The following is a 57,671-nucleotide window of genomic DNA, read 5'->3' as shown; positions in this document are numbered from 1 at the left end:
TGTAATATTTGGCGACAGTGCTCGCACTTGTGTCATTTTCAACTCACTATAACCACAGGGGTTAATGCGATTAAAAGGCTCTAAATCCATATCAACATTCAGTGCCAATCCATGGAACGAGCAGCCTTTGCGGATGCGTAAACCAAGGGAGCAGATTTTGTCTCCATTGACATACACTCCGGGGGCATCAGGGCGTGGGTACGCACTGATATTAAAATGAGCGAGGGTATTCACCACGCAGGTTTCTAGAGCACTAACCAGTTCACGGACACCAATATGGCTACGCTTTAAATCCACCATAACATACATCACTTGCTGACCGGGACCATGATACGTCACTTGTCCACCTCGATCGCTTTGGATGACAGGAATGTTTCCTGGCGCGAGAACATGCTCAGCTTTACCTGCTTGCCCTTGAGTAAAGACAGAAGGGTGCTGTACCAGCCAAATTTCGTCGCAGGTATCAGAAGTACGGGATTCAGTAAATTGATGCATTGCCTCAGATGTGCTCTCGTAGGGAGCCAGACCTAAGTCGCGGATGATGATGCTATTCTTCGACAAAATTCGGTGTCCACAGGCTGTAAAGATGAATGGCAGTATAACGCTGTGAAAGCTTTACCACCAGTTTAGCTTGTTATAAACGTGTTATTTTGCAGTATATTTCAACGTTACGAGCAATAAAAAACCGAGCACATGGCTCGGCTTTTTGCGTTGTTCATTACAGGACAACTTTGACTAATTCTAATGCGCCTAACTCAGTGTAGAGCGTTTCAACTTGCTCAATGTGAGTCGCGTTAATCGTAATAGAAACTGAGTGGTAGTTACCTTTGCTGCTCGGTTTCACATCCGGTGCATAGTCACCCGGAGCATGGCGTTGAACAACTTCAATGACTTGGTCAACTAATTCTGGCTGCGCTAGGCCCATCACTTTGTAGGTCAATGGACATGGGAACTCAAGCAGTTCACCTAATTTCGTTTTCATGGGCACTCCTAAAAGATTAATTAGCGCCTGTATAAAAATTGGCTGGAAGAAAATAGATTTCGCCAGCCAATTCATGACCCCACTAGGGTTTGTATTTCACTACAGGCTTTCAGATACAAACTATATGGGGTTAACTTATTTCGATTTCAAGTATTAACTAAACCAACGATGGAATAATAGTTTGATGTAGTCGATCAAGCGGCTGAAGAAGCCACCTTCTTCAACATCTTTTAATACCGTTAAAGGACGTTGTTCAATTGTTTTGCCGTCTAATTGGAAGCTAATCGTTCCGACTTGCTGGCCTTTTTTCAGCGGTGCTTCAATTTCAGTTGTGGTTAATTCGTAGCTTGCTTTCAAGTCTTTTAAACGACCACGAGGAATGGTGAGGTAAAGGTCTTCAACGACGCCTAATTTAACTTTGCTGTCATCACCAAACCAAACGGGAGCAGTTGCGAACTCAACATCGGCTTGCAGTGGCTTAACTGTTTCATAGAAGCGGAAGCCATAAGTGAGCAGTTTTTTGCTTTCTGCATCACGACCTTTACTGCTTTTTCCACCCATAACAACAGAGATCAGGCGCATATCGCCATCTTTCGCTGATGCCACTAAGTTATAACCCGCCGCATCAGTATGACCGGTTTTAATCCCATCAACGGCGAGGCTTTTATCCCATAGTAGACCATTACGGTTAGTTTGGCGGATATTATTAAACGTAAACTCTTTTTCTTTGTAAATTTCGTACTCTTCCGGTACATCACGGATCAGTGCTTGACCAATCAACGCCATATCGCGAGCAGAACTGTATTGACCCGCGGCATCCAAACCATGAACCGTTTGGAAGTGGGTATTTTGCAGACCCAGTTTAGTTACGTAGGTGTTCATCAAGTTAACGAAGTTAGCTTGATCACCAGCAACATAATCCGCCATTGCTACACAAGCATCGTTACCTGACTGTAAGTTAATACCACGGGTCAGCTGAGAAACACTCACGCGATCCCCTGGTTTTAAGAACATTAATGATGAGCCTTTGAAGATTGGATTACCTGTCGCCCATGCATCATCGCCAACCGTAACCATATCATTCGCACCGATTTTGCCTGATTTAATGGCTTGACCGATAACGTAGCTGGTCATCATTTTGGTCAAACTGGCAGGATCGCGGCGTTGGTCTGCATTGCTTTCGGCAAGGACTTTACCTGAATTGTAATCAATTAAGATATAGGCAGCCGCATCAATGTCTGGCACTGCGGGAATTGATGTATTTGGAAATGCTTCATCTGCATTTGCAAAATTAGCGGTAGAAACGATCAGTGCAGAAGCCAAGGCAGTCTGGCGCGCAATGCGTGACAGAAAGACATAGCGTGATGGGAAGACATTTTTCATGGTTGTATCATTATATCCGGCATTCGGTTAACACAAGAAAGCGCAGTTTAGCAAAAGTTCAAAGGCAGATAAAAGAAGCTCTTGCGCTGTGCAGGTAAATTTACGCTAGTTTATACCCGTTCTACTTCAAGTTGCAGGGGAAATAAGGATTTATTTCCCCTTACAACGTAAATTATTCGGCTATTGGGAGACTAAGGCGCGACAACCATAGATTGTTGATTACGCTCGGACTGTAAGCGAGATTGAATCTCTACGGCTTGTTGTCTGGTTGCAAAAGGTCCTAATTGAACACGGTAGATGCCATTGTAGGGTTGCAGGCGTCCTGGAACCTTAAACTGGTTTTTTAAATTGTCTAACATGCTTTGTGCATTCGCTTTACTACTGATAGCACCAGCTTGGACTAAAAATCCACGCTCAGGGACCGATTCTGTTGCGGTTGCTTGTGGCGCAGCTTGCGGTTCCTGCGGCTTGATGTTCATATCAGGCATAGTCGGTTGCATAGGTTCAACAGGTTGTTGGACGGGCAGTGAATTTGTTGGTGCTGGGGATTCTTGCATCACTGGCGTGCCTAATGGACCAGACCCCAACTGTGGGCGGTCGGGGAGCGCATAACTTTGCTTAACAAAGTTTGAACCTACTGTACCGGGACCCGATAAGCTGCCATCGGGTGCAACTTGAATAGCATCAATTTTAATCTTTGTCGTTGTCATCAGATTTAAGCGATCTGCAACCGCACGAGATACGGCAATGCTTTTACCCGGTGTATATGGACCCCGGTCATTAATACGCACCACCATCATGCGACCATTCATCATATTGGTAATACGTGCATAACTTGGAATTGGCAGGGTTGGGTGAGCAGCTGTTAACTCTACTGGGTTCGCTCGTTCACCAATGGCTGTCAGTTGACCAGAGGCTTCTTGTCCATAAATTGATGCGTAACCAACTTGAGAGTACTGCGCCGGATCACGCACGATTTGATACTGTTTACCATTACGTTGGTAATCATTATTCGCCGTTGGGTGATAAGGTTCATAATGTGGCTCAGCACCCAAGACATCTTGTGTTGGAATATTGGTTGGTACTGTTGGCTGCTGCTTAACGTCTTCGTTAATACAACCACTGAGCAATGTGGTTGCCATGGCGAGCATAATCCATTGTAAACGCATACTAAGCCTCATGTTATAAACTCTTAGATAGAAATTTTCTGTGGGTATGGATAGACATGATAATACCGAATCCAGCCATTAAAACAATTAAGGCGGAGCCACCATAACTGACTAAGGGAAGGGGAACACCAACGACAGGCAAGATGCCGCTGACCATGCCAATATTAACAAACACATACACAAATAGGATTAGGATTAATCCACCGACCATGACTCGCCCGAAGGTGTTTTGCGCACTCGCGGCGATATAGAGCCCACGAATGATGAGCAAAATGTAGAGCGCCAGTAAGACTAATACACCAATGAGTCCGAGTTCTTCGGCTAATACAGCGAAGATAAAATCAGTGTGTCGTTCAGGTAAGAATTCTAGCTGGGATTGAGTGCCTTCCAGCCAGCCTTTTCCCATTAACCCACCGGAGCCAATGGCAATTTTAGACTGGATAATATGGTATCCCTTACCGAGTGGGTCGCTTTCTGGGTCAAGTAACATCATGACTCGTGCACGTTGGTAATCATGCATTAAGAAGAACCAAAGCATTGGGATAAAGGCGGCGAGCGCAACGGCAGCAACGGCAATCAATCGCCAGCTCATTCCTGCTAGGAATAGAACAAATAGACCTGATGCGGCAACGAGAATTGAAGTACCGAGATCCGGTTGTGCTGCGACGAGCAACGTTGGAACGAAGATAAAGACAAGTGCAATACAGGTGTTTTTAAATGAAGGCGGGCATGTATCTCGGTTCATAAAGCGAGCCACCATTAAGGGGACGGCAATTTTAGCAATTTCCGATGGTTGGAAACGCACAAAACCTAGGTCGAGCCAACGTTGAGCCCCTTTACTGATTTGCCCAAATACATCGACAAAAACCAATAATATGACACAGAAAATAAACAGATGTGGCGCAAGGCTTTCATACATTCGTGGGGGGATTTGCGCCATCACGATCATGACTACGAAGCCAGAAAAAATTTGCCCTAATTTTCTTTCCATCATATCTGGGTCTAGCCCGCTAGCACTCCACATAATAAATGCGCTATACGCGAGCAATGCTATGATAATCAATAACATTGGCACATCAATGTGCAGACGTGTTGATAGTGATAGTTTTCGTTTATCGTCTGTCATGATTAACGATCTTCCTCTGCGCTGGCACCCGAGGTTTCAACTTGGGTCTTGTTATCACCTAACAGGACATGGTCAAAGATTTGGCGAACAATATCACCGACCGCAGGACCTGCACCACCGTTCTCTAAAATAATCGCAACGGCAATTGTGGGGTTATCGTAAGGGGCATACGCAATCATGAGTTTATGGTCGCGCAGGTGTTCCGCTAATTTGCTTGCGTTATAGGTTTCGTAGCTAAATACTTGGGCTGTTCCTGATTTCGCTGCCACTTTATATGGTGTGCCAACAAAGCTGCGTTTACCCGTACCATTCGGCGCATTGGCGACACCATACATACCCGTCTTAGCTAGCTCCCAATAACCTGAGTGGATATCACCAATCTGGCGGGTTTCTTTATCTTCATAAGGTACCATGGCATTGCCGAGTTTAGTTCCATACAGCAAATGTGGTGTTTTCACTTTACCATCATTGATTAATGTCATCAGCGCCTTAGACATTTGAATTGGCGTTGATGTCCAATAGCCTTGACCGATCCCAACAGGGATAGTATCCCCTTGATACCAAGGTTTTTTATAGCGTTTTTGCTTCCACTCACGAGTTGGCATAATACCTTGACGCTCTTCGGAAAGGTCGATACCAGTGTATTCGCCATAACCAAAACGAGTCATCCAATCAGACAGGCGATCAATCCCCATGTCATAAGCCACTTGATAGAAGAAGGTATCGGCAGATTCAATGATGGATTTGACCACATTCAGTTTGCCGTGTCCCCAACGCTTCCAGTCACGATAACGTTTTTCAGATCCGGGGAGTTGCCACCAACCTGGATCATAGATAGTGGTATTCGGTGTAATCACTTTTTCACTCAAGGCTGCCACTGAAATGAATGGTTTCACCGTGGATGCGGGTGGATATAAGCCCTGAGTTGCTCGGTTGATCAGCGGTCTATTAGGGTTATTTAGTAGCTCTTGATAATCTTTGCTGGAAATTCCGTTCACAAACAAGTTTGAATCGTAACTAGGTGTTGATACCAAAGCGAGGATTTCGCCATTACGAGGGTCGGTAACCACGACCGCAGCACGGCTGGTGGTCAGAATTTTTTCGATGTAGGTCTGTAATTCAAGGTCGATAGTTAAATAGACATCGCGACCTGCTTGAGGTGGTTGTTCGTGAAGTTGACGAATAACTCTACCTCGGCTATTCACCTCAACTTCTTCGTAGCCTGTTTTGCCGTGCAACACATCTTCGTAATAACGCTCAATACCTAATTTTCCGATATCATGACTGGCGGCATAGTTTGGTAGCAAGCCATCTTTATCGAGGCGCTCAACGTCTTTATCGTTAATTTTTGCAACATAGCCAATGACATGGGTTAATGCTGAACCGTATGGATATGAACGGCGTTGATAGCTTTTGACTTCTAATCCCGGAAAGCGGTACTGATTGACCGCAAAACGCGCTACCTGAACTTCGTTCAGCTGAGTTTTCAGTGCAATTGAGGTAAAGCGGCGGGAGCGTTTACGCTCTTTTTCGAAGTTTGTGATGTCTTCGTCTGTGAGGTCGACCACATCGCGTAATTTGTCGAGGGTTTCCTGCAAGTTTTCCACTTTCTCAGGCACAATTTCTAACTGATAAAAAGTGCTGTTAAGGGCTAACTGAGTACCTTTACGATCATAAATAATGCCGCGGCTAGGGGCAATTGGCACCAATTTAATGCGGTTATCATTGGAGCGAGTTTGGTAATCTTCATGACGGACAATTTGTAGATGATACAAATTGGTCACGAGGATAGAGGTAAGTATGACAATGACGCCGAAAGCAATTAATGCTCGGCGAATAAACAAAACTGATTCTGCGGTATGGTCGCGAAAAGGGGTGCGTTGTTGTTTCATCCCATTGCCATTGTGTACAAATTAATTCCTAACTATTCCCGATGATACGGATGATTAGTCGTAATACTCCATGCCCGATAAAGACTTTCGGCAACAAGGACGCGAACGAGCGGATGGGGTAGTGTTAACGGTGATAGCGACCAGCTTTGCTCAGCAGCATCTTTACACGCAGGTGCAAGTCCTTCCGGTCCACCGATTAATAAACTGACATTACGACCATCTTGTTTCCATTTATCCAGCTGAACGGCAAGTTTAGGTGTGTCCCAACGATCCCCTGGAATATCCAATGTCACGATGCGATTGCCTTTACCAACAGCAGCAAGCATCAATTCGCCTTCTTTTTCGAGAATACGCTTGATGTCTGCATTTTTTCCTCGTTTTCCTGCGGGAATTTCGGTTAACTCGAAAGGCATATCTTTAGGAAAACGGTGAAGATAATCCATAAAGCCGGTCTGTACCCAGTCCGGCATTTTTGTACCGACGGCGATGAGCTGTAATTTCAAACTCAGCTCCAGAGTTTTTCTAGTTCGTACATACGGCGACTTTCATCTTGCATGATATGCACAATGGCATCACCAAGGTCGACAACAATCCAGTCTGAAATACCTTGGCCTTCTACACCTAAAGGCATCAAACCCTGTTTACGGCATGCATCGATTAAACGATCAGCAACGGACATGAGATGACGGCTTGAAGTCCCTGTGCAGATAATCATTTGGTCGGTAACACTTGATTTCCCATGGACATCGATCGATGTAATATCTTCTGCTTTCGCATCTTCAAGTTGATCGATAATAAATTTTTGGAGTTCAGTTCCTTGCAAAAGGTTCACCTTTATTCAAATTGAGAGAATCTCTTGTTAAACACGATTTATCGCTGTACTTTCAGGGGAGATATCCCCCAATAAAGCGCCGCTATTTTACCCCAGATTTTCGGAAAAATCGGCTAAATTATTTTTTATTGATGTAAGAGGGCAATTTATAGGGATATCTTATCCATTCGGCAAGATAATTATCGTAACTTTACAAACAAAATATCGCTACCTCTCGCGTACCCATATTCTAGAATATGCGTGGGGTTGTGCAATTAATTAAATTGAAAATAAGCGAATAAAAGAGAATCAATTATTTATTGATATTTCCATTCGAATAGTCGAAATAAAGCTGCTTATTTTTGATACAAATTCTGCTGCTGAATATAGTGGTAAACAGCGCGCGGCAATAAATCATCACAAGCCTGCCCTAAACCCAGTTGTTCCCGGATTTCAGTGGCAGAAATATTCACCAGTGGCGTGTCACCAATGAAAATTGAACCACTCGGTGTCTCGCTCAATATTTGCGGTTCTGTGACTTGATGCTGTTGCAGCCATTGCTGCATATCGGGGTCATCGAAATGCGTTGCATAACCGGGTCTTGCACAAACGAGTAAATGGCATTTATCTAATAGCTGAGTCCAACCATGCCACGTGTTGATGGATAGAAGAGAATCTTGCCCAATAATGAACGCAAGAGGTTGCTGCTCTCCTAATTCTTGGCGTAATTCACTCAGTGTTTCAAGCGTAAAAGAAGGCGTATCACGTCGTAGTTCACGGGTATCAACAGAGAACAATGGGTTATCTTGAATTGCGAGTTTTACCATTTCTAAACGCTGGGCAGGGCTTGCTTCAGGTTGAGGTCGATGCGGAGGAACGTGATTGGGAAGCAAAATTACTTTTTGCAATCCGACTTGTTTTGCGAGTGCTTCAACAGGGCGCAGGTGTCCATAATGAATGGGGTCAAATGTTCCGCCAAAGAGTGCTTGTAGACCTTGTGGTTTCGCGTTCATTGTTCGTTACCTATTGATATCAGGTGACTTATCTATACATCGTGCATTATGGATGCTGAATAAAATGTTCCGCATCTGTTTTACCACACAACACCATGGAGAGAGACTGTAAGTCTGGCCATGAAGAGTGAGAGAAATCTTGCTTAGTATGAATTTCCGCTTGAGTGAGTAACATCAAGGCAGATTGTAATTGATGTAGGCTCAAACGTTGGAGTGCTTCACCTAACAAACCTCGGCGGTTTTGCCAGACTTTATGCTGGTCGAATAAGGTTTTCAATGGCGTGCTCGTAGACTGACGTTTTAACGTAATCAATAACATGAGTTCACGTTGAATAGCGCGCAGCAAAATCACGGGTTCAACATCTTCTTGCTTGAGCTGCTCAAGGATATGCCATGAACGGCGAGGTTTTCCCGCTAAAATCGCATCAACCCAATGATAGGGCGTAAAATGCGCAGAATCATTAACTGCGCTTTCGACGCGAGGGTAGGTCAGTTTACCGTCAGGGTAGAGCAGTGATAAGCGTTCTAACGCTTGAGCAAGCCCCAGTAAGTTCCCTTCATAACAGTAACACAGTAGCTGATTTGCCTCTGTTTCTAATGCGAGTCTCATCTGACTAGCACGCTTAGATACCCACTGAGGTAAGCGTTGGTACTCAGGTGTTAAGCAACTGACATAGACACTATCTTGGCTAATCGCTTTGAACCAAGCACTGTTTTCTTGTGCTTTAGTCAGTTTATGTCCTCGCAGGACTAACAGTAGATCTGGGTGAAGCAAACTTGCCAGCTGAGCGAGTTTATCCGCCATTGCGGCATTGGGACCATTTTCAGGTAAAAATAAGGTGAGCATTTGCCGGCTAGCGAAAAGGCTTAGCGCCTGACAGAGACTAAAAATCTCGTCCCAATCGGTATTTTGCTCTAACGCGAAAGTAAAATGCTCTTCAAATCCTTGCTGGCGAGCAGCTAGGCGAATAGCATCTTGGCTTTCTTGAATAAGAAGGGGCTCGGAGCCCCAAATGAGATAGCGGCCTCTTAGAGACTCTTGTAACGAAGAGGCCAGCTGTTCAGGATAAATGCGTATCATTATTCGGCAACAGGTTTCTCAGCCGCTTTTGCTTTCGCTTTTTCTAACTCAGCGCTGTGAACCAGAAGCAATTTGCGCACAATGTTACGTGCTGCTTGTTGTTGCATCTCTTGCTTCACAATCTCGTTCTCAGCATCTTTAGCGAGCGCTTCTAACGGGTTATCAAAGAAAGTCCGCACAACTTTGGTTTCCAGCGGATAAATAGCGCCATCAGGCATTAATACTTGTGCCTTCATGACCAATGTCAGTTGTTTTTCCGCCGCTTTACCATCTTGGTAAATCGAAACGGTATCCGTGCTTTCTGTTGAGCCTACCAGTTTTAAAATAGGCACATCAGCACGACCGGAATCTAACAAGGTTACGTTATTGAGTCGAAGCTGTTCTCTGACCACACGCGTTTGGTAACTGTATGGGTCGCCAGAACTTAATTGTAACGTTTTCAATTCTTCAGGAAGTTGAGTTGTCCCTTGAAGACGAAAACCGCAACCTGCGGTGACAAGCACCGACAGGCTGAGAAATAGAGTTATCAGATAGCGCACTTGGGCTCCTTATCAGCCAACAACTAAGTTCAGTAATTTACCTGGTACATAAATGACTTTACGGATGCTCACGCCTTCAAGGTATTTAGTGACGCTTGCTTCTTGTGATGCCATTTCCTGAACGAATTCTTGGTTAGCATCCGCAGGAACCGTAATACGACCACGCACTTTACCGTTAACTTGAACAACGACCAGTTTTGTATCGTCAATCATGGCTTTTTCATCTGCTACAGGCCAGTTTGCAAAGTCGATATCTTCGTTGTGACCTAATGCTTTCCACATTTCGAAACAAGCGTGTGGAATGATTGGTGATAACATCAGGGTAATCGCATCTAAAGACTCTTGAACTAAAGCGCGATCTTGCTCTGTATCTTGTGGAGCACGAACTAATTTGTTCATAAACTCCATAATAGCCGCGATAGCCGTGTTGAAAGCATAACGGCGACCCACATCGTCAGTCACTTTCGCGATAGTCTTATGGAGATCACGACGTAAATCTTTTTGTTCCGCCGTTAATGCACTGATGTCTAATGGCTGAGTAGCACCTTTTTGTGCGTGCTCGTGGACTAAACGCCATACACGACGAACGAAACGGTTAGCTCCTTCAACGCTAGATTCTTGCCATTCAAGGGTTAATTCTGGTGGCGCTGCAAACATCATGAACAGACGGACGGTATCAGCACCGTATTTTTCGACCATTAATTGCGGGTCGATACCGTTGTTCTTAGATTTAGACATCTTGCTCATACCAGTATAAACCAGTTCATGGCCTTCGCGGTCTACCGCTTTAGTAATACGGTTTTTGTCATCACGTTCAACAATGGCATCCGCAGGAGAAACCCACACGCGCTGACCATCGCTACCGGTGTAGTAGAAGGCATCAGCCAGCACCATACCTTGGCACAGTAAACGTTTTGCTGGCTCATCAGAGTTCACCAGACCTGCATCACGCATTAATTTGTGGAAGAAGCGGAAATACATTAAGTGCATGATGGCGTGTTCAATACCGCCGATGTATTGATCCACTGGCAGCCAGTAGTTTGCTGCTTCTGGGTTCAACATGCCATCATCGTATTGTGGGCAAGTGTAACGAGCGTAGTACCAAGATGATTCCATAAAGGTATCGAACGTATCCGTTTCACGCAGCGCTGGTTGACCATTAATCGTCGTTTTTGCCCACTCAGGATCCGCTTTAATCGGGCTAGTGATGCCGTTCATGGTGACATCTTCCGGTAAAATAACCGGTAATTGATCTTCAGGAACAGGAACAACGGTACCGTCTTCTAAGGTCGCCATTGGAATTGGCGCGCCCCAGTAACGTTGACGGGAAACACCCCAGTCACGTAAACGATAATTGACTTTGCGTTGACCCGCACCAAGCGAAACTAGTTTATCTGCAATAGCATTGAAGCCAGCTTCGTTGCTTAAACCAGTAAACTCACCTGAGTTGATCAGGGCATTTTTCTCAGTCATCGCTTCTTGAGATAAGTCAGGCGTGTTGCCTTCAGCATCTGCAATCACTGCTTTGATTGGCAGATTGTATTTATGAGCAAATTCCCAGTCACGTTGGTCATGAGCTGGAACCGCCATCACTGCGCCTGTACCGTATTCCATCAGAACAAAGTTCGCGACCCAAATTGGTAATTTTTCTTGGGTTAATGGATGAACGACATACAGACCTGTTGCCAGACCTTTTTTCTCCATGGTTGCTATATCCGCTTCCGCAGTTTTGGTATTACGGCATTCATCGATAAAGTCGGCTAATTCGCTATTCGCTTTGGCAGCTTCTTGCGCTAATGGGTGACCTGCTGCAACCGCGACATAGGTCGCTCCCATAAAGGTATCTGGGCGGGTGGTGTAGACAGTTAATTTGTCTGCACGGTTGGCAACATCAAAAGTGATTTCCACACCTTCTGAGCGACCAATCCAGTTGCGCTGCATGGTTTTAACTTGTTCTGGCCAATCTTCCAGTTTGTCCAAGTCATTGAGCAGCTCTTCAGCGTAGTCGGTGATTTTGATAAACCACTGAGGGATCTCTTTACGCTCAACTTGGCTATCACAGCGCCAGCAGCAGCCGTCGATAACTTGTTCGTTTGCGAGAACGGTTAAGTCGTGTGGACACCAGTTCACTGCAGAGGTTTTCTTATACACTAAGCCTTTTTCATACAGTTTAGTGAAGAACCACTGTTCCCAACGGTAGTATTCTGGTGTGCAGGTGGTCACTTCGCGGTTCCAATCGTAACCGAAGCCCAGCATTTTCAGCTGACCTTTCATGTAATCGATATTGGCGTAAGTCCATGGTGCAGGCGCGGTGTTATTTTTAACAGCAGCACCTTCAGCTGGCAGACCAAACGCATCCCAACCAATTGGTTGCAGAACGTTTTTACCCAGCATGCGCTGGTAGCGGGAGATCACGTCACCAATGGTGTAGTTACGAACGTGGCCCATGTGTAGTCGACCAGAAGGGTAAGGTAGCATGGACAGGCAGTAGTATTTCTCTTTGCTGTTGTCTTCTGTCACTTTGAACGTTTGGTGTTCATCCCAGTGACGCTGTACTTTAGGCTCTATATCTTCTGGACGATATTGTTCTTGCATGGCACCGATAATCCTATGGTGAATAATCGCTACAGGGTTAGCCTGTAGCTGGTGAATGTCTTGTCTATAAAATGGATCCGCATAGCATAGCGGATCACACATGAAAACAACAATGCCGAAAGCCATTGTGTCTGTAAAAAACGATGAATCGTCGATTAGATGAATTTACAGGGACTTGGTCTTGCTGTTTCAGCTGTTTGTTATATTTTGTGCTACATAGTGGTTGGCGATACGTTGATATTGCCATACGTTGTTGAAACTAAGAGCGCGCACAAAATAACAAGCGTATCGCCTATCATAATTCAATTTTCTACCTAAAACTTGAACTATTTCAGGGTGAATTTGCTTTGTTCGCAATTTTATTTGAACTTAGAACACGTTAGAGAATTTTTTAAGAGATTTCAAGCGCGGAAAAGTGCCAATTAAGAAAACGAGGTGAATTTTGTGTCGGTAAGGAAAGCTGAGAGAAAAGTTGCAAAAAGCCCTGTCGGACTTTCTGCAACTCAAAGGGTGATTAATGTAAGATTTTTGCTAAGAAATCTTTCGCGCGATCAGATTTAGGATTCGCGAAGAAATCTTCTTTTTTACTGTCTTCGATGATTTTCCCTTCATCCATAAAAATAACGCGATTGGCAACTTTCTTTGCAAAGCCCATTTCATGGGTGACGACCATCATGGTCATGCCTTCGTTAGCCAGCTCAACCATAACATCCAGCACTTCGTTAATCATTTCTGGGTCTAGGGCGGATGTTGGTTCATCAAACAGCATAGCAATGGGGTCCATACACAATGCACGGGCGATGGCGACACGTTGCTGCTGACCACCGGATAATTGCGCTGGAAATTTGTTGGCATGGCTTGCTAAACCAACACGCTCCAGTAGTTTTAATCCTTTAGCTTCTGCCGCTTTTTTGTCACGGTTTAGCACTTTAACTTGCGCTAAGGTTAGGTTTTCAATAATGGAAAGGTGTGGGAATAGCTCAAAGTGCTGGAATACCATCCCCACTTTTGAGCGCAGCTTCGCAAGGTCAGTTTTTTTATTATTAACTTGGATATCGTTAACGAAAATTTCACCCTGTTGAATTGGCTCCAACCCATTTACTGTTTTTATTAATGTGGATTTACCAGAACCAGACGGCCCGCATACAACGACAACTTCGCCTTTTTTGACCTCAGTTGTGCAATCTGTGAGCACCTGAAATTGGCCATACCATTTCGATACATTTTTCAGGGTAATCATGAAACAGTCCTTTTCTTAAGATAATTCACCAGCATTGAAGCGCCGAAACTGAAAATAAAATAGATGAGACCTGCAAAGAGTATCATCTCGACTTGCGTACCGTCACGCTCACCAATGTTGGTCGCGGTTCTGAAGAAGTCGGTTAGCCCAAGAACATACACTAAAGAGGTATCTTGGAATAATACAATACCTTGGGTCAGCAATAATGGCACCATCGCTCTGAACGCTTGCGGTAAGACGACTAAACGCATGGTTTGCATTTGGGTCATACCTAAAGCGAGGGAGGCGCTTGCCTGACCTTTCGAGATACTTTGAATACCTGCACGGATAATTTCAGAGTAGTAAGCCGCTTCAAAAAGACAGAAGGCTACCACTGCGGATATTAAACGAATATCATTTTTTGGTGATAAGCCTAGAACATTTTGTAATATGTTAGGCACAACTAAATAGAACCAAAACAGTACCATAACTAATGGAACTGACCGGAAGGTGTTGACGTAAAACGCCGCCAGCCAACGCAGAGGTTTAATACTGGATAATCGCATGACTGCCAGTACGGTTCCCCATAAAATCCCAACCACAATGGCAGCTGCCGTAATTTTGGCTGTGATAATAAAGCCATCCACTAAGAATGGGATGCTTGGCTCAATGGAACTCCAATCAAATTGATAAGCCATCTTAGCGTCCTCCTAGTGTGCCGGGTAAGCGCACTTTGCGCTCAAGCAAGCTCATTAGCAGCATAATAATCAAGTTGATACCGACATATGCGAGCGTGATTGCTGTGAAAGATTCCCAAGCATGGGCGGAGTAATCGAGTAATTTTCCTGCTTGTGCCGCCATATCCACTAACCCGATAGTGGATGCGATAGCGGAGTTTTTCACCAAGTTCAGCATTTCCGAAGTCATCGGCGGTAAAATAACGCGATAAGCATTCGGTAACAGTACATAACGGTATGTTTGCGGTAGTGTCAGCCCCATCGCGAGTGCTGCATTGCGTTGTCCTCTAGGTAAGGACTGAATAGCAGCACGAACTTGCTCAGTCATTCGCGCAGCGGTGAATAAACCAAGGCATAGCATAGAGGAGAGGAAAAACTGGTAGTTAGGATCTAACTCCATTTTAAACCAGTCGCCGATGGATTGAGGCAGCAGTTCAGGGATCACTAAATACCAAGTGAAGAACTGAACGATAAGCGGCACGTTACGGAATAATTCAACGTAAGCCGTTCCTAAGAAAGCTAAGAACCGGTTGGGGACGGTACGTAAAATACCAAAGAACGAGCCAACGAGAAATGCAATGATCCATGCGCAGATGGATAGCGTGACGGTGACTTCTAAGCCAGATATTAGCCACCCTAAATAGGTGGTATTCCCAAATGGGGCATTCTCAAGGAATATCCCCCAATTCCAATTAATTGACATAATATGACTTCCTGTGGGCAATTTGATTGTCCCGAATACCGCAATAAGAGAAAGCAAGGCGGGAACGACCGCCTTGCGACTCCTACTTCAGTAACACCCTGTTTGTCTTTTTTATTAGTTTAATGCTTTATCGTTTGGTGATTTGAACAGCGCTTTCATTTCATCAGATAACGTAAACTTCAGATTCAGGTTCTTCGGTGGGATTGGTTGATTGAACCAGCGGTCGAATGATTTCTCTGCTACACCAGATTTTTGTGCAGTTGAGATAGTATCATCGACTAATGCTTTGAATTGTGGATCATCTTTACGCAGCATACAGCCGTAAGCTTCTTCAGTTTGCGGTTTTGCTACAATTTCCCAGATATCCGGTTGTTTCGCTTTTGCGCGTTCACCGGCTAATAGAGCATCGTCCATCATAAAGGCAACAGCACGACCAGATTCTAAAGTACGGAATGAGTCACCGTGGTCTTTAGCACTGATAATGCGCATCTTCATATTTTTCTCGTCATTTAGCTTATTCAGAATCACTTCCGACGTTGTACCTGAGGTCACAACGACGTTTTTGCCAGCTAAATCAGCAAAGTCTTTGATGCCAGAGTCTTTTTTCGCCAGCAGTCGAGTACCAACAACGAAAATAGTATTGGAGAATGCGGCTTGCTTTTGTCTCTCTAGGTTATTTGTTGTCGAGCCACATTCGAAGTCAAATGTGCCGTTTTGCAGTAATGGGATACGGTTTTGTGACGTGATAGGAATCAACTTCACCTGTAAATCAGGCATATTGAGTTTCTTTTTCACTGCATCAACAATGAGATTGGAATAATCTTGTGAGTAGCCAACAACTTTCTGATTATTATCATAGTAAGAGAATGGCACAGATGACTCGCGGTGACCCACCACAATCACGCCATTATCTTTGATTTTCTTCAGAGTACCGTTTAATTCTTCTGCTTGAACTGCGCAGGTCGCACCCAAAAGCATCATTGTTAAAACAAGCTTGCTAATACGCATAATTACAGCTCCTTTAGAACATCGGTGTCAATCCGCCATATTTCGAGTTCTGTGTTCTAACAACATATTGCTCGAATTATTTTGGTTTTGTGGTGTTGTGTTTGCAGATGTTTCGTGAGGTTTTAATCATGGCACGATCATCGGCTGTATGTTTTATTTTTGTTAAAAAGTAATTAAAAAATATGAGTTTTGAAAATGAATTGTTTTAAATTCGGGAGCTGTCTCGCATATTATTTAGGCAGTTGTGAGCTGCGGCACTAATAAAACGACAAACTACCTAAACTTGATTATCGTGCACCGAAAGTGTGCAAAATAATTTCTTTTTTCTATTCACTAAATAGATTGCAAGTTCCGTGCCGCTTTTAAGAAAAAATGCAAAAAATAGTGAGTTTTTTAAGGGGCGTTATTTGTAAAGTTAAATGATGCTGCTTGTGTTGCTTATTTGGCTGTGTAATATGTAACCTTCTATTAACTTAATTATCTAATTATTGAGAATTCAGGAAGATAAACTGAGACAGACATGAATAGGTCGATGAAGTTAGGTAAAGGATTAGTATTGCTTGCCTGTCTGATGGTGCTGCTTTGTATGAACCAAAGAGCTGTCGGAGAGCGCGTATTCGCCTCCATGTTTACCTCGACGTCCATGTTTTCTCCTCTTTCTGCTGAACACCTTCAGCTTCATTCAGATACTTATTTTTCTGATGCAAATAAAGAAGGTAGTGAGCCTGTAAAGCTTTCAACCTGCGAATTAAGTTCAAAATCACTCCTCACTCTTGTCCCTGTCGTGATTGAGCCTCTCTTTTTTGTATTTCTTTCTTTAGCGTCATTCGCTATCTTTTGCACTAGGCTATTTATTATATATAGAGCAAACCGTGAAGAGAGCCATTCCCCACCTAGCGTTAGGCGTCATCTACAATTCTGTAATCTTCGGGATTAGAAAGCAGCGGGTTGTCATTCGTCGCTGTTATTTATTCTGGAGGGATCATGCGTTTTTTTATTAATGCGTTAATTGTGTTATTTACTGTATTTTCTAGCAGCTTATACGCTGCGGATACAGGCTGGTTACAACCTGCGAATACGGGGTTCATGACCGCAAATACTCCGAGCCATGTTCAGGTTCGCTTGCTTAGCTCTGCCCAAAAAGAGGGCAAAGTCGATATTTTATTGGATGTAAAACTTGATGATGGCTGGAAAACGTATTGGCGCTCACCGGGTGAAGGAGGAGTTGCGCCGGAGATAACGTGGTCATCACCGGTAAAAACGGTGGAATGGCTGTGGCCAACACCGGGTCGTTTTGATGTTGCAGGGGTTTCCACTCAAGGTTACATGGGTGATGTGATTTTCCCTATCACGGTGAGTACGAGCGAAAAGCTCGATAAGTTATCAGGCACATTGACGCTATCGACTTGTAGCAATGTGTGTATTTTAACGGACTATCCTTTTGAGTTAGATCTGACTGAGCCCGCGCCTGCGGATTTCAGTTGGGCATTTAACCAAGCAAAAGGTCATGTTCCAGCAGTGAGTGGTCTTGTCGAGCAGGCTAAGTATGGATTTGCTGGAAATAAGCTGACGGTAGAATTACAAAAAGCCGCTGACAATACGTGGATTGATCCACATCTGTACACTGATGTGGTTGATGGTGCGAGTTTGGGGGTTCCTACCTTAAAATACTCAGGTGATAAATTAACGGCAACTATTGATGTCAGCGATGATTGGGGTGGGGAAGCACCTAACCTTGTCGGTAAAACGGTTTCATTTGTTGTTGTTGATGGTGAGTTATCCCAGCAAATTCATGGCACGGTTGAACCCTATGTGAGTGTCATATCGAGTGATGATAGTGGACAGTCGATTGGCTTATGGCAGGTCGTTTTATTTGCCCTGCTTGGCGGTCTGATCCTTAACTTAATGCCATGCGTATTACCTGTATTGGCAATGAAACTCGGTTCTGTCTTATTGGTTCCTCAAGGGGAACAAAATACCATTCGCCGGCAATTTTTACTCTCTTCATCAGGGATTTTAGTCTCATTTTGGTTATTGGCATTGCTAATGACTCTCTTACGATGGGGACAGCAAGTTGTTGGGTGGGGAATTCAGTTCCAAAGCCCATGGTTTATCGGCTTGATGGTCCTTATCACGGCATTATTTACAGCGAATTTATTTGGGCTGTTTGAGATTCATTTAGGCAGCAAGGCCAACACGCGCTTGGCGACTGCAGGTGGGCAGGGCAGTAGTGGACATTTCTGGCAAGGTGTTTTCGCAACATTACTTGCAACACCATGCTCTGCACCATTTTTGGGCACGGCAGTGGCATTTGCGTTGGCGGCACCGATGTCACAACTGTGGCTGATTTTTACCGCACTTGGTGTTGGAATGAGTCTTCCTTGGCTTCTGATTGCGGCTTTCCCTGTGATTGCAAAAGCACTACCGAAGCCGGGGGCATGGATGCTGAAATTGCGTGCTGTACTAGGCTTAATGATGTTGGTCTCTTGTTTATGGTTAATCAGCTTACTGATACCCCATTTTGGTGCAATGACGGCAATCATCATCGCGGTACTGTTTTTACTGATTCTTGTGTTGTTTATTCTGAAAAATCGCGGTGTACGCGCGGCTATCTTCCCATTCCTATTATTCTCGGCACTCGGTGCTGGGTTTATTTGGATGGCGTTAGATCAACATCAAGGGCATCAAACGTTAGCTGCGGATAAAGTGCAGTGGGAAACATTATCGGAAGACGCTATCACACGGGCACTAGCGGAGAATAAGCGCGTGTTTATTGATGTGACGGCAGATTGGTGTGTGACCTGCAAAGCAAATAAATACAATGTGTTACTCAACGAAGAAATTCAGAATTTATTGAGTGAACCGGATGTGGTGGCATTGCGAGGGGATTGGACCAAACCTTCTCCAGAGATTTCGGCATTTTTACAGCGCCGAGGGCAAGTTGCTGTACCATTCAACCAGATTTATGGCCCTAATCTGACAGAGGGGAAAATACTGTCAACAATACTTGATCGTGAATCTGTAGTATCAATTATGACTGAGGCCAAAGGAGCCAAAAAATGAAAAAGACAATGTTAGCGGTTTTATTTTCTTCGTTAGTATTAGGGGCAACAGCACATGCGGCACCACTGACTGCGGATCAAGAAGCTCAGGTGCGCAAATTGGTACGTGACACCTTAGTTGAAAACCCTGAAATTCTTGAGGAAGCAATTGTCGCTTTACAAGCCAAACAAGGTGAGAAGCAACAAGCACAAATGAAGCAGGTATTAAAAGATCAGCATGATGCCCTGTTTAATGACCCGACTAGCCCACGTATTGGTTCGAAAGACGCCAAATTAGTCTTGGTAAACTTTACTGACTTTAACTGCCCATACTGTAAACGTTTTGACCCACTGTTAGAAGAGATGGTGAAGAAAAACCCTGATGTTGCAGTAGTCATCAAGTACCTGCCATTCAAAGGGGAAACTTCGTTGGAATCTTCGCAATTAGCGATGACGTTATGGCAAGAAAATCCAAAAGCGTTCTTAGCATTGCACCAAAAACTGATGGCGAAACAGGGCATGCTGTCGGATTCGAATATCAAAGAAGCGCTACAAGCAACCGGTAATGGTAAGTTAAAAGCGAGTGATAAGAGCCGTGCGGCTATCCGTAAAAACCTTGAGCTAGCTAATATGCTGGGTGTGAACGGCACACCGGCAACGTTAGTGGGTGATGAAATGATCCCAGGCGCTGTAGATGCACAAGAATTTGAACGTATCGTGAAAGAACAGCTCAGCAAAGCGAAATAATGACATGATGGGGAGACTCAAGAAGTGGTCAAAAGAGCTTCTCGTTTTAGCGATTATTCTTGTCATTGCTTTTACGGTGATGGATTTTTGGCGTAAACCGCAAAGCCTTGCCCCTATGTTATTAGAACCTCTGACCCTTGCAACAGGAGATGAGGTTTCTATTGCTGAACTTAGCCAGAAGCAGCCTGTTCTCGTCTATTTTTGGGCAACATGGTGTGGTGTTTGTAGTATCACATCTCCAACCGTTTCGGATTTAGCGAAGTCAGGGGTTCCTGTGGTGACCGTGGCACTCCGCTCTGGGGATAGTTCTCGGCTGTTAGCGGGGATGCAGAAAAAGGAATTGGCGTTTCCTGTCGTCAATGACACCCATGGGCAGCTTGCTGCACAAGTTGGTGTGACCGCAACGCCAACCTTTATGATCATCGATAAAGGCGAGATGGTCAGCTTTACGTCTGGTTGGACGAGCTATTTAGGCTTAAAAAGCCGCCTATGGCTTGCATCGTTCTAAATAAATGCCCTTGGTATGATTATCAAGGGCATTTTGCTGATTAAACTCTTTTCTCAAACTCTCTCATCAAAATTCGAGATTACGAATAAACCGATAGTCAGCCGATTGTGATTTTAAGCGATAAAGATTGGCTGGGCGCCCGCGTTCTTGGCGTTTTTCCCCTGTATCAATCAGTAAATCAGCTTGCTCTAAACGGCGGCGGAAGGATTTATTCTGTATGGCTTTGCCGATTAAAACCTCATGAACATGTTGCAGCTCGGCTAAGGTGAATACTTCTGGTAGCGCAAATCCCGGCACAATGGAATAAAGGGATTTCTGGCGTAAACGTTCGCGGGCTTGTAAATAAAGCTGGTAGTGATCGAAAGCCAGTGCCATGCCTTCAATTTCTTCGATGGAGACCCATTTAACAGAATGAACACTTTCAATGTGCGCTTCGCAGGCTTGGTGAGCAATAAGTGCGGTATAGCAGATTGTTACGGACCAGCCGCGAGGATCTCGCTCTGAATTTCCTACGGTACATAACTGCTCGATATAAGGAGGAACAACCCCCGTTTTCTCTTTTAGTTTGCGATATACCGTATCGTCTAACGTGGTATCACAATTTTCATCAACGAATCCACCCGGTAATCCCCATTGGCCTTTTTGCGGGTAATTAGCGCGTTCCACGAGCAGCACTTTTAAGGTGTTTTCATGATAAGTGAATAATACGGTATCCACCGTGAGCAAAGGAGTTAAATAATCTCGCCGATCATAATTAGATAAAAATTCTTTTTCTGTCATGTGATTAAGATCCTTTCCCCTGTTTTAGTCTTGCGTTAAATCATACGCGAAAACATATTTAGTGTCATTAAGACATTTATGTGTTGACTTGTTTGTGTCTATAGGACAATAATTAATTAATGTCATAAAGACACTAATTGATTTCACAAAGACACTAAGCGGGGTAGGACATGTTAAATTTTAAATACTTTAAATCAGATTCATCGACATTCATTATTCAATCCATCAATGGGGCAGTACATAAGCAAGGTAAAGGATTAAGTTTTTGGTATAACGCAGATAAAACGTCCATTGCGGCATTACCTTTGAACGCCCAAGAAGCGCCATTTATTTTTAATCTACAGACGGCGGATTTCCAAAGCTTACGTATTCAAGGACAAATTTCATTTCAGGTGAAATACCCAGAAAAAACAGCGGATGTCTTGAATTTTAACCTTGCTCAAGATGGTAAATCTTATGCGTCAGAAGACCCCTTAAAGCTGAGTGATAGGGTGGTTCGTAGTGCGCAAACTGTCATCCAAGCAAAAACGCAAAGTACCAATTTGCGAGATGCATTACTCATGGGGTAACCATTGGTGATGTTGGTTTCTCAACAACTGTCTGAGCATCCTGCTCTTGAATCCTTGGGGATCGAAATTTTGGATGTGGCGATTTCAGCCATTACGCCTTCTCCAGAAACACTCAAAGCGCTGGAAGCTCAAGCTCGGGAATCGATTTTGAAAGAAGCGGATGATGCGATTTATGCGAGACGCAAATTCTCCGTTGAGCAGGAAAGAACCATTAAAGAGGCTGAATTAGAAACGGATTTATCAGTACAAGCTAAGCAGCAGCAAATTGAAGAAGCCCGATTGGATAATGAGCGCACATTGCTGCGTGAACGTGCTGAAATTGAACAAGAAGAGTTGATAGCTCAGGTTAACTTGGAAGCTAAACGTAACGAGCTGGTGGCGCTGAGTGTTGAAAACCAACGTACTCAATCAGAAGCGGATGCTTATGCCATTGAAGCCAAAATGAAAGCCTATAGTCAATTGCCGGTGGAGAATTTGAAGGCGATGGCATTGGCGAAAATGAACCCAGAGCAGTTGATGGCGATGGCGTTTGAATCCTTGGCACAAAATGCTGGTAAAATTGGTGAAATTAATTTCTCGCCTGATTTATTTGGTCAATTGATGAAAAAAGGCGCGAAATAATGAGCCATTTTGATGATGTTCGCTTCGTGTTAGTGATGCGTAAAACACGTATGCAGGAATTAATTGAACGTTTTAATACATGGTCGCAAGCGAAGTTTTATCTAGAGCATAACGATGTTGAAGTAAGTGATTATTTACTCGAACATGATATTTATCAGCGGCAGTTGATTCAGGCAGAATCGATTTTAAAAGCGATAGGGCGCTTTCAATTACTGGAAAGGAAGCTGTTACCTAGCTATCAGTTTTCGGCGCGGGATATTGTTGTGGTGATAGGGCAAGATGGCTTAGTGGCGAATACACTCAAATATCTTAATGGACAGCCTGTGATAGCCATCAATCCTGAACCAGCACGTTGGGATGGGCAGTTACTTCCCTTTGAAATCGGACAGCTATCTGATGTGGTCACTCGTACACTCAGTGGAAAAGTGGAACAAAAATCCGTGACGTTTGCACAGGCAACAACCAATGATGGGCAAACGTTACTCGCCGTCAATGATTTGTTCATTGGACCTAAAAGTCATACTTCTGCCCGCTATCGGTTAGCGTGGCAAGGACAGCAAGAGTTTCAATCCTCATCAGGTATTATTGTGTCGACAGGGTTGGGCTCTACGGGATGGTTTCAGTCTATTCTTGCTGGGGCACAAGCCATCGCTGGAACGCAGTCACATCCTTTATCTGAAGGATTTGGTTGGGAAGAAAAGCGGTTGCAGTTTAGTGTACGAGAACCTTTTCGTAGTAAAACGACGGGAACGACGTTAGTTTTTGGCACTATCGAGCCAAATACGCCATTACAGCTAGAATCTTTAATGCCTGAAAACGGGGTGATTTTTTCAGATGGTCTCGAGGAGGATTATTTGAATTTTAATGCAGGTTGCATTGCATCTATTGGGATAGCAGAAACTCAGGGGTTATTAATTGGTTAGGTTAAAAAAATCCCCGAATTATCAATCGAGATGTCGGGGATTTTTAATTGGTTTAAAGCGTCAATTAGTGACGTTTTTGACGGCGGTTAAGCGTAAATCCGACAATGCCAAATATAGCGACCAGACCCCACATTGGCCAATTACTCCAGCGAGCATAAGGGGTTAATCCTGTCGTTGGTGTCACTTCAGTAGCCAGAACTGCAGCTTGGAATTGTGGCAGCATATCTTGAATAGAGCCATCCGCGTTAATCACCGCAGTCACACCGTTATTTGTTGCACGTAACAGTGGGCGACCCAGCTCAAGTGAGCGCATTCTTGCCATTTGGAAATGTTGCCATGGACCAATAGACTCGCCAAACCATGCATCATTTGAAATCGTTAACAAATAATCGCTATCTGGTTTGAAATTGTCTCTGACTTGGGAACCTAGAATAATTTCATAGCAGATGGTTGCCGTCAGATGAATATTACCAATAGCCAATTGGGCTTGTTGATAATCTCCACGACTAAAGCCTGACATTGGTAAGTTAAAGAATGGAGCCAGTGGGCGCAGTAAATCTTCTAAAGGCACAAATTCACCAAACGGCACTAAATGGTGTTTGTTATACCGGTTTTGAGTGGGATAGAGATACGGCTTTCTGTCTCCCAATACAATAATGGAATTATAGAATACAGAGTCACCATTGACAGGTTTGGCATCCACGGTCCCTGTGATTAACCGTGTTTTAGTTTCATTCAGCAGAGTATCTAGTGCTTTTAACCAAGCTTGGTTTTCCAGCTCAACGACAGGAATGGCGGATTCGGGCCAAATAATCATGTCGGCCTTGCCAATATAAGGGCTAGAAAGTTTGATATAGCGATCTTTGGTTTGCTGTAAAAAGCCCGCTTCCCATTTCATGGATTGAGGAATATTTCCTTGTACTAGCGCGACTTCCATTGTTTTATCGTTCAATGGCGTAAACCACTGAAGATTTTTAGCGAGCAACGGTGCCAGTAATAAAACGGCAGCACACGCAAGAGGGATCAGGTTACGGCGAATGATTGCAAGGGCAATCAAGCCACTAATGCTAAATAGCAGTAGGGTGATCATCTCAACACCAAAAATCGGTGCTAATGATTTCATTGGTCCGTCAATTTGGGTATACCCAAACTGTAGCCATGGGAAGCCTGTTAGTACCCAGCCTCGAAGGAACTCGGTCACTTGCCATAACGCGGGAGCCATAAAGACCAAACGCCATACGTTGGCATTAGGGGTCAATTTGGTGAGTAGTGCTCCGAACAGGGCTGGGTAGAGTGATAAGTATGCCGCCAGCAAGATAACGATAAAGACGTTAACGGCCTCCGGCATACCGCCAAAATCCGCGATACTGACGTATACCCAATTGACACCGCTACCAAATAAACCAAATCCCCAAGCGAATGCAATTGCAAAAGCTTGCTTAGCGGTTCTTTGTAGAGTTAATAATTGGAGAAATAAAACAGAAAGAAGTGCGGCTGGCCAGAAGTCAAAAGGCGAAAAAGCCAGTGTACCACTGGCTCCGAATAGTAAGGCCAGCAGCAGACGCAGCCACTGGCTTTGATAACGAGAGGATAAATTCATTAACTCTGTTCTTCATCCAAAGTAGGCACTGGCGCGTCGTCAGGAATTTTAACTTGAAGCAGTAAAATTCGACGGCTATCAGCCATGGAAACCTTAAACTGGTAGTTATCAATGGTAATGGTTTCACCACGGGATGGTAAGTGACCAAAGGCTTGCATCACTAAGCCTCCAACGGTATCTACCTCTTCATCACTAAAATGCGTGCCAAAGGCATCATTAAAGTCTTCAATTTGGGTCAAAGCACGAACTGAGTATGAATGGTGGCTCAGTTGACGGATATCCACATCATCTTGGTCGTCATACTCATCTTCAATTTCACCGACAATCAGCTCTAAAATATCTTCGATGGTCACGAGACCAGAGACACCGCCAAATTCATCGATAACGATGGCCATATGGTAGCGCTGAGAACGGAATTCTTTGAGTAAGCGGTCTACTCGTTTACTTTCAGGAACAACAACAGCCTGACGTAACACTTTATCGATACTGAAAGGTTCTGCATCAGTTCGCATAAATGGCAGTAAATCTTTTGCCATTAGCAGCCCTTCAATATGATCTTTATCTTCGCTGATAACAGGGAAGCGAGAGTGGGCAGAATCGATGATGACATCGAGGCACTCATCAAGGCTTTGGTTACGTTTTAAGGTAACAATTTGAGAGCGAGGGATCATGATGTCACGTACCCGCTGATCGGCGATATCCATAACGCCTTCCAGCATTTCACGGGTATCTGGGTCAATTAAATCGTTTTGTTCAGAATCACGAATTAATTCGACCAAATCATCACGGTTCTTTGGTTCACCATGGAAAAGTTGATTTAATAGCGCAAAAAAACCTTTCTTAGGTCCAGGGTTATCACTACTCGAAGAGTTATCGTCGCTCATGGCGTTAAATTTATTATTCCTCAGTTAATTAATAAAAATGGCTAACCCATATGATTGGGTAATGAATTGTTTAGCTTAAAACATTTTTATTGGCTAGACAATTTATGGGTTAGCGGTACAAATTTGTGTCGAATATCGAAAAATTGCATTCGAATGAAAATTATAGAGAGCTCACTCTTTTTCCGCAAGATACGGATCGGCATAACCCATTTCTGCGAGGATCTCAGTTTCTAATCCTTCCATTTCCTCGGCTTCATCATCTTCGATATGATCATAACCCAGTAAATGTAGGCAACCGTGAACCACCATGTGTGCCCAATGTTCTTCTTCACTTTTTTGCTGCTCAGTTGCTTCTTGTTCCACAACTTGGCGGCAAATAATTAAATCACCTAACAGTGGTAACTCGACTTCAGGCGGTGCTTCAAAGGGGAATGACAACACGTTGGTTGGTTTATCTTTCCCGCGATAAGTGAGATTCAATTCATGGCTTTCGGCTTCATCAACGACACGAATAGTGACTTCACTTTCTGCTTGGAACTTAGGTAATACCGCATTAACCCAGCGCTGGAACATAGCTTCAGTGGGTAAGCCCGCGGTATTTTCGCTTGCTATCTGTAAATCGAGAATAACATCGCTCATTTAGTTATTTTCCTGCTTTTCAAGCTCACGTTGCTGCTCTTTTTCTGCTTTCAATTGCTGGCGACGCTTACTGTCTTGCTCTTCCCACGCTTCATATGCCATGACGACTTTAGCCACGACAGGGTGACGTACCACGTCTTCGCTATGGAAGAAGTTAAAGCTTAAATCATCCACATTCGATAACACTTCGATGGCATGTCTCAAGCCGGATTTACTCCCTCTTGGCAAGTCGACTTGAGTGATATCTCCAGTCACGACCGCCTTAGAGTTAAAGCCAATACGGGTTAAAAACATTTTCATCTGTTCGATGGTGGTGTTTTGGCTTTCATCTAAAATAATAAACGCATCGTTGAGTGTGCGACCGCGCATGTAAGCCAGTGGTGCGACTTCAATGACGTTACGCTCAATCAGTTTTTCAACCTTTTCAAAACCTAGCATTTCAAATAGTGCGTCGTACAGTGGGCGTAAGTACGGGTCAACTTTTTGGCTTAAATCACCCGGTAAGAACCCCAATTTTTCTCCCGCTTCAACCGCAGGGCGGGTGAGTAAAATGCGGCGTACTTCTTGGCGCTCTAATGCATCGACAGCAGCGGCAACAGCAAGATAAGTTTTACCGGTTCCCGCAGGACCGATCCCAAACGTAATATCATGGTCTAAGATATTGGCAATGTACTGTGCCTGATTTGGGGTACGTGGTTTGATCACTCCGCGCTTGGTCTTGATATTCACCGCTTTGCCGTAGTCTGGTACGCTTTCTGCGGATTGCTCAAGCACTCGGCTATCAACAATCGCAAGGTGAATATTTTCAGGATCAATGTCGGGGATCACACCGCGGATTGGCGCGGTATCAACGTATAGCTGGCGTAAAATTTTACTGGCAGCTTGGATGTTAAGCGCTTTACCCGAAAGCTTAAAACGGTTGTCTCGGCGATTGATTTCAATGCCAAGACGACGCTCTAATTGCTTAATATTGTCGTCAAATGGCCCGCAAAGGCTCATTAAACGCTGATTATCTGCGGGCTCTAAAAAAATCTCTTGTGTTGCGATTTGCAAAGGTTTGTTATCGGTCACTGAGTATCCTATCTTTAGGGTTGGAAGTTGCCAACGCCAAGTTCATCTTCTTTACGAGTACGTGCAATCACGGATGCTGGTGTTTCGTGAACACGCAGATCCATTTGATCTTCGGTACGAATCACTTTGCCGCGTAAAGAGTTGGTATAAACATCGACGATTTCGACATCCACAAATTTACCGATCATGTCCGGTGTGCCTTCAAAGTTCACTACGCGGTTATTTTCGGTACGACCTGAAAGCTCCATCACATTTTTGCGTGAAGTGCCTTCCACTAAAATACGTTGCACTGTTCCCAGCATGGCACGGCTGAAGCTCATTGCTTGCTGATTAATGCGCTGTTGCAGTAAGTACAGGCGCTCTTTTTTCTCATCTTCGCTGACATCATCCGGTAAATCTGCCGCTGGTGTACCCGGGCGAGCTGAATAGACAAAGCTATAGCTCATATCGAAATTCACATCCGCGATCAGCTTCATGGTTTTTTCGAAATCATCGGTAGTTTCCCCTGGGAAGCCAACGATAAAGTCGGAACTGATCAGAATACCTGGGCGTGCTTCACGTAATTTACGGATAATCGCTTTATATTCTAATGCAGTATGTGCGCGTTTCATCATGGTCAGTATACGGTCGGAACCACTTTGCACAGGCAAATGTAAGAAGCTGACTAGCTCTGGTGTATCGCGATAAACCTCGATAATGTCATCGGTAAATTCAATTGGATGACTGGTGGTGAAGCGTACACGGTCAATACCATCGATAGACGCGACTAAGCGTAATAATTCTGCGAAAGAACAGATTTCGCCGTCAAAGGTTTCGCCGCGATATGCGTTAACGTTCTGACCTAATAAGTTAACTTCACGTACACCTTGAGCCGCTAACTGAGCAATTTCAAACAGAATATCGTCACATGGACGGCTAACTTCTTCCCCACGAGTGTATGGGACTACACAGAATGTGCAGTATTTGTTACAGCCTTCCATAATAGAGACAAACGCGGTCGGACCTTCAGCGCGCGGCTCTGGTAGGCGGTCAAATTTCTCAATTTCAGGGAAGCTGATATCAATAATTGGGCTACGGTTACCCTGAATTTGGTTAATCATTTCCGGTAAACGATGCAGTGTTTGCGGTCCGAAAACAATATCAACACAAGGTGCACGTTGGCGAATAAAGTCACCTTCTTGAGAGGCTACACAGCCACCCACACCAATAATGATGTCAGGTTTTTTATCTTTGAAGAATTTCCAACGACCAAGCTGGTGGAAGACCTTCTCTTGGGCTTTTTCACGGATAGAACAAGTGTTTAATAACAACAGATCTGCTTCTTCAGCAATGTCAGTCAGTTGATAGCCGTGGGTGCTTTCTAATAAAGAGACCATTTTAGATGAATCGTATTCGTTCATCTGGCAGCCCCAAGTTTTCATATATAACTTTTTATTTGTCGACATGTCGTATATCCGGTGTTTTCGAATCCTAAAATGTGGACTTCGAAACGCGTTGTAAATCCAAAGTCCTACCCTTTGATGATGAGGGAATTCACCGCATTTTGATTAAGAACAGCGTTCTTGATTGGATTAAATGCAAAAATTACCCAGTAATAACATGCTAAAATAATATCATCACCAAATGCTTAAGGGCAGGCTATTTGCCTATTGTTTTAAAGATTAACGAGTATTGTATTCATTTGAGGCATCAGTGACCAGAGCCCAAGCGCAGATATTGCCTGCGGGGGTAAGAATTTTTCGGTATACTAACGAAATCAAACAGTTAATAGTAGCTATCATGATGAATAAACTAACTGAATTTTATGATGTTGTCGTTGTTGGCGCAGGAATGACTGGCGCAGCGGCAGCGCTCGGCTTTGCCCAAGAAGGGATGAAAGTGGCTTTACTTGAGAAAGCCGAGCCTGTGGAGTTTGACGCAAACAGTACGCCGGATGTCCGCATTTCTGCAATTAGCAGCGCTTCCATTGAATTGCTAAAACAATTAGGTGCATGGAAGCACGTGGAAACAATGCGCAGTGTGCCTTATCGTGAGTTAGAAACGTGGGAAGAGCCGGGAAGTAATGTCATTTTTGATGCCAAAAGTTTAGGCTTACCTGAACTTGGCTTTATGGTAGAAAATCGCGTGTTACAGCTGGCATTATGGCGTGAATGTGAACAGTACAGCAATCTAGAATTGGTGTGCCCAGCCACGTTGGTCAATTTATACCAACCGCATGGGCAAAAGCATTGGATGGTTGAGCTTGAAGATGGTCGCGTTCTGGACACTAAACTCGTGGTAGGCGCTGATGGGGCAAATTCTCAAGTGCGTAAAATGGCGGGTATTGGTAGCCGAGGCTGGCAATATCGCCAATCTTGTATGTTAATCACGATTCAAACGAATCAACCACAACAAGACCGGACATGGCAGCAGTTTTTCCCTTCGGGTCCAAGAGCCTTTTTACCTCTGTATGACAATTGGGCGTCACTTGTTTGGTATGACAGCCCTGCGAAAATCCGCCGTTTGCAAAGTATGTCTATGGAACAACTCACCGGTGCGATTACTGAAGCGTTCCCTGAGCGACTTGGTGAAGTAAAAGCGATAGCGTCAGGCGCATTCCCTCTGACACGCCATCATGCTAGCCGTTATGTTCTGGATGGTTTGGTTCTGATCGGTGATGCAGCTCATACGATTAACCCATTAGCGGGACAAGGGGTAAACCTTGGCTATCGTGATGTGGACGTGTTATTGAAGGTAATTTATCAAGCGCGTGAGTGTGTCGAAGCATGGGAGTCTTTGGATGTGCTTAAGCGTTACCAGCGTCGTCGTTTACCTGATAATCTCATGATGCAAGCGGGAATGGATGTTTTCTATATGGCATTTAGTGAAAACTTGCCTGGTTTAAAAATGCTTAGAAATTTTGGTTTGATGGCTGCACAACGTGCGGGTGAGGCGAAAAAATTAGCGCTAAAATATGCGTTGGGGTTGTAGTTTCACTTGCTAGTCACAGTATTGAACCCGCCTATTGCAATCAGTTACCCAGATTATTGTTCTGGGTAACTTTCCCGTTATTGTTCTCTAGTACTTAGATCTTGTTCTCTTTTATCTAATAGCGGGATCCCATATTTTGCCCCCCACGCTTGTAGGGCATGAAGCACGTCACTCAAAGATTCCCCTTCTGGGATCATTGAATACTCGACTTTAGGGGGAACTTCAGGGTAGACATGTCGAATAATTAACCCATCACTTTCGAGTTCCCGTAACTGTTTTGTCAGCATACGCGGTGTGATAGAAATTAATTTTCTTTTTAACTCATTAAATCGAAGCGTTTTTCCCTGTAAATGATACAGAATCACACCTTTGCCTTTTCCTCCCATTAGCTCTAATGAGGCTTCAACAGGGCATCCATCGTAGGTGTAGTCGCTGTATCGTCTTTTTTTGACAGTATCCATTTGTATAGTATGTGCCATTATTGTGCGTACTTGTTAGTTTGTACTTTTAACATTAGGATGACCAAAATTCAATAAAGTTTGTTTTTACTTAGAGGATACCATGAACTTAACAAATATTTTGAACTCTCGTTATGCGACAAAAAGCTTTGATCCTAATAAAATTATCCCCGATGAAATATTGGTTCAAATAAAAGAGCTGCTCCAGTTAAGCCCTTCTAGTGTTAACGTACAACCTTGGCATTTTTTGTTAGCGAGTAGCCCCGAAGCGAAACAAAAAATTATTAATGCTACGGCTGGGGGATATTCTTTTAATGAAGAAAAAATCCGCAATGCGTCTCATGTGATTGTGATGTGTGGAAAAAGAGAGCTGCCTGAAGATTACTTACTTCATCTTTTAGATATTGAAGAGCAAGAGGGGCGGTATCTGAAAAGTGAATTTAAAGAGCAGAACCATATGGCTCGAACATTTTTCGTGAATTTGCATAAGAATGAGTTTCAGGATTTACCTCATTGGATAGAAAAACAAGTCTATTTAAATATGGGGGCTTTATTATTGGGTGCCGCGGTATTGGGAGTTGATGCATTACCGATGGAAGGCATTGACTTCTCAATACTGAATGATGAGTTTGGTTTAGATGAGAAAGGACTGAATGCGGTGACGGTTGTAGCTCTTGGGTATAAAACAGATGACGATTTTAATTCGTCATTACCTAAGGCTAGGCTTCCATTGGATGAGATTGTGACTGAACTTTAATTCACGCCATAAAAAATAAGCCGCATTTGCGGCTTATTTTCGTAGGGTATAAGTAAATTATTTATTATTAGCAATATCAACAGAAGTTGTAGCTTGAGCCGCTTCATCTTCAGTGATCATTGAATCTAATGATTCGTTTTTGGTTGCGAATGCATGAGCCAGTTTTTCAGTGTCTAACTCTTTTTCCCAACGAGCAACCACGATACAGGCACAAGCGTTACCGACTAAGTTGGTCAGAGCACGACATTCAGACATAAAGCGGTCAATACCTAGAATCAGTGCCATACCCGCAACTGGAATACTTGGTACTACCATCAGCGTTGCTGCTAAGGTAATGAAACCAGCCCCCGTTACACCCGCTGCGCCTTTAGAGCTGATCATTGCAACTAACAGCAGGGAAATTTGCTGCCAGAGCGTCAGTTCAATATTGGTTGCTTGAGCAATAAACAACGCCGCCATCGTCATATAGATGTTGGTGCCGTCGAGGTTAAATGAATAACCGGTAGGGATCACTAATCCAACGACGGATTTTTCGCAACCAGCGTGCTCCATTTTTCTCATTAAGCTTGGTAATGCCGCTTCAGAGGAAGAGGTACCCAGCACTAACCATAATTCATCTTTGATGTATTTGATAAGCTCGATAATCGAGAAGCCGTTATATTTAGCCACTGCACCCAATACGACTAGAACAAACAGCAGCGAGGTGATGTAGAACGTCATAATCAGCATCATTAAGTTACCGATAGATGAAATCCCGTATTTACCAATGGTAAATGCCATCGCACCGAATGCCCCGATAGGTGCCAGTTTCATCAACATAGCAACCATCTTGAAAACTGGCTCAGAGAAATTCTGTAGCAGTTTAACAATTGGCTCACCGTGTTTACCCGTTGCTGCCAGCGCTAAACCAAAAATTACAGAAATAAATAGAACTTGCAGAATATTCCCGTTAACGAGGGGGCTGATGACTGTGTCAGGGATGATATTCATGAAGAACCCAACGATGGAAGATTCGTGAGCTTTTTCTACATAACCTGCAACCTTAGCATTATCCAATGTTGCTGGGTCGATATTCAGTCCAGCGCCTGGCTGGATGATATTTGCGACGATCAAACCAATGATCAGAGCAACGGTTGAGAACGTGATGAAATACAGCATAGCTTTACCTGCCACGCTTCCGACCGCTCTCATGTTTGTCATGCCAGAAATACCCGTCACAACGGTTAAGAAGATGACTGGGGCAATGATCATTTTCACGATTTTGATAAACGCATCACCCAACGGTTTTAACGACTCTCCGATGTCTGGGAAAAAATGCCCAAGGGCAATACCAAGAGTGATGGCGACAATGACCTGCACATATAAAATTTTATATAATGGTTGTTTTATTATGTTTCGCATAAGTTTTCTCTGTAAAAATATTGTGTTATAGCAATTATAATTATTGGTTTTTTTACAACTGAGTTGAGATGGATTGGAAAGTTGGACTAATTATTTCAGACGAAAGGGGGCTTACGTATTACTAATCTAATCTAACTGCAATTCGCCGCAAGATTACCACTTTACTTGGTTACGTGAAAATGACTCATATCACAATTCCGATATAAAAGTTGCGTAAAGGTAAATGGAATGTATCAAATGTTTTTGAAAAAGTTAAAAGGAAATTTAAAGGCAAAAAGTAATTTTTAAAAACATTAAATAAATACCGTAATAAATGTATTTACGTCATGTTTTAGAGAGGGAATTGAGAAGAGAATGGCTGGGGTACCAGGATTCGAACCTGGGGATGCCAGGATCAAAACCTGGTGCCTTACCGCTTGGCGATACCCCAACAAAAAGAAATGGTAGCTACGACGGGATTCGAACCTGTGACCCCAACATTATGAGTGTTGTGCTCTAACCAACTGAGCTACATAGCCATTGTATTTTCTTTACTGTGTGATTGTACTGCTTGGGAGGATAATAGATGGCTGGGGTACCAGGATTCGAACCTGGGGATGCCAGGATCAAAACCTGGTGCCTTACCGCTTGGCGATACCCCATCCGAGAATATCTATTATTTATTTTCACTAAGAAAATTAATTGTTTTTAAGATGGCTGGGGTACCAGGATTCGAACCTGGGAATGCCAGGATCAAAACCTGGTGCCTTACCGCTTGGCGATACCCCAATCTTAAATTCAATTTTTACCGAGAAGGAAAATGGTGCGGGAGACAAGACTTGAACTTGCACACCTTGCGGCGCCAGAACCTAAATCTGGTGCGTCTACCAATTTCGCCACTCCCGCAAATAAATGGTGGCTATGACGGGATTCGAACCTGTGACCCCAACATTATGAGTGTTGTGCTCTAACCAGCTGAGCTACATAGCCATCTTTTTTTGCTTAACCTTCATCGGCGTTGCGGGGCGCATTATGCTAATTACAGGCAAGACAGTCAACAGCTTTTTGCACTATTTTTTAGAAAATGCGTTTGTTTGTTTGATGAATAATCATTTTGTCGATAAAGACAGCAAAAAACAACCCCGAATTTGAAAAAATGTGATTTGTTATTATTAAGATGGTTAAAAATCACACTGTCATTTATGACGTTATTTCCACGTTAGTGGATAAAAAAGAAAGCAAAGTTAACTTTCTAATAATGTCTGGAGCAATTCTCCGTTTAGCATCGCCCGTTTTGTGAGTGCAAATGCGCCAATTGCTGAATTATGCACCAATTGTGAAGTGACGATGGGTAAATTCTCACGAAAACCTTTTAAGGCTTGTGTGTCGATGCAACTTTGAATCGCAGGTAATAAAACTTGCTCAGCTTCAGTAATGTCTCCTGCAATGACTACTTTTTCAGGATTGAACAAGTTAATTGTGATAGCGATTGCCTTACCTATTTGTCGCCCAACGTGCTGAATAACTTCCGTTGCTAACGGATCGCCTTTATTAGCGGCTTGGCAAATATGAGAGATTGAACAGGTTTCAGGGGTTAATTGGCTGCTATAGCCTTGCTCTAAACGCTGTTTGACTCGCGCTTCAATCGCTTGGTTGGAAGCAATGGTTTCTAAGCAACCAAAATTACCGCAATGGCAAAGCTCACCAAGTGGGTCAACCTGAATATGACCAATCTCTCCTAGATTGCCTCTATGATTTAGCAGTATCTCTTTATTGACAACTAAACCGGCTCCAGCCCCCCTGTGAATGCGAACAAGGAGTGAGTCCTTACAATCTTGGGTTGCACCAAAATAGCTCTCAGCTAGCGCTAGGCTGCGAATATCGTGCCCAACATAACAGGTGAGATGAAAATGTGCTTGTAAGTTATCAATCAATCGCCAGTTATCAACCTTAATATGCGGCATATAGTGGACGATACCTGAATGCGGATTTACCAGACCGGGCAAAATCACGGAGATAGCGATCAATTCTCTAATGCGACGTTGGTGTAGCGCAATAAAGTCTTCAAGAGCGGCAATCAGTTTTTGTTCTACAACTTGCTGGGTGGGTTCAGTGATAGGGTAGTGACCATCTGCCAGCATTTTTCCGCTGAGGTCATACAGGGCGATGGTGGCATCATAACGCCCTAAGCGCACACCAATGGTATGGAAATGTTTATACTCAGAAACAATGGAGATAGCGCGACGGCCTCCGGTGGAGGCCTGCTGGTCTACTTCTTTAATTAAACCGCGTTCGAGTAACTGACGAGTGATTTTTGTGACACTCGCTGGCGCAAGTTGGCTCTGCTCCGCTATCTGAATTCTAGATATCGGTCCTTGTTGATCAATCAGGCTGTAAACGACAGCACTGTTGAGTTGTTTTACGAGATCAATATTACCAATTTGCTTTAGCGAGTGGCTTTGATTCATCAGCTAGTTACTCATTTTTATAGACTTCCTCTCCGTTTACATAAGTTGAAAGGACTTGGAAGTCTTGGTTAAAGGCAGTCAAGTTAGCCGTTTTGCCGGCTTCGATGGAACCTAATGTTGCCTCTACCCCAATGGCTCTTGCTGGGTAAAGGGTGGCCATTCTTAATGTTTCATCAAGAGGAATGCCAACATGTTCAACACTGTTTTTCACCGCATTAATCATGGTCAGGGAAGAGCCGCTCAGTGTGCCATTTTCATCGACACATAATCCATTTCGGTAGTATATGGTTTTACCTGCGAAGATAAAATGATCCATTTCACCTGTTTGGGGATCAATTCCCGCTGGTGCTGTCGCATCGGTGACTAAAACCAGTTTATCCCCTTTGAGTTGTTTACTATTGCGAATATTGGCCCATTGGACATGTAAACCATCCGCGATAATGCCAGCATAGACTTCAGGGGTATCGTAAATTGCACCAACCAGACCAGGACCGCGACCAGAAATATATGGCATTGCGTTGAATAGGTGGGTTGATGCGCGAATACCAGAGCGGAAGCCTTGACGCGCTTCTTCATAGGTTGCATTGGAGTGACCCGCTGAGACCACAATACCCGCTTCGGTTAGCTGGTGGATAAAGCGTTGCTCAACAATTTCAGGTGCAAGCGTGATCATGCTAATCGCATCAGCATGTGCTGCTAAGTAATCCATCATTTCGACCGATGGCTTACGGATAAATTCTGGGTTATGAGTCCCTTTCTTAATCAAATTAATGTAAGGGCCTTCAATATGTAGACCAAGCGCTTGGTTTTTATTGTTTTTCAGATAGTCAGTCATGACTTTTACGCCATGTTTCATCAGCGCATCTGAACAGGTAATTAATGTTGGCAGAAAGCTAGTACACCCCGCACGCTCATTGGCTTTTTGCATGATTTCGAGGTTTTTCAATGTGACGTTTTCTTCGTTATCATTGAATTGCACGCCGCCACAGCCATTCACTTGGAGATCGATAAAGCCAGCCGACAGAATGGCACCGTTTAAATCTCTACGTTCGATATCGTGAGCGAGTTCGGATTCTGGGCACACCGCTTTGATGATTTCGCCATCAATAATGACTGCGTGGTTATCCAGTCTTTCGTGACCTGTAAAAATAATGCAATTAGTTAGTGCATACATAGCGTAAAACTCCTGACCGCGAGTAAAAGGGTCACCGACCAGCATGAGTGGTAGCTGGTCGGGTGTTCGATACTCTCTCTATTTTAAATGGCAGTACCACTTAAATAAGATTGCGTATAAATTAATTAAACGATTCAATATTTTCGCATTCTAATTGCTTGAAATATTTAAGCGTTTTGACTTTCAATTCTAATGTTGCTGGCTCATCGCAGACAATCAATGCTTTCGGATGAAGTTGTACACAACTGACAGTCCATAAATGGTTTACGGAGCCTTCAACTGCAGCATGGACGGCATCTGCTTTGTTTGCGCCTGTTGCTAATACCATTAGCTCTTTCGCATCTAATAGTGTAGCAACACCAACAGTCAGTGCATATTTAGGTACTTGATTGATATCGTTATCAAAGAAACGAGAGTTCGCTTGGCGAGTTTCTGGTGTCAATGTTTTAATTCGAGTTCTGGAATTTAAAGAAGAACCCGGTTCATTAAAGGCGATATGACCATCATTACCTACACCACCCATAAATAGGTTGATTTGACCGTAGGATTTGATTTTATCTTCATAACGTTGACATTCGGCGTCGACATCAGGGGCATTACCGTTCAGTAAATTAATGTTGTCAGCTTGGATATCAATGTGATTAAAAAAGTTTTGATGCATAAAAGTGTAGTAACTTTGAGGATGATCTTTGGGAATACCAATGTATTCATCCATATTGAATGTGACTACATGCTTAAAGCTGACTTTACCAGCTTTATATAAGGCGATTAATTCTTTGTAGGTTGCCAGCGGTGTACCGCCAGTTGGTAAGCCTAGAACGAAAGGGCGTTCAGCTGTCGGATTAAATGCGTTGATTTTATCAGCGATGTACTGTGCGGACCATACGCCAACATCATGAGCATTATTTAACGGGATAAGCCTCATGTACTTTTACCTCGAGTGTTTCTTTCAATTTATACTTGTATGACCCCATCTCCAATTATGTTGATCATTTTCAACATATTTTTATGACTGAGGTACTTGGAGTATATACAGCAAATCATATAAAAAACTTATTTTTAATCATAAAATAAGTTTTCAAGAATAGCTACTAATTTAGTCAATATTAGGATCCTTTCGTTGACATTTATCACAGTTTCCAGCTATTTATTTTGTATCGCGAAAAAATTCATCTAGACTATGAATTGCTATAATTAAGCGACATCAGTTATGTTCCTGATGCGTGAAAATAAGATCCTGAAATGGGACAAAAATAGAGCGATACAAAGGGGGAGTTTGTGAATATTCTTAGCTACTTACAGCGGATTGGTAGGGCGCTTATGGTGCCTGTCGCCGTATTGCCAGCCGCCGCAATCCTAATGGGGATTGGTTATTGGATAGACCCAGATGGTTGGGGTGCCAATAGTGCAATCGCTGCGTTACTGATCAAATCCGGTGCTGCCATCATTGACAACATGTCTGTGTTGTTTGCGATTGGTGTTGCTTACGGAATGTCTAAAGATAAAGATGGTGCGGCTGCACTAACCGGTTTTGTCGGATTCTTAGTTGTGACAACACTGTGTTCACCTGCATCGTACTCAATGATTATGAGTGTACCAGTGGAATCAGTCCCTGCGGCATTCAATAAAATCAATAACCAGTTCGTCGGTATCCTTGTTGGGGTTCTCTCTGCTGAATTATACAACCGCTACAGTGGCGTAGAGCTACCAAAAGCGCTGTCATTCTTCAGCGGTCGTCGCCTCGTCCCGATTCTAACCTCATTCCTCATGATCATCTTGGCATTCATTCTGATGTATGTTTGGCCTGTGGTGTATAACGGATTGGTGGCTTTCGGTGAAAGTATCAAAGATTTAGGCTCTGTAGGTGCGGGTATTTATGCCTTCTTTAACCGTTTACTGATTCCTGTTGGGTTACACCATGCGTTGAACTCGGTATTCTGGTTCGACGTTGCAGGAATTAACGATATTCCTAACTTCTTAGGTGGTGCGAAGTCCATCGAAGCTGGTTTGGCAACGGTTGGGATAACTGGACGCTATCAAGCGGGCTTCTTCCCTATCATGATGTTCGGTCTGCCGGGTGCAGCTTTGGCTATCTATCACTGTGCACGCCCAGAAAATAAAGCGAAAGTTGCTGGTATCATGATTGCCGGTGCATTTGCGGCATTCTTTACGGGTATCACTGAACCACTTGAATTCTCATTCATGTTTGTTGCGCCTGTCCTGTACGTGATCCACGCATTGCTGACCGGTATCTCTGTCTATATTGCTGCAACGATGGAGTGGATTTCAGGTTTCGGATTCAGTGCGGGTCTGGTGGACATGTTCTTACAGACACGTAACCCACTCGCTACACACTGGTACATGCTGATTGTTCAAGGTTTAGTATTCTTCTGCATCTATTATGTGATCTTCAGATTCATGATCCGTAAATTCAACCTGTTAACCCCAGGTCGTGAAGAGAGCGCAGGCGATGAAACCGTAGATGGTTATGACGAAAACATCAGTGATGCACACAGTGATGAAAGCGAGATTCAAAAAGAAGCTCGTCAGTATATTGCAGCGGTAGGTGGTAGCGACAACATTGTTAACATCGACGCGTGTATTACTCGTTTACGTTTAGGTGTGAAAGACTCCGCAGTGGTCAACGATTCTCTTGCAAAACGTATTGGCGCATCTGGTGTTATTCGCCTGAATAAACAAAACGTACAAGTGATTGTTGGTACACGTGCTGAATTAATCGCTAAAGCAATGACAGAAGTTATTGCTAAAGGTCCTGTTGCGGCTTCGGCTCCAGTGTCCGCACCAGAAAAAAGTCAGCAAGCGGCAACGACAGAAAAAGCAAAAGGTAATGCGGTATTATCGTTAATCGCGCCTGTTAGCGGTGAAGTTTATTCACTGGATCAAGTGCCAGACGAAGCATTCTCTAGCCGTATTGTGGGTGATGGTATTGCTATCAAACCAACCAGCAGTGAAGTGGTTGCGCCAGCGGCAGGTACCATTGTGAAAATTTTCCCAACCAACCATGCATTCTGCCTTGAAACAGCAAATGGTGTTGAGCTGATTGTGCATATGGGGATTGATACCGTTGCATTAAATGGTGAAGGTTGTGAGCGTTTAGTGGAAGAAGGTGCTGAAGTTGAAGCAGGTACTCCGATTCTGAAACTCGACTTATCTTTCCTTGAAGCCAATGCTAAATCAATGATCAGCCCTGTTATTATCAGCAATATCGATGATTTTGCGGGTGTTGAGATTTTAGCCAAAGGTCAAGTGACTGCGGGTGAAACCGTTATTTACAACGTATTAAAATAGTACGACCATAAATAGCAACGATTCGTTCGTATACAAAATGCCAGCCTAACAAGCTGGCATTTTTTTATTCAAATTAAGCAATGATTAATATTCGAAATATTAATTGATAAATTAATCAATCATGCATTCGGTATAAACGAATTTAACTTTTTGACTCTTATGACTATTTTATTTTCCCCATTGACGAGGAGATGGGTTTTTTTAAAGGAATAAAATAATATGATGTCGAAAGTCACGTTAGTGAATGAAGCTAGCGAATTTGTTTTACAAAAGATGAATCATTTTTTTCAATGTTCAGGTAACGCAATTCGCATTCGAAGAATGAACAAAGAAAACTTAAAGTATTGTCATATCAATTCATTATCTACGGTAGATCCTTTAGCTTGGCTTGATTATAGCGAAATTGTTTTAACGAAAGAGAGCTTCAGTTTCTGTTTTAAGCTCATTAGCCGTAATCGAATTTTAGTACGAATCCCCGATAAACCCGCGGGAGGCTGTGTGTGTAGTTATGACCCCCACAGCCGCAGAGCAACCATTGAACTACTCCAAAATTTTGAGAAAAAAAATAAAGTTTTAGATGGGAAAATGATGACCTATTCATTAGTCAGCATTTTATTTTTCCTGATTAAAGTGGAGGGGGATGGGATTTATATTAACAATCCAGTGAATGAAGACTTGCTTGACTATTATGTTGGTGAATTCGGCTTTCAGGACGTCTTTAAAGATGGCAGTTTGTTATATAGTACTAAACAGCAATTGTTTGAGGTTTTTAATTCCTTAAGGCAACCATGGCGATCAAAATCCAATAGCACAATGGCACAGATATCAAACGGAAGCCATGAACAGAATGCCGATGAATTTATGCGATTATTGATCAGCGTGGCTCAGGCGATTAAGCAAATGCCTAATGCCCCGAAAGGCGAGGCGGCAGGAAAGCGGATAGACGAGACCTATGGGTAAGCAGATACCAGCCAGTAACTCACTTAAGAAGTGTAGCGAAAAAGTTATATCTGTTAATTAAATTGGCGAAATCTCAAAGTGAGTTGGCAAAATGGCATAAGCATAGGGAAATGCACAAAGATAAGATAAAACCTCACGCACATCTGAGGATTGTCCTGTGGATTTACTACTCTGTTTATTCGGTTTTATTTCGGGGATCACTACCGCGCTATTTGGCTTTGGTGGTGGATTTATCACCGTGCCATTACTGTATGCCCTGATTACCCTTGTATGGGGGCCTCGGCACGATACTAGCGAGGTCGCCATGCAAATTGCGGTAGCGACGTCCACATTTGTGATGATTTTTTCATCAAGCCTATCTAGCCGAGCACATTACTTAAAAGGAAACTTTAATTGGCAAATTATTCAGCCCTTTATGATCCCTATCTCAATTGGTGGCATTTTAGGAGCATTAATCGCACTCTCAGTAGACAGTGAATGGATTCGGTGGATTTTTATCGGTTATTTAATTATCACCATTCTTGACTGTTTTATTCGCCCTGGATTTCTACAAACTCAAGCTGAAGGCAACACCCTAATCAGAGGAAAATGTATTACTGATACTGTTATCGGCACGGTGATTGGGACCGTAGCAGCTTTTTTAGGGGTTGGGGGGAGTGTGATGACGGTACCGCTTATGCGCCGTCGTGGGGCGAGCATGTTGCAAGCAGCGGCATTTGCTAACCCGCTTACATTGCCAATGGCCATCACAGGCTCGATTATTTATTTCTATTTTGCCATGGAAAAGCATTTTGAATTAGGAACGGGCTTTTTAGGCATGATTTACATTAAAGGAGCATTAATTTTAATCGCCACTTCTTGGATTGGTATCCGTTTTGCTTCGTTTTTAATGCCATATTTAAGTGATAAACGCCATGCCCAAAGTTATCCAATCTTATTAATGATCGTTCTTGGGGTGATGTTGTTTGTATAAATAGCCTATTTTTTGACAAAAACGCATCTTTGCCATCGCTTTTCCTGACTAAGCTTAATCAAACGGTTGTTTCTGGACGTATTATGGTAGAATATACTCGGTTACTATACGAATCTAGCGCGCTTTTGGCACTGAGGAACGATGACAATGAATGAGGCAGATGCTCGCCCAACTAACTTTATCCGTCAGATCATAGATGAAGATCTGGCGACGGGAAAACACACGTCAGTACACACGCGTTTTCCGCCTGAACCGAATGGCTACTTACACATTGGTCATGCGAAATCAATTTGCTTGAACTTTGGTATCGCGAAGGATTATCAAGGTCAGTGTAACTTACGCTTTGATGATACTAACCCGGTCAAAGAAGATGTTGAGTATGTGAACTCGATTCAAAACGACGTCCAATGGTTAGGTTTCCAGTGGAGCGGCAACATTCGCTATTCATCGGATTATTTTGATATTTTATATCAATACGCGATTGAGCTAATCAAAAAAGGTCTGGCTTATGTTGATGAGCTCAGTGCTGACGAAATTCGTGAATACCGTGGCACATTAAAAGAGCCAGGTAAAAATAGCCCATACCGTGAACGCTTGATCGAAGATAACTTGGCGCTGTTTGAAAAAATGCGCGCAGGTGGATTCGAAGAAGGTAAAGCATGTTTACGTGCAAAAATCGACATGGCATCACCATTTATGGTTATGCGCGATCCAGTTTTGTATCGTATTAAATTTGCAGAACATCACCAGTCTGGCAACAAGTGGTGCATCTACCCGATGTATGACTTCACCCACTGTATTTCTGATGCGCTGGAAGGTATTACACACTCACTGTGTACATTAGAATTCCAAGACAACCGCCGTCTGTATGATTGGGTATTGGACAACATCACTATTGATTGTCATCCACGTCAGTACGAATTTTCTCGTCTGAATCTTGAATACACAGTGATGTCTAAGCGTAAGTTAAACCAACTTGTGACTGAAAAACATGTTGCTGGTTGGGATGATCCACGCATGCTGACAATTTCAGGTTTACGTCGCCGTGGCTACACAGCGGCTTCAATCCGTGAATTCTGTCGTCGCATCGGTGTTACAAAACAAGATAATAATGTTGAAATGGCAGCATTAGAATCTTGCATCCGTGATGACCTAAATGACTCCGCTCCACGCGCAATGGCAGTTATCGACCCTGTACGTTTAGTGATTGAAAACATGCCAGCAGGGGAAGAAATTCTGAAGGCGCCAAATCATCCGAACAACCCAGACATGGGAACGCGTGAAGTGCCATTTAGCAATGAACTGTATATTGACCGTGCAGACTTCCGTGAAGAAGCTAACCGCCAATATAAGCGCTTGGTATTAGGTAAAGAAGTACGCCTGCGTAATGCGTATATCATCAAAGCAGAACGCGTAGAAAAAGATGCAGAAGGCAACATCACCACTATCTTCTGTACTTACGATGCGGACACGCTTAACAAAGATCCAGCCGATGGTCGTAAAGTGAAAGGCGTTATCCACTGGGTAAGTGCAGCACATGCATTGCCAGCGGAAATTCGTCTATATGACCGCTTATTCACGGTACCAAACCCAGCGGCAGAAGATGATTTCCTATCAGTGTTGAACCCAGAATCTCTGGTCATTCGCCAAGGTTTTGTTGAACCAAGCCTGCGCGATGCGCCAGCAGAAAAAGCGTACCAGTTTGAGCGTGAAGGTTACTTCTGTGCAGATAACAAGCTGAGCAGTGCGGATAAGCTGGTGTTTAACCGTACGGTTGGGTTGCGAGATACGTGGGCTAAGATTGAATCTAACTAAATCCTCGTCATACTTCGCGCTGTAGCGGCGTTGGCTGCGCTTGCTAACCCTAGTCACATACTTGTGTCGAGGGATTGGCTCACTTGCCGCCTTGCTACAACGTGAATTATTTGAGGATTGTTGAGAACAGCCTAAGAAAAAACAGTTTATTAACCCCCAATAGTTGGATTGCCAATTACTGGGGGCTTTTTATATCAAAATACTGCTGTGGAGATTGCTGATTACTCACAGAAGATTCAGCGTTGGCTTGTGAAATCTTTCAATCCATAAACCAATGCTTCTATCCAGGCAGCATAATCATGACCACTTGACCATGAATGGAAGCGGGTTTTGTAGTTTTTATCTCGCAAAACATGTTCAAGTTCTTGGCTATTAAGCCAAATGCCGCCATCAGCACCTTGGTTTTCAAATAACCCTGCTTGTATCCAGAAACTGATCGGATAATGCGGTGATTGCTGATATTGACGAGTTAACCATCCTGGCTTTTCACCTTCAGGTGCCCACCAGTACGAGCCAGATAGGCTCAGCACATGACTAAATTGGTTTGGATATCGCAATGCGACCCAGGATGATGCCAATCCTCCATAACTTGCGCCAGCCACAATCGTCTTTTCATTATTTATTTCAATACCATTTTTGCTCACCCAAGGTAGCAGTTCCAGCGCCATAAAGTCAGCAAAGGCTTGGTTTGGGGGGAGTTCCTTGGAGCGACGTTTACTATCCAGACTATCTATAAAGACAATATTAATAGGGGGTAATTGATGATTAGCAATCAAACCATCAATGACATTGGCGGTGTGATATTTATCCTGCCAAATTTGGCCATCAAACAAAAATAATGTCCAACTAACGGGGGGCGTTGCTTTTGGGCGATAAAGAATGATTTCTCGACTATTTCTAAGGAAATTACTTTTTAATGTATGTCGAGTCAAAGAGCCATAACGTATAGGCTGTTTCATTGCATCGCGGGTAAAATACCGTGAGGGTTTTAAATCAAGTAAAGATGAGGTGTTCCACTTATCATCATTTTCTATACTCATAGTCGCGCGATTTAAAGGGTCTGCTTGTGCAGTGACTAAAATTGCACGGCGTTGTTCACGCGCACTGCCATCTACTATAGGAACGTCAGGCGCCAATTGATATTGCATACGCGTATCTGCAGGGACCACGTAGCTGCGAAACCAAACATCGGAGTCAGCAAGTTTAAACATGGGATCATGATCGCCTGCCGGAGACCCTAAAATAAACACGTTACCGCGCGCTGCGCGCCACAAAAAAGTGACTCGTTTATGGGATGTATCTACGGGTTCAACTAAAGGCGTACCGATGAGCTGTTGCTTTTCCCAAAATGCATCTGTCGTTCCTCCTGCTGCCAGCGCCTTTGCGAGTTGCTGTAAAGTAGGACTGACCGGGTCAAGTTTTCGCACGCGATTGAGTGGCTGAGTTTCTGTCATTTGCCAGTTAAATTTCCATTCACTACCGCTATTTCCATATAACATTAATGATGAAACTTGCCCTATCGGGGATGAAAAAAGTAGCGATTTTTCTCCATCAGCAGGTCCTGCTTCCAATAACGTGCGTAAATGATGGTTTTGCTGGTCGAGTAATTGTGCCCCTGTAGCCCCTTTTAGTGTGGCAACAACATAGTTTTCATTAAGCGCTGGAAGCCTAAAGCAAACCTTGCCCTCGGTATCGAATACACCTTCCTGAACCCCTTGGAGAGGCAGTTCGTTGCAAGGAACGGCTATTGCGGGTACTGCACTAAAAGCAACCATGACGTAAAGCAAAACAGACTTCATGAGCCCTCACTTTCAAATTAATCGTTATTATTAATGAGATAACAAAGGCTACATCTTAATTTGTCGTAGCCTTTGTTCTTACTCTTTGTTTTACCAGGCGTAATCAAACGTGACAGTACCAGTACGACCGATGCCATAAAAGCAGGCATCACTCATGCCACAGGATGAAACATAATGTTTATCCATTAAGTTATTCACGTTTAACTGTACTGTTGCGCCTTTCAAAGATGGCGAAATATTGGCAAGTTCATAGCCAACCATAGCATCGTAAAGTGTTACCCCAGGCACAGAAAAGCTATTATCTGCCCCAGCCTGACTGGAACCGATATAGCGCACTCCTGCTCCCGCTTTCAGTCCATTTAGCATCCCTGAGTTTTCTTCATATTGTCCCCATACGGAGGCCATATTTTTAGGGATTCGAGGAAATTCTTTTCCTTTTTCAGCACTGTTTGACGTTTCAAGCACTTTGGTTCTGGTATATGAATATGCCCCTGTAACAGCAAATTTGTCGGTAAGCTTACTGTTTATCTGGGCTTCCACACCTTTGCTTTCACCTTTGCCGATTAGCGTCATATAACCTAATTCAGAGTCGTATTTAGGAATGTTTTTTGCTCGATATGATAGAGAGATAAGGTCGCCAGCGTTTTTTGGTCAGGGGTGAGATACTTAATACCGATTTCTGTTTGTTTTGCTGTTTTAGGATCAAACGGCTGACTTTCTGGCTTTCTGTTGGTAGCAAGATTCGGCTCAAAAGAGGTGCTGTAGCTAATATAAGGAGAAATACCATTATCAAATGAGTATAACACCCCAACTAAGCCGGTTAGTTTGCCATCATTTTGTTGTGATTTGTCACTGTTCGTTCTGTCTAGCGTTTTTACTTCAATCCAGTCATATCGGGTGCTAGCTAATAAGTTCCAGCTATTCCATTCAATTTGGTCTTGAATATAAATACCGATTTGATCGCTTTTTTGTAACTGGTCGGTGAATAGCGTCTGCTTGGATTCATCAATTTTCTGGTATTGGGGGTTACGCCAATCAATATCATAGTTACCGCTTCTGTCACGCCAAAACTGTTTATCCTCTTTAGTCCATTTGTAATCGACGCCGACTAATAGTGTTTGATAAAGCCCCCCATTATCAATGTCGAAATTTAAATGGGTATCAACACCAAATGTATTGAGTTTCGTTTTTTCGTGCTGAGCCATTCGTTTGAGTACATAAGGATAGTTTTTAGCTTCACTTGCTAAGGTGTTAAATACTAAATAATTATATTTTTCATCAATTTCTGCGTAGCGTGCTTTTTGTACCAATGAAATTTGATCACTAAAATTATGTTCAAATTCATATCCAATACTATGTTGTTTTTGTTTGGAAATATTATAGTCAGGATTGCTTATGTTGAAATCTTGTGGAATTTTTCCTTCTGGGGTTGATTCTAGAGTGCCAACTTTAGGAAGAAAATTTCGATAACCATTTTTCGGTGAGTTCTGTAGATAAGCCAAAAGAGTGAACGTTGTGTCTTCATTTAGGAATGATATTGCGGGAGCGATGGCATATTTTTCTTCTTCATAGTCTCGAACCTGAGTGTCTTTCTTTTTTGCCAAGCCATTTAAACGGTAGAGGATATTTCCATCATCCGTTAGCTTGCCACCCAGGTCAAAAAATCCTTCTGTTTTATTTCGATTACCTAGTCGTAACTGAATTTTATTGATGCTCTGCGCGGTTGGTTTTTTGCTTGTCATGGCAATAACCCCACCAGGACTTATTTGCCCATACTGCACAGATGCCGGTCCTTTAATCATCTCAACTCTGTCCAGAAACCAAGGTTCGGTTGTGCCCATTGACGAGGACGCATTTCCGCCAAAAGGAATGCCATCTAGAATTTTGTTCGCATAATCAAAACCGCGACTGAATACTTCATCATTGCGATTTGAATCACCACGGTATTCTGTAACCACACCTGGTGTATATCTCAATGCATCCACAACAGTTTCTGCTGCTCTGTTTTCTATTTGGGTTTTGGTCACCACATTTACCGTCTGTGGTATTTTCATTATCTCAGTCTCATTCTTCGTTGCAGAAGAAGTCGTTGTTGCGGTATATGAATCATTTGAGCTTGGTGTCGTCACAACCAAAACATCAGTTGCTGAAGCGAATGGAGAAACGACTAACAGTGATAGCACTGATAGCTTATTTTTATTTAACATAGCAATACCTGTTCATCCCTATTTTCAACGTGAAATTTAAGACGGTATGGAAACCTAGTCGTGCAAGTTTTCACACGATGGATATTTTTTGATTTGGTCAGGAGGGGATAAAAGTGAGTTTTTCTTTTACCGTTCATACTTACACCGATGTATTCTTTGACATCTCTGGCGTAAATATATCTGAATTAAATCAATGTGCTCTCAATGTGAAAATGTAAAGTTTTTAGATAAAAAACATATAGATGCGCAAGCTAATACATTAGCGTTCTATTGTTTCAAACTTTAACTTAGTATTCTATATGATAATAATAATCATTTGAATATTACATGATAATAATAATCATTAAGAATAACTTATGATAATTAATCAGTTTTTTATGTTTTAGAAAGTCAGCATTTCAATCAAATTGCTTTTTGAACAATAAGGCAACTATCAACGCATTTCATCAGCGCATCTAATGCTTCGGTCTGTATAGGGTTATAATATTCGGATTGTGATTCTGATTGGCGGATATATAGGGTCAGGGAAATGGGGCTTCTCGATCATGAAAAAGGTCTTTTCATTATGCGAGGAGTAAGGCGGTTCACGAAAGACAGCGACATAATGAAGTGCCCGCAAGCGATTGGGGCGCTTCATTAATCGGGAGGGGATAAAACGGGTTATTTGGTTTGTTTATCAACGTTATTTTTCAATAAATCATGCAGATATTGATTGGCGCTGGTGACTTTACCTTGGGCATCGGTGACTTGATACTCTTCTCCGGTGATAGAGGATTTGGATGCCACATTGTCAATAAACTGCTCTGTTGTCTGTAAGCGCTTTTCGGTTTTACCCAGCTTTAAACGCAAATGGGATTCAGCTTCTGGTGCGGAATGACCGGAACCATTACGCGTGAACGTTAAATTCTGCTGTTTGCCTAATTCCGTTAACAACGCTTCAGTCCGCGTTTTCTCTTCTGGGCTTAGCGCAAGGGCTTTGGTGGTGACGAAAATAGTTAAAAAAATCACTAAGATTGAAGCAAAACGGCGAGAAGCTTGAGTCAGTAACGATTGCACAGGAAACGCTCCGATAAATTAAGATTGGAGAGATTATAGGCAGCCGCGATGAATAAACTATCAGTAATAGTCTGAGAATCATGCGTTAAGACAAACTTAGGTTTTAAGGCATAAATTAAGGCATAAAACGGTAGCCAATACCGGTTTCAGTTAAAAGATGTTCGGGGCGAGCAGGGTCATTTTCCAACTTCTGGCGTAAATGGCCCATATAAATACGTAGATAGTGATTATGTTCGACGTAACTCGGTCCCCAAACTTGCAGCAACAAATGGCGCTGAGTGAGTACTTTTCCACTATTGGCGACAAGTTCGCTCAGTAACCGAAACTCAATGGGGGTGAGGTGTAGCTCTTCGCTACCTTTAGTCACGATACGGTTGATAAAATCCACGGTGACATCGCCAAATTGAAACGTAGGGCTTTCTTGTCCTGTTTTACCAAAACGTCGTAAGGCTACACGAACACGGGCGAGCAACTCGCTAATACCAAAAGGTTTTGTGAGATAATCATCGGCACCGGCATCCAGGGCGGCGACTTTTTGTGATTCTTCTTCTCGAGCGGAAAGCACAATCAGCGGGATACTGCTCCATTGGCGCAAATCACGGATCAAATCTAATCCATCGCCATCCGGTAATCCAAGATCCAAAATCACCAAATCGGGCTGACGAGTTCCCGCTTCAATGAGTCCTCGTTGGTAATTTTCGGCTTCAAAAATTTTCCAGCCTTCACCCTCCAGCGCTAATCGAACAAAGCGGCGGATCTCTTTTTCATCTTCAATGATCAGGATTTGATGGGAACTCACAGTACGCTAGATGCTCCTAAATTTCGTTTTCGCTTTCGTTTTCAATCTCGGGTAACGGCTTTAATGGCAAAACAAAATGGAAGCTGGCGCCACCTTTATCATTGTTTTGTGCCCAAATTTCACCGTCATGGAGATGGATAATAGCACGACAGATAGCTAAACCTAAGCCAACGCCTGGAATTGCTGACTCTTTTTGTGCGCGAGAAAATTTATCGAAAATGGTTTTTTCTTGCCCGTCAGGGATAGCATTACTGGCATCCCAGATTTCAATATGGACCTGTTGTGCCTCAATCGAGGCTCGAATGCCGATAGGGGTGTCATTATCGCTATATTTGATGGCATTTTCGAGTAAGTTAATTAACACGCGTTCAATCAAGTTTCCGTCGCAATACAATAGTAAATCTGCTGGAATATCAATATCAAGAGGATGACTATTTAAAGTGTAATCTAAGATCCTAACTGCGCTACTGGTAATTTCTTGCAGCGATTCCCACTCTAGATTTGGGTGGATCCCACCTGATTGTAAGCGAGCCATATCCAGTAAATTATTGACCAGTCGTGATGTGCTCAAAACTTGCTGGCGCATCTGGTTAACTTGCTCCGTGAGAGGGGAGTTTTCCGCAGATAGCTCTAACATTAAAATTTCACTCTGCCCAAATAAGACCGTCAGTGGTGTTTTGAGATCATGGGATAGGGCAGCCAGCAGTGAATTTCGCAATTGCTCCCGTTCAACATCCAATTTAGCTGTTTCTGCCTGTTTGGTGAGTTGTAAGCGTGACAGGCTACTCGCGATGAGCCCTGTAAAGGTTTGCAGCATACGTTGCTGCTCAGGGATCAATAATTGGCGAATATTACGCGGCTCAATGGCGAGCACAGCAAGGGTTTCATCGGCGGTCGTGATAGGTTGTAATTGGTATGGCACGCTGGGCAACGTATCGGTTCCTGCGCCAGCCGGTTGGCGCTTATCAAAGCTCCATTTAGCAATGGCTTTGTCTATCTGTAATTGACTATAACCTTCACACTGTAATGGTGTGAGTTGGTTATTCTCATCAGGCAGAAGTAAACAGGTTTTTGCTTGGAAAGCATTATTCAAAAAATGATAGCCTGTTTTCCCGATATCTTCAGTGCTAAGTGCTTGCCCCAGCTCTTTAGTCATTTCATATAAATGGCGTGTACGTTGCTCACGGTAGCGAGCAATGCGCGCTTGATAGCGCATGCCAGCGGTGAGGTTCCCGACGACAACCCCCACAATTAGCATCACAGTAAAAGTCACTAAATACTGCATATCCATAATGGCTAATGAAAAGTGAGGTTGCACAAAGAATAGGTCAAAGCTGACTACGTTGATTAACGCGGCAAAGACGGAAGGGCGCCGACCATAAAATAGCGCGACTAGCACCACCCCAAGCAAATAGAGTGTCACGAGGTTAGCTTTGTCCAGTGCCAGTAAAAATGTACGTGAGAATAAAGTGATGGCAGCACACATGGCTATCGCCATTAAATAACCATTCATGTCTGAACGCCATTTTTCGGTGAATGGCTTTCTTTCCGGTTCTTTATCCCAATCACTTTTTTCTTCGAGAGCAACGATGATTAAGTCTAAATCAGGACCTAGCTTACCCAGTCTATCGGCAAAGCCTTGGTGTAATTTAAATTTATACCATTTGCGATGTTTATCACGCCGGCCAATTAAAATCTTACCCAGGTTATGTTCACGAGCGTAACGTAAAATCGCTTTTTCCTCGTTGGGATCAGACAGTGTGGCGGTTTCGGCACCCAAGTCTTGTGCGAGCCGAAGTGCTTTTAAAATGGCGCGGCGCTGATTTTCAGGAAGTTGGTGCAATGTGGGGGGTTCGACATATACCGCATGCCAAACACTGCCAAATTTAGCGGCGAGTCGGGCTGCTGCGCGTACCAGTTTTTCATTGCCAGTATTATGCCCAATGCATAACAATAACCCATCCCGAGTATGCCAAACGGGGGCCTCTCCTTTGCCATCGCGAAGCTCTCGCATTTGATCATCAACACGGTCGGCTGTGCGTCGTAACGCCAATTCACGTAAGGCAATGAGATTACCTTTACGGAAAAAATGCTCGATAGCGCGTTCTGCTTGCCCCGGTATATACACTTTGCCTTCTTTTAGGCGCTGGCGAAGGTCATCTGGCGGCAAATCAACTAATACCACTTCATTGGCGGCATCAAAAATATGGTCGGGAACGGTTTCTCGTACGCGAATGCCCGTGATGCTTCCCACGATATCATTCAAACTTTCAATATGTTGCACATTCACTGTCGTAAGAACATCGATCCCCGCATCCAGCAGTTCTTCGACATCTTGCCAGCGTTTAGGATGACGGCTGCCATTTGGATTACTGAAGGCAAGTTCATCCATCAAGATAATGGCAGGATGCCTTGCTAATGCTGCATCAATATCGAAGGCGTGCAGGCGACGCCCTCGATGGCTGATTTTTAACGGAGGTAGTTGCGGGAGCCCATCCAGCAGTGCGGCGGTTTCTTCTCGTTCATGAGTTTCGACCACGCCAATCAGCACATCTAACCCTTGTGCTCGAAGGCGTTGCGCTTCTTGCAACATGGCATAAGTTTTCCCAACACCCGCACAAGCACCGAAGAAAATCTTAAGTTTGCCGCGTCCAGTTTCATTTGCCTTTACCAACAGGTCATCTGGGTTTGGGCGGATAGGCTCCTGATTATTCATAACTGACCTCAGTGATTTTGACTGTTAGCTTCCCGCTGATAGGCATCAAGGGCAAGGTTCAATTCTAGCACGTTGACAACTGGCTCCCCTAAGAATCTAAACAGCGGAGATTGAGTGTTATCAGCGATAATCGATTTTACTGTGTCTATCGATAACTGTCTGTTTTTGGCAATCCGTGGCGCTTGATATAAGGCGGCAGCTACTGAAATATGTGGATCTAACCCACTTGATGATGCGGTGAGTAAATCCACGGGTAGAGAGTCTCCGCCATCAGGTTCATGCTGTTTCAATGCCACAGCGCGCTCAGTTAATTCTTTTGTTAACAAAGGATTGCTGATCGCTAAATTGCTACCACCAGATGCCAGTGCATTATACGGTACATCTGCCGTCACTGAGGGGCGACCGTAGAAATAATGGTCATTTTGGTAAGACTGCCCAATTAATGATGAACCAATAACGCGATTATCTTGCAGGATCAGCGAGCCCATCGATTGAGCTGGAAAAATTACATTGGCGATCCCTGTGACGAGTAGCGGGTAAGCAATCCCCGTGACCAATGTCAGTAAAACTAAGATCATAAATGAAGAACGAAACATGTTCATAATAGGCTCCTTAAATACCAAATAAGCTGATGAACATATCGATAAGCTTGATCCCCACGAATGGGACAATCAATCCGCCTAAACCGTACAAGCTTAAATTGCGTTGTAAAAGTGACTGAGAGCTCATGGGGCGATAATTTACCCCTTTTAATGCCAGTGGAATTAAGAACACAATAATCAGGGCATTAAAAATAACCGCGGACAGCAACGCCGATGCCGGTGAATGTAAGTGCATAATATTTAATGCATTGAGCTGTGGCCATGTGACGGCAAAGCATGCCGGAATAATCGCGAAGTATTTGGCGATATCGTTGGCAATACTGAATGTGGTTAATGAACCTCGGGTCATCAGCATTTGTTTACCAATATGAACGACTTCAATTAACTTGGTTGGGTTCGAATCCAAATCCACCATGTTCCCCGCTTCTTTAGCGGCTTGAGTACCGGAGTTCATCGCGACAGCAACGTCAGCTTGTGCCAGTGCAGGGGCATCGTTAGTCCCGTCCCCCGTCATCGCAACGAGTCGACCTTCGGATTGGTACTGGCGTATTAAGGCGAGTTTTGCTTCTGGAGTGGCTTCCGCTAAGAAATCATCCACGCCTGCTTCCGCAGCGATTGCCGCCGCCGTCAGGTGGTTATCCCCCGTAATCATAACGGTTTTGATCCCCATGGCGCGCATTTGTGCAAAACGCTCTTTCATCCCACCTTTCACGATGTCTTTGAGTGCAACGACGCCGAGAACGGTTTGGCTATCAACAACGACTAATGGTGTTCCCCCTGCATGGGCAACTTGTTCGACAAGCTTGTCTGCTTCAACAGGGAATTTTCCATGATTGGCTTCTACATAGCGACGGATAGCATCCGCAGAACCTTTACGGATCATGCGCTCACCCACGTTAACACCGCTCATTCTTGTCATCGCGGAGAAGGGAACAAAAGTCGCATTCATTGCGTGGATATCACGTTCGCGTAAATTGAATTTCTGTTTTGCGAGCACCACAATACTGCGTCCTTCTGGGGTTTCATCCGCGAGTGAAGAGAGCTGAGCCGCATCGGCTAATTGCTGCTCTGTGACACCGCTTAGCGGTAAAAAGTCAGAGGCTTGACGATTACCGAGGGTGATGGTGCCCGTTTTATCCAACAACAGTACGTCCACATCCCCAGCGGCTTCAACAGCACGACCGCTGGTGGCAATCACATTTGCGCCTAGCATACGACTCATACCAGCAACACCGATGGACGAAAGCAATCCACCAATCGTGGTTGGAATCAAACAGATCAGAAGGGCAATTAAAACAATAATCGAAACTGCACCACCTGCACCTGCATACTCAGTGGCAAACAGGGTGAATGGGTATAAGGTTGCGCAGACTAACACAAAGATAATTGTTAGCGCGGTTAACAAAATAGTTAAGGCGATTTCATTTGGCGTTTTACGGCGCTGTGCGCCTTCCACCATCGATATCATACGGTCTAAGAAGGTTTCGCCCGGGTTAACCGTACATTCGACGATCAGCCAGTCGGAAAGGACTCGAGTTCCCCCTGTGACCGATGAGAAGTCACCACCGGATTCGCGGATGACGGGTGCTGATTCCCCTGTAATAGCACTTTCATCTACCGATGCACCGCCTTCAATCACTTCACCATCACAAGGGATTGTTTCCCCAGCTCGGATCAGCACGATATCACCTTTGCGTAGCTGGTCTGAACTGACCATTTCTTGCGGTGCATCGAGAGCGGCTGTTGCCAGTTTGGTCGCACGACTTTGTTGTTTGATCCCTTTTAAGCTTTGTGCTTGGGCTTTACTGCGTCCTTCCGCTAACGCTTCTGCAAAGTTAGCAAACAGTACGGTAAACCATAACCATAATGTCACCATGCCACTAAACCAAGCGTTGCCTTCGCTATAGCCAGCGATCATCGCTATCCATAATAATGTCGTCATGATGCTGCCGATGTAGACAACAAACATCACTGGGTTACGCCATTGTGCTTGTGGTGTCAGTTTTTTAATGGCATCAAGGGTTGATTGGCGAACCAGTTTGCTATCAAATAATTGTGTTTTTTGATTTTTCATTTTTTCACCCTCATTATGCCGCTAACCAAATTTGCAGATGTTCTGCGATCGGACCTAACGCAAGGGCAGGTACAAAGGTCAGCGCACCAATGAGAAGAACTGTCATGATTAATAAACCGATAAACAGCGGACCGTGTGTTGGTAATGCAGCAAGGCTTGCCGCTTGAGGTTTTTTCACTGCCATAGAACCCGCGATGGCTAATACTGGGAAAATGACACCAAAACGACCAAAGAACATGGCTAACGCCAGCATCACATTATAATACGGCGTATTCGAGCTTAATCCTGCAAATGCACTGCCGTTGTTGTTGGCTGCGGATGAGAAAGCGTATAGCACTTCACTGAATCCATGTGCGCCTGGGTTAAGAATGCCAGCACGTCCCGCTTCAGTCATGAGTGAAATTGTTGTGCCGAGTAGTACTAAGGTTGGCGTGACTAAAATTGCCAATGCCACCATTTTCATTTCACGCACTTCAATTTTTTTACCAAGGTATTCAGGTGTGCGCCCAATCATCAACCCAGCTAAGAAAACTGCGAGTAAAACAAATAACAGCATACCGTAGAGACCTGATCCCACGCCGCCAAAGACAACTTCTCCGATTTGCATTAGCTACATAGGCACCATGCCGCCTAATGCCGTGTAGGAATCATGCATTGAGTTCACTGCACCACAAGATGCTGCGGTAGTCACGACGGCATACAAGGCAGAGCCTAATGTACCGAAGCGATTTTCTTTTCCTTCAAGATTAGCGGTGCTTGTTGCATGCAATTCCCCTAAAAACGGGTTGCCAACGTATTCTTCGTGGATCACGACCGCTGCGGCGATCACAAAAATAATCGCCATTGCCCATAGCAGAGCATGACCTTGTTTGCTATCACTGACGGTACGACCAAAAGCAAAGCAGAGTGCAGTTGGAATTAAGAAGATAGCCAACATTTGGACAAAATTGCTTAAGGCAGTCGGGTTTTCAAATGGGTGTGATGAGTTAGCCCCAAAAAATCCCCCTCCATTGGTTCCTAACAACTTAATGGCTTCTTGCGAAGCAACGGGTCCCATCGGCAATAATTGTGAGCTGCTATCAAGGTTACTACTTAGAATATAAGGGGAAAAATTCTGAATAACCCCTTGGCTAACAAAGAATAAAGCCAACACAATGGATAATGGCAAAAGGAGATATAGCGTGATACGTGCTAAATCGACCCAAGCATTACCAATGGTTTTGCTGCCGTGTCGTGAGAATGCACGGATCAGTGCAAACACGACGGCTATCCCTGTTGCAGCCGAGAGGAAATTTTGCACCGTTAACCCGACCATCTGGCTCAAATAGCTTAAGGTGTTTTCTCCGCTATAAGATTGCCAGTTGGTATTTGCCACAAAGCTAATGGCAGTATTAAACGCTAAGTCCCAGCTCATGCCTGGGTAGTGTTGTGGGTTTAAAGGTAACGAGCCTTGGCACAGCAAAATAACAAACAGTAATCCAAACCCCAGCAAATTAAACATGAAGATGGCGATGGCATATTGCCTATAATTCATCTCAGGGAGATCTCGCCCTATTTGTTTGATTCCGCTTAACCGCCAGAATACCGATTCACTCTTTGAAATAGCACGAGGCATATCACCATCGATAAGATAGGCAATAAAGTGACCAAGTGGTTTGGCTAGCAGCATTAATACCAGTAAAAAACTGGCAATGAGTAAAAACGCATTGGTGGCCATATCAGAAATTCTCCGCGTTGAGCAGGGCATAAATCAGATAAACCAGCAGTACAACAACAAGAACTGCCCCAGAAATGGAAAGTAGCGACATTGTTATCTCCTTATTATTTCCATTGCGTTAGGTTAGGCATTTACTTGTAAATAAGCTGATAAAAAAAGAAGGTAGGGTGTAAAAATAGTATAAAAATGCCCAATTAAATTTGCTCATTCATTATTCATGATGAAAGCACTAACCAAAGTATAGCCTGTTAATGAAATGTGATTTGTTTGTTGGTTTATTACTGCCTTTTGCTACATTTCGTAATAAAACAACAGAATTAGCTAAAAAAAATGAATTTATTTTAATCTAAAGTGGTCAGATGAGTAGTTTAATTACACAAATTACGTTATTATAGGTTCAGTTAATGAAGATTAACGTTGGTGTTCGATTTTGGTGCCTCTTTTGTGACTTAGGTTGATGGGAGTAAAGAGCAATACTGGAATCGGCAAAAATTGAGTGGCTACTGAAGGAGGATATCGATGTCCACATATCAAGAATATTCCCGTAATCAGGTACTTTTACGCCGCACTGCTGCTGTAACAGCTGGCATTATTGCGTTTCCGGTTATGGTTTTTTACCCACAAAGAGCACGATTTTATAGCTACCTGCATAAAGTCTGGGCGAAAACGAGCGATAAACCTGTGTGGTTGGCTAGCTCAGAAGTGACGATGGAAAGCCATCGTTAATCAGTGATTCAATTCACTAAAAAGATATCCCTGCAATAATTTAATTGTGGGGATTTTTTTATATAAAAAT

The 57,671-nt window shown here is 43.6% G+C and carries 46 protein-coding genes, 6 tRNA genes and 3 pseudogenes (1 of these 55 running past the window's edge); 13 read left to right on the top strand and 42 right to left on the bottom strand.

Annotation, left to right across the window (positions count from 1 at the left end):
- The 16 genes from lipB to PSF16_RS02875 all read right to left on the bottom strand — a co-directional run.
- Positions 1-561 carry the 5' portion of a lipoyl(octanoyl) transferase LipB gene (lipB, locus tag PSF16_RS02950; protein WP_179897764.1) on the bottom strand. Its footprint begins 69 nt before the window's first position, so the window shows 561 of its 630 coding nt (coding positions 1-561); it begins with the start codon at positions 559-561; the stop codon falls past the left edge of the window.
- 157 nt (positions 562-718) lie between these two features.
- Positions 719-982 (bottom strand): DUF493 family protein YbeD, encoded by a 264-nt coding sequence (ybeD, locus tag PSF16_RS02945; protein WP_006662335.1) that lies wholly within the window; start codon positions 980-982, stop codon positions 719-721.
- Between the two features lie 153 nt (positions 983-1,135).
- The gene (dacA, locus tag PSF16_RS02940; protein ID WP_272688743.1) at positions 1,136-2,365 is read right to left on the bottom strand and encodes a D-alanyl-D-alanine carboxypeptidase DacA; all 1,230 of its coding nucleotides are present in this window, start codon (positions 2,363-2,365) and stop codon (positions 1,136-1,138) included.
- Between the two features lie 191 nt (positions 2,366-2,556).
- Positions 2,557-3,534, bottom strand: a complete 978-nt coding sequence (gene rlpA / locus PSF16_RS02935) for an endolytic peptidoglycan transglycosylase RlpA (RefSeq protein ID WP_006662334.1) — start codon at positions 3,532-3,534, stop codon at positions 2,557-2,559.
- Between the two features lie 13 nt (positions 3,535-3,547).
- Complete coding sequence (gene mrdB, locus PSF16_RS02930) at positions 3,548-4,660, bottom strand: peptidoglycan glycosyltransferase MrdB (RefSeq protein WP_006660940.1); 1,113 nt, start codon at positions 4,658-4,660, stop codon at positions 3,548-3,550.
- Between the two features lie 2 nt (positions 4,661-4,662).
- Positions 4,663-6,552, bottom strand: a complete 1,890-nt coding sequence (gene mrdA, locus PSF16_RS02925) for a peptidoglycan DD-transpeptidase MrdA (protein WP_006660941.1) — start codon at positions 6,550-6,552, stop codon at positions 4,663-4,665.
- 32 nt (positions 6,553-6,584) lie between these two features.
- On the bottom strand, positions 6,585-7,055 hold the full coding sequence (gene rlmH, locus PSF16_RS02920; RefSeq protein WP_006660942.1) for a 23S rRNA (pseudouridine(1915)-N(3))-methyltransferase RlmH: 471 nt from the start codon (positions 7,053-7,055) through the stop codon (positions 6,585-6,587).
- A gap of 2 nt (positions 7,056-7,057) precedes the next feature.
- Positions 7,058-7,384, bottom strand: a complete 327-nt coding sequence (gene rsfS, locus PSF16_RS02915) for a ribosome silencing factor (protein WP_006660943.1) — start codon at positions 7,382-7,384, stop codon at positions 7,058-7,060.
- Between the two features lie 335 nt (positions 7,385-7,719).
- Positions 7,720-8,376 carry a nicotinate-nucleotide adenylyltransferase gene (gene nadD, locus PSF16_RS02910; protein WP_006662332.1) on the bottom strand — a complete coding sequence of 219 codons (657 nt, stop codon included), beginning with the start codon at positions 8,374-8,376 and terminating at the stop codon, positions 7,720-7,722.
- Positions 8,377-8,422: 46 nt separating this feature from the next.
- Complete coding sequence (gene holA / locus PSF16_RS02905; RefSeq protein ID WP_006660945.1) at positions 8,423-9,457, bottom strand: DNA polymerase III subunit delta; 1,035 nt, start codon at positions 9,455-9,457, stop codon at positions 8,423-8,425.
- Positions 9,457-9,996: an LPS assembly lipoprotein LptE gene (lptE, locus tag PSF16_RS02900; protein ID WP_036960188.1), complete on the bottom strand. Its 540-nt coding sequence runs from the start codon at positions 9,994-9,996 to the stop codon at positions 9,457-9,459. The genes holA and lptE overlap by 1 nt, the downstream gene beginning before the upstream one ends.
- A gap of 12 nt (positions 9,997-10,008) precedes the next feature.
- Complete coding sequence (gene leuS, locus PSF16_RS02895) at positions 10,009-12,591, bottom strand: leucine--tRNA ligase (RefSeq protein WP_272688745.1); 2,583 nt, start codon at positions 12,589-12,591, stop codon at positions 10,009-10,011.
- 514 nt (positions 12,592-13,105) lie between these two features.
- Positions 13,106-13,831 (bottom strand): amino acid ABC transporter ATP-binding protein, encoded by a 726-nt coding sequence (locus PSF16_RS02890; RefSeq protein WP_006660948.1) that lies wholly within the window; start codon positions 13,829-13,831, stop codon positions 13,106-13,108.
- Complete coding sequence (gene gltK, locus PSF16_RS02885; RefSeq protein ID WP_006660949.1) at positions 13,828-14,508, bottom strand: glutamate/aspartate ABC transporter permease GltK; 681 nt, start codon at positions 14,506-14,508, stop codon at positions 13,828-13,830. Before gltK ends, PSF16_RS02890 begins: the two co-directional genes overlap by 4 nt.
- 1 nt (position 14,509) lies before the next feature.
- Positions 14,510-15,250 (bottom strand): amino acid ABC transporter permease, encoded by a 741-nt coding sequence (locus PSF16_RS02880; protein ID WP_006662330.1) that lies wholly within the window; start codon positions 15,248-15,250, stop codon positions 14,510-14,512.
- Positions 15,251-15,364: 114 nt separating this feature from the next.
- Positions 15,365-16,258: an amino acid ABC transporter substrate-binding protein gene (locus PSF16_RS02875; RefSeq protein ID WP_272688742.1), complete on the bottom strand. Its 894-nt coding sequence runs from the start codon at positions 16,256-16,258 to the stop codon at positions 15,365-15,367.
- Positions 16,259-16,778: 520 nt separating this feature from the next.
- Between PSF16_RS02875 and PSF16_RS17435 the strand changes: the two genes are divergently transcribed.
- From PSF16_RS17435 to PSF16_RS02860, 4 genes are read left to right on the top strand one after another with little or no spacing between them, the layout of a single operon-like run.
- Complete coding sequence (locus tag PSF16_RS17435; protein WP_036978283.1) at positions 16,779-17,195, top strand: hypothetical protein; 417 nt, start codon at positions 16,779-16,781, stop codon at positions 17,193-17,195.
- Between the two features lie 47 nt (positions 17,196-17,242).
- Positions 17,243-19,321, top strand: a complete 2,079-nt coding sequence (locus PSF16_RS02870; RefSeq protein WP_272688741.1) for a protein-disulfide reductase DsbD family protein — start codon at positions 17,243-17,245, stop codon at positions 19,319-19,321.
- Positions 19,318-20,046, top strand: a complete 729-nt coding sequence (locus PSF16_RS02865) for a DsbA family protein (protein WP_006662328.1) — start codon at positions 19,318-19,320, stop codon at positions 20,044-20,046. Before PSF16_RS02870 ends, PSF16_RS02865 begins: the two co-directional genes overlap by 4 nt.
- A 4-nt stretch (positions 20,047-20,050) precedes the next feature.
- A complete protein-coding gene (locus PSF16_RS02860; protein ID WP_080675922.1) occupies positions 20,051-20,554 on the top strand; it encodes a protein disulfide oxidoreductase in 504 nt (167 codons plus the stop codon).
- A gap of 66 nt (positions 20,555-20,620) precedes the next feature.
- Here PSF16_RS02860 and PSF16_RS02855 read toward each other — a convergent pair whose 3' ends face one another.
- Positions 20,621-21,334, bottom strand: coding sequence for an NUDIX domain-containing protein (locus PSF16_RS02855; protein ID WP_272688740.1), 714 nt, complete (start codon positions 21,332-21,334; stop codon positions 20,621-20,623).
- Between the two features lie 170 nt (positions 21,335-21,504).
- Between PSF16_RS02855 and PSF16_RS02850 the strand changes: the two are divergent.
- Together PSF16_RS02850 and PSF16_RS02845 are read left to right on the top strand one after the other, a co-directional pair.
- Positions 21,505-22,524 (top strand): annotated as a pseudogene (locus PSF16_RS02850) (SPFH domain-containing protein).
- Positions 22,524-23,447: a sugar kinase gene (locus tag PSF16_RS02845; RefSeq protein WP_272688739.1), complete on the top strand. Its 924-nt coding sequence runs from the start codon at positions 22,524-22,526 to the stop codon at positions 23,445-23,447. Before PSF16_RS02850 ends, PSF16_RS02845 begins: the two are co-directional and overlap by 1 nt.
- 64 nt (positions 23,448-23,511) lie before the next feature.
- Here the strand turns inward: PSF16_RS02845 and lnt are convergent, their stop codons facing one another.
- The 5 genes from lnt to miaB all read right to left on the bottom strand — a co-directional run bounded on the left by lnt (position 23,512) and on the right by miaB (position 29,086).
- A complete protein-coding gene (gene lnt / locus PSF16_RS02840; RefSeq protein ID WP_006660959.1) occupies positions 23,512-25,047 on the bottom strand; it encodes an apolipoprotein N-acyltransferase in 1,536 nt (511 codons plus the stop codon).
- Positions 25,047-25,931 carry a CNNM family magnesium/cobalt transport protein CorC gene (gene corC, locus PSF16_RS02835; RefSeq protein ID WP_272688738.1) on the bottom strand — a complete coding sequence of 295 codons (885 nt, stop codon included), beginning with the start codon at positions 25,929-25,931 and terminating at the stop codon, positions 25,047-25,049. Before corC ends, lnt begins: the two co-directional genes overlap by 1 nt.
- A gap of 171 nt (positions 25,932-26,102) precedes the next feature.
- Positions 26,103-26,570, bottom strand: coding sequence for an rRNA maturation RNase YbeY (gene ybeY / locus PSF16_RS02830; protein WP_036960200.1), 468 nt, complete (start codon positions 26,568-26,570; stop codon positions 26,103-26,105).
- A complete protein-coding gene (locus PSF16_RS02825; protein ID WP_036974545.1) occupies positions 26,571-27,623 on the bottom strand; it encodes a PhoH family protein in 1,053 nt (350 codons plus the stop codon).
- Between the two features lie 32 nt (positions 27,624-27,655).
- Positions 27,656-29,086 carry a tRNA (N6-isopentenyl adenosine(37)-C2)-methylthiotransferase MiaB gene (gene miaB, locus PSF16_RS02820; protein ID WP_006660963.1) on the bottom strand — a complete coding sequence of 477 codons (1,431 nt, stop codon included), beginning with the start codon at positions 29,084-29,086 and terminating at the stop codon, positions 27,656-27,658.
- A gap of 337 nt (positions 29,087-29,423) precedes the next feature.
- On the opposite strand from miaB, the gene ubiF reads away from it, so the two are divergent.
- Complete coding sequence (gene ubiF / locus PSF16_RS02815; RefSeq protein WP_272688744.1) at positions 29,424-30,611, top strand: 3-demethoxyubiquinol 3-hydroxylase; 1,188 nt, start codon at positions 29,424-29,426, stop codon at positions 30,609-30,611.
- A 77-nt stretch (positions 30,612-30,688) separates the two neighbouring features.
- On the opposite strand, the gene PSF16_RS02810 is transcribed toward ubiF, so the two are convergent.
- Positions 30,689-31,072 carry a winged helix-turn-helix transcriptional regulator gene (locus tag PSF16_RS02810; protein WP_272688737.1) on the bottom strand — a complete coding sequence of 128 codons (384 nt, stop codon included), beginning with the start codon at positions 31,070-31,072 and terminating at the stop codon, positions 30,689-30,691.
- Positions 31,073-31,172: 100 nt separating this feature from the next.
- On the opposite strand from PSF16_RS02810, the gene PSF16_RS02805 reads away from it, so the two are divergent.
- A complete protein-coding gene (locus PSF16_RS02805) occupies positions 31,173-31,826 on the top strand; it encodes an oxygen-insensitive NAD(P)H-dependent nitroreductase NfsB (protein ID WP_006660966.1) in 654 nt (217 codons plus the stop codon).
- A gap of 57 nt (positions 31,827-31,883) precedes the next feature.
- Here the strand turns inward: PSF16_RS02805 and PSF16_RS02800 are convergent, their stop codons facing one another.
- The 10 genes from PSF16_RS02800 to nagB form a co-directional block, all read right to left on the bottom strand.
- Positions 31,884-33,227 carry a dicarboxylate/amino acid:cation symporter gene (locus PSF16_RS02800; RefSeq protein WP_006660967.1) on the bottom strand — a complete coding sequence of 448 codons (1,344 nt, stop codon included), beginning with the start codon at positions 33,225-33,227 and terminating at the stop codon, positions 31,884-31,886.
- Positions 33,228-33,582: 355 nt separating this feature from the next.
- A tRNA-Gln gene (locus PSF16_RS02795) sits at positions 33,583-33,657 on the bottom strand.
- An 11-nt stretch (positions 33,658-33,668) separates the two neighbouring features.
- A tRNA-Met gene (locus PSF16_RS02790) sits at positions 33,669-33,745 on the bottom strand.
- A gap of 48 nt (positions 33,746-33,793) precedes the next feature.
- Positions 33,794-33,868 (bottom strand) — tRNA-Gln (locus PSF16_RS02785).
- A 52-nt stretch (positions 33,869-33,920) separates the two neighbouring features.
- Positions 33,921-33,995: transfer RNA gene (locus tag PSF16_RS02780), tRNA-Gln, on the bottom strand.
- Positions 33,996-34,027: 32 nt separating this feature from the next.
- A tRNA-Leu gene (locus tag PSF16_RS02775) sits at positions 34,028-34,112 on the bottom strand.
- A 7-nt stretch (positions 34,113-34,119) separates the two neighbouring features.
- Positions 34,120-34,196: transfer RNA gene (locus tag PSF16_RS02770), tRNA-Met, on the bottom strand.
- A gap of 254 nt (positions 34,197-34,450) precedes the next feature.
- Complete coding sequence (nagC, locus tag PSF16_RS02765) at positions 34,451-35,674, bottom strand: DNA-binding transcriptional regulator NagC (protein WP_272688736.1); 1,224 nt, start codon at positions 35,672-35,674, stop codon at positions 34,451-34,453.
- Positions 35,675-35,681: 7 nt separating this feature from the next.
- On the bottom strand, positions 35,682-36,848 hold the full coding sequence (gene nagA, locus PSF16_RS02760; protein ID WP_272688735.1) for an N-acetylglucosamine-6-phosphate deacetylase: 1,167 nt from the start codon (positions 36,846-36,848) through the stop codon (positions 35,682-35,684).
- A 121-nt stretch (positions 36,849-36,969) separates the two neighbouring features.
- Positions 36,970-37,773: a glucosamine-6-phosphate deaminase gene (nagB, locus tag PSF16_RS02755; RefSeq protein WP_006660476.1), complete on the bottom strand. Its 804-nt coding sequence runs from the start codon at positions 37,771-37,773 to the stop codon at positions 36,970-36,972.
- Between the two features lie 353 nt (positions 37,774-38,126).
- On the opposite strand from nagB, the gene nagE reads away from it, so the two are divergent.
- The 4 genes from nagE (at position 38,127) to glnS (ending at position 43,905) form a co-directional block, all read left to right on the top strand.
- A complete protein-coding gene (nagE, locus tag PSF16_RS02750) occupies positions 38,127-40,157 on the top strand; it encodes an N-acetylglucosamine-specific PTS transporter subunit IIBC (protein WP_006662318.1) in 2,031 nt (676 codons plus the stop codon).
- A gap of 240 nt (positions 40,158-40,397) precedes the next feature.
- Complete coding sequence (locus tag PSF16_RS02745; RefSeq protein WP_272688734.1) at positions 40,398-41,117, top strand: hypothetical protein; 720 nt, start codon at positions 40,398-40,400, stop codon at positions 41,115-41,117.
- Positions 41,118-41,274: 157 nt separating this feature from the next.
- Complete coding sequence (locus PSF16_RS02740) at positions 41,275-42,090, top strand: sulfite exporter TauE/SafE family protein (RefSeq protein ID WP_006662316.1); 816 nt, start codon at positions 41,275-41,277, stop codon at positions 42,088-42,090.
- 147 nt (positions 42,091-42,237) lie between these two features.
- Positions 42,238-43,905, top strand: a complete 1,668-nt coding sequence (gene glnS, locus PSF16_RS02735; protein WP_272688733.1) for a glutamine--tRNA ligase — start codon at positions 42,238-42,240, stop codon at positions 43,903-43,905.
- Between the two features lie 236 nt (positions 43,906-44,141).
- On the opposite strand, the gene PSF16_RS02730 is transcribed toward glnS, so the two are convergent.
- From PSF16_RS02730 to kdpF, 9 genes and pseudogenes are all read right to left on the bottom strand, one after another.
- Positions 44,142-45,704 carry an esterase family protein gene (locus PSF16_RS02730; protein WP_272688732.1) on the bottom strand — a complete coding sequence of 521 codons (1,563 nt, stop codon included), beginning with the start codon at positions 45,702-45,704 and terminating at the stop codon, positions 44,142-44,144.
- A gap of 90 nt (positions 45,705-45,794) precedes the next feature.
- A pseudogene (locus PSF16_RS02720) lies at positions 45,795-47,911 on the bottom strand (TonB-dependent siderophore receptor).
- A 660-nt stretch (positions 47,912-48,571) separates the two neighbouring features.
- On the bottom strand, positions 48,572-48,967 hold the full coding sequence (locus PSF16_RS02715; protein ID WP_006662312.1) for a DUF5329 family protein: 396 nt from the start codon (positions 48,965-48,967) through the stop codon (positions 48,572-48,574).
- 115 nt (positions 48,968-49,082) lie between these two features.
- Positions 49,083-49,766 carry a two-component system response regulator KdpE gene (kdpE, locus tag PSF16_RS02710; RefSeq protein ID WP_272688729.1) on the bottom strand — a complete coding sequence of 228 codons (684 nt, stop codon included), beginning with the start codon at positions 49,764-49,766 and terminating at the stop codon, positions 49,083-49,085.
- A gap of 16 nt (positions 49,767-49,782) precedes the next feature.
- Complete coding sequence (gene kdpD, locus PSF16_RS02705; RefSeq protein WP_272688728.1) at positions 49,783-52,482, bottom strand: two-component system sensor histidine kinase KdpD; 2,700 nt, start codon at positions 52,480-52,482, stop codon at positions 49,783-49,785.
- An 8-nt stretch (positions 52,483-52,490) separates the two neighbouring features.
- Positions 52,491-53,084, bottom strand: coding sequence for a potassium-transporting ATPase subunit KdpC (gene kdpC, locus PSF16_RS02700; protein WP_006662310.1), 594 nt, complete (start codon positions 53,082-53,084; stop codon positions 52,491-52,493).
- A gap of 10 nt (positions 53,085-53,094) precedes the next feature.
- On the bottom strand, positions 53,095-55,158 hold the full coding sequence (kdpB, locus tag PSF16_RS02695) for a potassium-transporting ATPase subunit KdpB (protein WP_272688727.1): 2,064 nt from the start codon (positions 55,156-55,158) through the stop codon (positions 53,095-53,097).
- A 13-nt stretch (positions 55,159-55,171) separates the two neighbouring features.
- Positions 55,172-56,875 (bottom strand): annotated as a pseudogene (gene kdpA, locus PSF16_RS02690) (potassium-transporting ATPase subunit KdpA).
- A gap of 1 nt (position 56,876) precedes the next feature.
- Entirely contained in the window at positions 56,877-56,966 is a 90-nt protein-coding gene (gene kdpF / locus PSF16_RS02685; RefSeq protein ID WP_071524944.1) for a K(+)-transporting ATPase subunit F, read from the bottom strand.
- Between the two features lie 428 nt (positions 56,967-57,394).
- Between kdpF and PSF16_RS02680 the strand changes: the two genes are divergently transcribed.
- Positions 57,395-57,601 (top strand): YbfA family protein, encoded by a 207-nt coding sequence (locus PSF16_RS02680; protein ID WP_154600771.1) that lies wholly within the window; start codon positions 57,395-57,397, stop codon positions 57,599-57,601.
- Positions 57,602-57,671: the final 70 nt, after the last annotated feature.

This window comes from Providencia sp. PROV033 (assembly GCF_028484855.1).
Lineage (GTDB): Bacteria > Pseudomonadota > Gammaproteobacteria > Enterobacterales > Enterobacteriaceae > Providencia > Providencia alcalifaciens.
The sequence above is the reverse complement of the archived record's forward strand: the minus strand, read 5'-3'. Positions and strand labels throughout refer to the sequence as shown.

Excerpts from the sequence above, each read along its gene's own strand:
- mrdA (WP_006660941.1), bottom strand. The coding sequence starts at position 6,552 with ATGAAACAACAACGCACCCCTTTTCGCGACCATACCGCAGAATCAGTT.
- PSF16_RS17435 (WP_036978283.1), top strand. The coding sequence starts at position 16,779 with ATGAATAGGTCGATGAAGTTAGGTAAAGGATTAGTATTGCTTGCCTGT.
- kdpF (WP_071524944.1), bottom strand. The coding sequence starts at position 56,966 with ATGTCGCTACTTTCCATTTCTGGGGCAGTTCTTGTTGTTGTACTGCTG.
- glnS (WP_272688733.1), top strand. The coding sequence starts at position 42,238 with ATGAATGAGGCAGATGCTCGCCCAACTAACTTTATCCGTCAGATCATA.
- dacA (WP_272688743.1), bottom strand. The coding sequence starts at position 2,365 with ATGAAAAATGTCTTCCCATCACGCTATGTCTTTCTGTCACGCATTGCG.
- PSF16_RS02855 (WP_272688740.1), bottom strand. The coding sequence starts at position 21,334 with ATGACAGAAAAAGAATTTTTATCTAATTATGATCGGCGAGATTATTTA.
- PSF16_RS02880 (WP_006662330.1), bottom strand. The coding sequence starts at position 15,250 with ATGTCAATTAATTGGAATTGGGGGATATTCCTTGAGAATGCCCCATTT.
- leuS (WP_272688745.1), bottom strand. The coding sequence starts at position 12,591 with ATGCAAGAACAATATCGTCCAGAAGATATAGAGCCTAAAGTACAGCGT.
- PSF16_RS02805 (WP_006660966.1), top strand. The coding sequence starts at position 31,173 with ATGAACTTAACAAATATTTTGAACTCTCGTTATGCGACAAAAAGCTTT.
- PSF16_RS02890 (WP_006660948.1), bottom strand. The coding sequence starts at position 13,831 with ATGATTACCCTGAAAAATGTATCGAAATGGTATGGCCAATTTCAGGTG.
- PSF16_RS02870 (WP_272688741.1), top strand. The coding sequence starts at position 17,243 with ATGCGTTTTTTTATTAATGCGTTAATTGTGTTATTTACTGTATTTTCT.
- holA (WP_006660945.1), bottom strand. The coding sequence starts at position 9,457 with ATGATACGCATTTATCCTGAACAGCTGGCCTCTTCGTTACAAGAGTCT.
- PSF16_RS02860 (WP_080675922.1), top strand. The coding sequence starts at position 20,051 with ATGATGGGGAGACTCAAGAAGTGGTCAAAAGAGCTTCTCGTTTTAGCG.
- ybeY (WP_036960200.1), bottom strand. The coding sequence starts at position 26,570 with ATGAGCGATGTTATTCTCGATTTACAGATAGCAAGCGAAAATACCGCG.
- corC (WP_272688738.1), bottom strand. The coding sequence starts at position 25,931 with ATGAGCGACGATAACTCTTCGAGTAGTGATAACCCTGGACCTAAGAAA.
- kdpB (WP_272688727.1), bottom strand. The coding sequence starts at position 55,158 with ATGAAAAATCAAAAAACACAATTATTTGATAGCAAACTGGTTCGCCAA.
- PSF16_RS02845 (WP_272688739.1), top strand. The coding sequence starts at position 22,524 with ATGAGCCATTTTGATGATGTTCGCTTCGTGTTAGTGATGCGTAAAACA.
- PSF16_RS02730 (WP_272688732.1), bottom strand. The coding sequence starts at position 45,704 with ATGAAGTCTGTTTTGCTTTACGTCATGGTTGCTTTTAGTGCAGTACCC.
- miaB (WP_006660963.1), bottom strand. The coding sequence starts at position 29,086 with ATGTCGACAAATAAAAAGTTATATATGAAAACTTGGGGCTGCCAGATG.
- rlpA (WP_006662334.1), bottom strand. The coding sequence starts at position 3,534 with ATGCGTTTACAATGGATTATGCTCGCCATGGCAACCACATTGCTCAGT.
- PSF16_RS02865 (WP_006662328.1), top strand. The coding sequence starts at position 19,318 with ATGAAAAAGACAATGTTAGCGGTTTTATTTTCTTCGTTAGTATTAGGG.
- nagB (WP_006660476.1), bottom strand. The coding sequence starts at position 37,773 with ATGAGGCTTATCCCGTTAAATAATGCTCATGATGTTGGCGTATGGTCC.
- PSF16_RS02680 (WP_154600771.1), top strand. The coding sequence starts at position 57,395 with ATGTCCACATATCAAGAATATTCCCGTAATCAGGTACTTTTACGCCGC.
- PSF16_RS02810 (WP_272688737.1), bottom strand. The coding sequence starts at position 31,072 with ATGGATACTGTCAAAAAAAGACGATACAGCGACTACACCTACGATGGA.
- nagC (WP_272688736.1), bottom strand. The coding sequence starts at position 35,674 with ATGAATCAAAGCCACTCGCTAAAGCAAATTGGTAATATTGATCTCGTA.
- mrdB (WP_006660940.1), bottom strand. The coding sequence starts at position 4,660 with ATGACAGACGATAAACGAAAACTATCACTATCAACACGTCTGCACATT.
- gltK (WP_006660949.1), bottom strand. The coding sequence starts at position 14,508 with ATGGCTTATCAATTTGATTGGAGTTCCATTGAGCCAAGCATCCCATTC.
- nagA (WP_272688735.1), bottom strand. The coding sequence starts at position 36,848 with ATGTATGCACTAACTAATTGCATTATTTTTACAGGTCACGAAAGACTG.
- lnt (WP_006660959.1), bottom strand. The coding sequence starts at position 25,047 with ATGAATTTATCCTCTCGTTATCAAAGCCAGTGGCTGCGTCTGCTGCTG.
- PSF16_RS02800 (WP_006660967.1), bottom strand. The coding sequence starts at position 33,227 with ATGCGAAACATAATAAAACAACCATTATATAAAATTTTATATGTGCAG.
- kdpD (WP_272688728.1), bottom strand. The coding sequence starts at position 52,482 with ATGAATAATCAGGAGCCTATCCGCCCAAACCCAGATGACCTGTTGGTA.
- PSF16_RS02875 (WP_272688742.1), bottom strand. The coding sequence starts at position 16,258 with ATGCGTATTAGCAAGCTTGTTTTAACAATGATGCTTTTGGGTGCGACC.
- ubiF (WP_272688744.1), top strand. The coding sequence starts at position 29,424 with ATGAATAAACTAACTGAATTTTATGATGTTGTCGTTGTTGGCGCAGGA.
- kdpC (WP_006662310.1), bottom strand. The coding sequence starts at position 53,084 with ATGAACATGTTTCGTTCTTCATTTATGATCTTAGTTTTACTGACATTG.
- nadD (WP_006662332.1), bottom strand. The coding sequence starts at position 8,376 with ATGAACGCGAAACCACAAGGTCTACAAGCACTCTTTGGCGGAACATTT.
- ybeD (WP_006662335.1), bottom strand. The coding sequence starts at position 982 with ATGAAAACGAAATTAGGTGAACTGCTTGAGTTCCCATGTCCATTGACC.